This is a genomic window from Halorubrum aquaticum, assembly GCF_900113615.1.
Taxonomy (GTDB): Archaea; Halobacteriota; Halobacteria; order Halobacteriales; family Haloferacaceae; genus Halorubrum; species Halorubrum aquaticum.
Genome location: NZ_FOPZ01000021.1, coordinates 1 through 54,521, shown reverse-complemented (window position 1 = coordinate 54,521; position 54,521 = coordinate 1). Strand labels below are relative to the sequence as shown.

Annotated in this window: 56 protein-coding genes, 4 tRNA genes and 1 pseudogene (1 of these 61 running past the window's edge); 37 read left to right on the top strand and 24 right to left on the bottom strand. The window is 70.9% G+C overall.

Annotation, left to right across the window (positions count from 1 at the left end):
- On the bottom strand, positions 1-1,058 hold the 5' portion of the coding sequence (locus F3H10_RS14180) for a glycerate kinase type-2 family protein (RefSeq protein ID WP_149785428.1). Its footprint begins 535 nt before the window's first position; only the first 1,058 of its 1,593 coding nucleotides appear in the window; the start codon lies at positions 1,056-1,058; the stop codon falls past the left edge of the window.
- A gap of 257 nt (positions 1,059-1,315) precedes the next feature.
- On the opposite strand from F3H10_RS14180, the gene F3H10_RS14175 reads away from it, so the two are divergent.
- Positions 1,316-2,905, top strand: coding sequence for a molybdopterin-dependent oxidoreductase (locus F3H10_RS14175; protein WP_149785426.1), 1,590 nt, complete (start codon positions 1,316-1,318; stop codon positions 2,903-2,905).
- Here the strand turns inward: F3H10_RS14175 and F3H10_RS14170 are convergent.
- Both F3H10_RS14170 and F3H10_RS14165 read right to left on the bottom strand, forming a co-directional pair.
- Positions 2,897-3,502: an endonuclease dU gene (locus F3H10_RS14170; RefSeq protein ID WP_149785424.1), complete on the bottom strand. Its 606-nt coding sequence runs from the start codon at positions 3,500-3,502 to the stop codon at positions 2,897-2,899. The two genes, F3H10_RS14175 and F3H10_RS14170, sit on opposite strands and share 9 nt — an antisense overlap.
- Before the next feature lie 15 nt (positions 3,503-3,517).
- The gene (locus F3H10_RS14165; protein ID WP_142985366.1) at positions 3,518-3,700 is read right to left on the bottom strand and encodes a DUF5786 family protein; all 183 of its coding nucleotides are present in this window, start codon (positions 3,698-3,700) and stop codon (positions 3,518-3,520) included.
- A gap of 179 nt (positions 3,701-3,879) precedes the next feature.
- On the opposite strand from F3H10_RS14165, the gene F3H10_RS14160 reads away from it, so the two are divergent.
- The 6 genes from F3H10_RS14160 (at position 3,880) to F3H10_RS14135 (ending at position 9,151) form a co-directional block, all read left to right on the top strand.
- Positions 3,880-4,506, top strand: coding sequence for an MBL fold metallo-hydrolase (locus F3H10_RS14160; RefSeq protein WP_149785423.1), 627 nt, complete (start codon positions 3,880-3,882; stop codon positions 4,504-4,506).
- Between the two features lie 46 nt (positions 4,507-4,552).
- Positions 4,553-6,064 (top strand): stage II sporulation protein M, encoded by a 1,512-nt coding sequence (locus tag F3H10_RS14155; RefSeq protein ID WP_149785421.1) that lies wholly within the window; start codon positions 4,553-4,555, stop codon positions 6,062-6,064.
- Positions 6,065-6,135: 71 nt separating this feature from the next.
- On the top strand, positions 6,136-6,594 hold the full coding sequence (locus F3H10_RS14150; protein ID WP_149785420.1) for an Hsp20/alpha crystallin family protein: 459 nt from the start codon (positions 6,136-6,138) through the stop codon (positions 6,592-6,594).
- 66 nt (positions 6,595-6,660) lie between these two features.
- Positions 6,661-7,083: an Hsp20/alpha crystallin family protein gene (locus F3H10_RS14145; protein WP_149785419.1), complete on the top strand. Its 423-nt coding sequence runs from the start codon at positions 6,661-6,663 to the stop codon at positions 7,081-7,083.
- Positions 7,084-7,603: 520 nt separating this feature from the next.
- Positions 7,604-8,284 carry a protein-L-isoaspartate O-methyltransferase gene (gene pcm / locus F3H10_RS14140; RefSeq protein WP_149785417.1) on the top strand — a complete coding sequence of 227 codons (681 nt, stop codon included), beginning with the start codon at positions 7,604-7,606 and terminating at the stop codon, positions 8,282-8,284.
- Positions 8,285-8,338: 54 nt separating this feature from the next.
- Positions 8,339-9,151 (top strand): protein-L-isoaspartate O-methyltransferase family protein, encoded by an 813-nt coding sequence (locus tag F3H10_RS14135; RefSeq protein ID WP_149785416.1) that lies wholly within the window; start codon positions 8,339-8,341, stop codon positions 9,149-9,151.
- A gap of 18 nt (positions 9,152-9,169) precedes the next feature.
- On the opposite strand, the gene F3H10_RS14130 is transcribed toward F3H10_RS14135, so the two are convergent.
- On the bottom strand, positions 9,170-9,652 hold the full coding sequence (locus tag F3H10_RS14130; protein ID WP_149785414.1) for a DUF7382 domain-containing protein: 483 nt from the start codon (positions 9,650-9,652) through the stop codon (positions 9,170-9,172).
- A 162-nt stretch (positions 9,653-9,814) separates the two neighbouring features.
- On the opposite strand from F3H10_RS14130, the gene F3H10_RS14125 reads away from it, so the two are divergent.
- From F3H10_RS14125 to F3H10_RS14110, 4 genes are read left to right on the top strand one after another with little or no spacing between them, the layout of a single operon-like run.
- On the top strand, positions 9,815-10,936 hold the full coding sequence (locus F3H10_RS14125; RefSeq protein WP_149785412.1) for an ATP-binding protein: 1,122 nt from the start codon (positions 9,815-9,817) through the stop codon (positions 10,934-10,936).
- A 40-nt stretch (positions 10,937-10,976) separates the two neighbouring features.
- On the top strand, positions 10,977-11,324 hold the full coding sequence (locus tag F3H10_RS14120) for a fluoride efflux transporter FluC (RefSeq protein WP_149785411.1): 348 nt from the start codon (positions 10,977-10,979) through the stop codon (positions 11,322-11,324).
- Positions 11,325-11,326: 2 nt separating this feature from the next.
- On the top strand, positions 11,327-11,689 hold the full coding sequence (locus F3H10_RS14115; protein ID WP_149785439.1) for a fluoride efflux transporter FluC: 363 nt from the start codon (positions 11,327-11,329) through the stop codon (positions 11,687-11,689).
- 22 nt (positions 11,690-11,711) lie between these two features.
- Positions 11,712-12,158, top strand: coding sequence for a hypothetical protein (locus F3H10_RS14110; protein WP_321167759.1), 447 nt, complete (start codon positions 11,712-11,714; stop codon positions 12,156-12,158).
- A 41-nt stretch (positions 12,159-12,199) separates the two neighbouring features.
- Here F3H10_RS14110 and cca read toward each other — a convergent pair whose 3' ends face one another.
- On the bottom strand, positions 12,200-13,564 hold the full coding sequence (gene cca, locus F3H10_RS14105) for a CCA tRNA nucleotidyltransferase (protein ID WP_149785410.1): 1,365 nt from the start codon (positions 13,562-13,564) through the stop codon (positions 12,200-12,202).
- 123 nt (positions 13,565-13,687) lie between these two features.
- Between cca and F3H10_RS14100 the strand changes: the two genes are divergently transcribed.
- From F3H10_RS14100 to F3H10_RS14090, 3 genes are all read left to right on the top strand, one after another.
- A tRNA-Asn gene (locus F3H10_RS14100) sits at positions 13,688-13,760 on the top strand.
- Between the two features lie 58 nt (positions 13,761-13,818).
- Positions 13,819-14,292: a group I intron-associated PD-(D/E)XK endonuclease gene (locus F3H10_RS14095; protein WP_149785409.1), complete on the top strand. Its 474-nt coding sequence runs from the start codon at positions 13,819-13,821 to the stop codon at positions 14,290-14,292.
- Between the two features lie 28 nt (positions 14,293-14,320).
- Positions 14,321-14,395: transfer RNA gene (locus F3H10_RS14090), tRNA-Ile, on the top strand.
- Between the two features lie 124 nt (positions 14,396-14,519).
- Here the strand turns inward: F3H10_RS14090 and F3H10_RS14085 are convergent.
- Both F3H10_RS14085 and F3H10_RS14080 read right to left on the bottom strand, forming a co-directional pair.
- On the bottom strand, positions 14,520-15,389 hold the full coding sequence (locus tag F3H10_RS14085) for a TIGR01548 family HAD-type hydrolase (protein ID WP_149785407.1): 870 nt from the start codon (positions 15,387-15,389) through the stop codon (positions 14,520-14,522).
- A 67-nt stretch (positions 15,390-15,456) separates the two neighbouring features.
- Positions 15,457-15,963, bottom strand: coding sequence for a UPF0146 family protein (locus tag F3H10_RS14080; RefSeq protein WP_149785406.1), 507 nt, complete (start codon positions 15,961-15,963; stop codon positions 15,457-15,459).
- Positions 15,964-16,002: 39 nt separating this feature from the next.
- Here F3H10_RS14080 and F3H10_RS14075 point away from each other — a divergent pair, with 39 nt between their 5' ends.
- The 3 genes from F3H10_RS14075 to ygfZ all read left to right on the top strand — a co-directional run bounded on the left by F3H10_RS14075 (position 16,003) and on the right by ygfZ (position 18,127).
- Positions 16,003-16,524, top strand: coding sequence for an archaemetzincin family Zn-dependent metalloprotease (locus tag F3H10_RS14075; protein ID WP_149785405.1), 522 nt, complete (start codon positions 16,003-16,005; stop codon positions 16,522-16,524).
- A gap of 66 nt (positions 16,525-16,590) precedes the next feature.
- Positions 16,591-16,890 (top strand): DUF6432 family protein, encoded by a 300-nt coding sequence (locus tag F3H10_RS14070; protein WP_149785404.1) that lies wholly within the window; start codon positions 16,591-16,593, stop codon positions 16,888-16,890.
- Between the two features lie 85 nt (positions 16,891-16,975).
- Positions 16,976-18,127: a CAF17-like 4Fe-4S cluster assembly/insertion protein YgfZ gene (gene ygfZ / locus F3H10_RS14065; protein ID WP_149785402.1), complete on the top strand. Its 1,152-nt coding sequence runs from the start codon at positions 16,976-16,978 to the stop codon at positions 18,125-18,127.
- A 331-nt stretch (positions 18,128-18,458) separates the two neighbouring features.
- Here ygfZ and F3H10_RS14060 read toward each other — a convergent pair whose 3' ends face one another.
- The 7 genes from F3H10_RS14060 to F3H10_RS14035 all read right to left on the bottom strand — a co-directional run bounded on the left by F3H10_RS14060 (position 18,459) and on the right by F3H10_RS14035 (position 24,365).
- The gene (locus tag F3H10_RS14060; RefSeq protein ID WP_149785400.1) at positions 18,459-19,637 is read right to left on the bottom strand and encodes an inorganic phosphate transporter; all 1,179 of its coding nucleotides are present in this window, start codon (positions 19,635-19,637) and stop codon (positions 18,459-18,461) included.
- A 2-nt stretch (positions 19,638-19,639) separates the two neighbouring features.
- The gene (locus tag F3H10_RS16465; protein WP_262488572.1) at positions 19,640-19,768 is read right to left on the bottom strand and encodes a DUF7859 family protein; all 129 of its coding nucleotides are present in this window, start codon (positions 19,766-19,768) and stop codon (positions 19,640-19,642) included.
- A 425-nt stretch (positions 19,769-20,193) separates the two neighbouring features.
- Entirely contained in the window at positions 20,194-20,700 is a 507-nt protein-coding gene (locus tag F3H10_RS14055) for a metallophosphoesterase (protein ID WP_149785399.1), read from the bottom strand.
- A gap of 63 nt (positions 20,701-20,763) precedes the next feature.
- Positions 20,764-22,374 (bottom strand): preprotein translocase subunit SecD, encoded by a 1,611-nt coding sequence (locus tag F3H10_RS14050; RefSeq protein WP_149785397.1) that lies wholly within the window; start codon positions 22,372-22,374, stop codon positions 20,764-20,766.
- The gene (gene secF / locus F3H10_RS14045) at positions 22,374-23,258 is read right to left on the bottom strand and encodes a protein translocase subunit SecF (RefSeq protein WP_149785396.1); all 885 of its coding nucleotides are present in this window, start codon (positions 23,256-23,258) and stop codon (positions 22,374-22,376) included. The genes F3H10_RS14050 and secF overlap by 1 nt, the downstream gene beginning before the upstream one ends.
- An 82-nt stretch (positions 23,259-23,340) precedes the next feature.
- Positions 23,341-23,811 (bottom strand): DUF5812 family protein, encoded by a 471-nt coding sequence (locus tag F3H10_RS14040; RefSeq protein ID WP_149785395.1) that lies wholly within the window; start codon positions 23,809-23,811, stop codon positions 23,341-23,343.
- 8 nt (positions 23,812-23,819) lie between these two features.
- Positions 23,820-24,365 (bottom strand): hypothetical protein, encoded by a 546-nt coding sequence (locus F3H10_RS14035; protein WP_149785393.1) that lies wholly within the window; start codon positions 24,363-24,365, stop codon positions 23,820-23,822.
- Between the two features lie 75 nt (positions 24,366-24,440).
- Here F3H10_RS14035 and F3H10_RS14030 point away from each other — a divergent pair, with 75 nt between their 5' ends.
- Positions 24,441-25,049 carry an undecaprenyl diphosphate synthase family protein gene (locus F3H10_RS14030; protein WP_149785392.1) on the top strand — a complete coding sequence of 203 codons (609 nt, stop codon included), beginning with the start codon at positions 24,441-24,443 and terminating at the stop codon, positions 25,047-25,049.
- A gap of 33 nt (positions 25,050-25,082) precedes the next feature.
- On the opposite strand, the gene F3H10_RS14025 is transcribed toward F3H10_RS14030, so the two are convergent.
- Both F3H10_RS14025 and F3H10_RS14020 read right to left on the bottom strand, forming a co-directional pair.
- On the bottom strand, positions 25,083-26,261 hold the full coding sequence (locus tag F3H10_RS14025) for an inorganic phosphate transporter (protein WP_149785390.1): 1,179 nt from the start codon (positions 26,259-26,261) through the stop codon (positions 25,083-25,085).
- Positions 26,262-26,753: 492 nt separating this feature from the next.
- A tRNA-Gly gene (locus tag F3H10_RS14020) sits at positions 26,754-26,824 on the bottom strand.
- A gap of 206 nt (positions 26,825-27,030) precedes the next feature.
- On the opposite strand from F3H10_RS14020, the gene F3H10_RS14015 reads away from it, so the two are divergent.
- Together F3H10_RS14015 and F3H10_RS14010 are read left to right on the top strand one after the other, a co-directional pair.
- Positions 27,031-27,696 (top strand): DUF7114 family protein, encoded by a 666-nt coding sequence (locus F3H10_RS14015; protein ID WP_149785389.1) that lies wholly within the window; start codon positions 27,031-27,033, stop codon positions 27,694-27,696.
- 72 nt (positions 27,697-27,768) lie between these two features.
- Positions 27,769-27,840, top strand: a tRNA-Thr gene (locus tag F3H10_RS14010).
- Between the two features lie 143 nt (positions 27,841-27,983).
- Here the strand turns inward: F3H10_RS14010 and F3H10_RS16585 are convergent.
- On the bottom strand, positions 27,984-28,265 hold the full coding sequence (locus tag F3H10_RS16585; RefSeq protein WP_149785388.1) for a hypothetical protein: 282 nt from the start codon (positions 28,263-28,265) through the stop codon (positions 27,984-27,986).
- Positions 28,266-28,350: 85 nt separating this feature from the next.
- Between F3H10_RS16585 and F3H10_RS14000 the strand changes: the two genes are divergently transcribed.
- From F3H10_RS14000 to F3H10_RS13965, 8 genes are all read left to right on the top strand, one after another.
- Positions 28,351-29,142 (top strand): DICT sensory domain-containing protein, encoded by a 792-nt coding sequence (locus F3H10_RS14000; protein ID WP_149785387.1) that lies wholly within the window; start codon positions 28,351-28,353, stop codon positions 29,140-29,142.
- A 362-nt stretch (positions 29,143-29,504) separates the two neighbouring features.
- Positions 29,505-31,274: an ABC transporter substrate-binding protein gene (locus F3H10_RS13995; protein WP_149785437.1), complete on the top strand. Its 1,770-nt coding sequence runs from the start codon at positions 29,505-29,507 to the stop codon at positions 31,272-31,274.
- A 19-nt stretch (positions 31,275-31,293) separates the two neighbouring features.
- Positions 31,294-32,250 (top strand): ABC transporter permease, encoded by a 957-nt coding sequence (locus F3H10_RS13990; RefSeq protein WP_149785385.1) that lies wholly within the window; start codon positions 31,294-31,296, stop codon positions 32,248-32,250.
- Positions 32,243-33,406, top strand: a complete 1,164-nt coding sequence (locus F3H10_RS13985; protein ID WP_149785384.1) for an ABC transporter permease — start codon at positions 32,243-32,245, stop codon at positions 33,404-33,406. Before F3H10_RS13990 ends, F3H10_RS13985 begins: the two co-directional genes overlap by 8 nt.
- A complete protein-coding gene (locus tag F3H10_RS13980; protein WP_149785382.1) occupies positions 33,403-34,521 on the top strand; it encodes an ABC transporter ATP-binding protein in 1,119 nt (372 codons plus the stop codon). Before F3H10_RS13985 ends, F3H10_RS13980 begins: the two co-directional genes overlap by 4 nt.
- Complete coding sequence (locus tag F3H10_RS13975) at positions 34,514-35,830, top strand: ABC transporter ATP-binding protein (RefSeq protein WP_149785381.1); 1,317 nt, start codon at positions 34,514-34,516, stop codon at positions 35,828-35,830. Before F3H10_RS13980 ends, F3H10_RS13975 begins: the two co-directional genes overlap by 8 nt.
- Before the next feature lie 24 nt (positions 35,831-35,854).
- Complete coding sequence (locus F3H10_RS13970) at positions 35,855-36,400, top strand: hypothetical protein (protein WP_149785379.1); 546 nt, start codon at positions 35,855-35,857, stop codon at positions 36,398-36,400.
- A gap of 224 nt (positions 36,401-36,624) precedes the next feature.
- A complete protein-coding gene (locus F3H10_RS13965) occupies positions 36,625-37,632 on the top strand; it encodes a zinc-dependent alcohol dehydrogenase (RefSeq protein WP_149785378.1) in 1,008 nt (335 codons plus the stop codon).
- A 379-nt stretch (positions 37,633-38,011) separates the two neighbouring features.
- Here the strand turns inward: F3H10_RS13965 and F3H10_RS13960 are convergent, their stop codons facing one another.
- Positions 38,012-38,395: a 6-pyruvoyl trahydropterin synthase family protein gene (locus F3H10_RS13960; protein WP_149785376.1), complete on the bottom strand. Its 384-nt coding sequence runs from the start codon at positions 38,393-38,395 to the stop codon at positions 38,012-38,014.
- A gap of 685 nt (positions 38,396-39,080) precedes the next feature.
- On the opposite strand from F3H10_RS13960, the gene F3H10_RS13955 reads away from it, so the two are divergent.
- Both F3H10_RS13955 and F3H10_RS13950 read left to right on the top strand, forming a co-directional pair.
- Positions 39,081-40,187, top strand: a complete 1,107-nt coding sequence (locus tag F3H10_RS13955; protein WP_149785375.1) for an NAD(P)/FAD-dependent oxidoreductase — start codon at positions 39,081-39,083, stop codon at positions 40,185-40,187.
- Between the two features lie 74 nt (positions 40,188-40,261).
- Positions 40,262-41,011, top strand: a complete 750-nt coding sequence (locus tag F3H10_RS13950) for a CDP-alcohol phosphatidyltransferase family protein (RefSeq protein ID WP_149785373.1) — start codon at positions 40,262-40,264, stop codon at positions 41,009-41,011.
- Positions 41,012-41,036: 25 nt separating this feature from the next.
- Here the strand turns inward: F3H10_RS13950 and F3H10_RS13945 are convergent, their stop codons facing one another.
- Entirely contained in the window at positions 41,037-41,456 is a 420-nt protein-coding gene (locus F3H10_RS13945; RefSeq protein ID WP_149785372.1) for a DUF7475 family protein, read from the bottom strand.
- 286 nt (positions 41,457-41,742) lie between these two features.
- On the opposite strand from F3H10_RS13945, the pseudogene F3H10_RS13940 reads away from it, so the two are divergent.
- Positions 41,743-42,338: pseudogene (locus F3H10_RS13940) on the top strand (DUF7384 family protein).
- Positions 42,339-42,342: 4 nt separating this feature from the next.
- Here the strand turns inward: F3H10_RS13940 and F3H10_RS13935 are convergent.
- Positions 42,343-43,014 carry a non-canonical purine NTP pyrophosphatase gene (locus F3H10_RS13935; RefSeq protein ID WP_149785370.1) on the bottom strand — a complete coding sequence of 224 codons (672 nt, stop codon included), beginning with the start codon at positions 43,012-43,014 and terminating at the stop codon, positions 42,343-42,345.
- Between the two features lie 150 nt (positions 43,015-43,164).
- Here F3H10_RS13935 and F3H10_RS13930 point away from each other — a divergent pair, with 150 nt between their 5' ends.
- The 4 genes from F3H10_RS13930 to F3H10_RS13915 all read left to right on the top strand — a co-directional run bounded on the left by F3H10_RS13930 (position 43,165) and on the right by F3H10_RS13915 (position 47,315).
- Complete coding sequence (locus tag F3H10_RS13930) at positions 43,165-43,587, top strand: SHOCT domain-containing protein (RefSeq protein WP_149785368.1); 423 nt, start codon at positions 43,165-43,167, stop codon at positions 43,585-43,587.
- Positions 43,588-43,669: 82 nt separating this feature from the next.
- A complete protein-coding gene (locus tag F3H10_RS13925; protein WP_149785367.1) occupies positions 43,670-44,995 on the top strand; it encodes a 5'-deoxyadenosine deaminase in 1,326 nt (441 codons plus the stop codon).
- A gap of 126 nt (positions 44,996-45,121) precedes the next feature.
- Positions 45,122-46,213 (top strand): DUF4382 domain-containing protein, encoded by a 1,092-nt coding sequence (locus tag F3H10_RS13920; protein ID WP_149785366.1) that lies wholly within the window; start codon positions 45,122-45,124, stop codon positions 46,211-46,213.
- Positions 46,214-46,331: 118 nt separating this feature from the next.
- Positions 46,332-47,315 carry a bile acid:sodium symporter family protein gene (locus F3H10_RS13915; RefSeq protein ID WP_394349718.1) on the top strand — a complete coding sequence of 328 codons (984 nt, stop codon included), beginning with the start codon at positions 46,332-46,334 and terminating at the stop codon, positions 47,313-47,315.
- 9 nt (positions 47,316-47,324) lie between these two features.
- On the opposite strand, the gene F3H10_RS13910 is transcribed toward F3H10_RS13915, so the two are convergent.
- The 4 genes from F3H10_RS13910 to hemC form a co-directional block, all read right to left on the bottom strand.
- Positions 47,325-47,720: a hypothetical protein gene (locus tag F3H10_RS13910; protein WP_149785363.1), complete on the bottom strand. Its 396-nt coding sequence runs from the start codon at positions 47,718-47,720 to the stop codon at positions 47,325-47,327.
- Between the two features lie 239 nt (positions 47,721-47,959).
- Positions 47,960-48,862 (bottom strand): uroporphyrinogen-III synthase, encoded by a 903-nt coding sequence (locus F3H10_RS13905; RefSeq protein WP_149785362.1) that lies wholly within the window; start codon positions 48,860-48,862, stop codon positions 47,960-47,962.
- Positions 48,859-49,692: a uroporphyrinogen-III C-methyltransferase gene (cobA, locus tag F3H10_RS13900; protein WP_149785361.1), complete on the bottom strand. Its 834-nt coding sequence runs from the start codon at positions 49,690-49,692 to the stop codon at positions 48,859-48,861. Before cobA ends, F3H10_RS13905 begins: the two co-directional genes overlap by 4 nt.
- Positions 49,685-50,860 (bottom strand): hydroxymethylbilane synthase, encoded by a 1,176-nt coding sequence (gene hemC / locus F3H10_RS13895; protein WP_149785359.1) that lies wholly within the window; start codon positions 50,858-50,860, stop codon positions 49,685-49,687. Before hemC ends, cobA begins: the two co-directional genes overlap by 8 nt.
- Before the next feature lie 129 nt (positions 50,861-50,989).
- On the opposite strand from hemC, the gene folP reads away from it, so the two are divergent.
- Both folP and F3H10_RS13885 read left to right on the top strand, forming a co-directional pair.
- Positions 50,990-53,608: a dihydropteroate synthase gene (gene folP, locus F3H10_RS13890; protein WP_149785358.1), complete on the top strand. Its 2,619-nt coding sequence runs from the start codon at positions 50,990-50,992 to the stop codon at positions 53,606-53,608.
- Positions 53,609-53,671: 63 nt separating this feature from the next.
- A partial coding sequence (locus F3H10_RS13885) for an NAD-binding protein (protein ID WP_188127948.1) occupies positions 53,672-54,521 on the top strand: 850 nt, incomplete at its 3' end.

Genomic DNA, 54,521 nt, shown 5'->3' with positions numbered 1-54,521 from the left:
TGGTTCCGAGCGGCCTCCCGCGCCTCGCCGACCACATCGTCCGCGACGACGGCCGCGCCGTACCCCCGATCCGCCGCGGCGGTCGCGGCCGCGTCGAGCGCGGTCCGTCCGTTCCCGACGACGAACGTCCGGGCGCGCTCGAACGCCGGATCGTCGGGTCCCGGCGTCTCGGGACGCTCGCCGGCGGCCCCCGCTCGAAGGTGATCACGGACCGCCGCGGGGAGGTCGAGCCCGTATCGGTCGACGACCTCGAGCGCGTCGCCGTACGTCGAGGGGTCCGGGACCGTCGGGCCGCTGCCGATCACGGCGGGGTCGTCGCCCACCACGTCGCTCACCGCGAGGGTGGCGACCGTCGCGGGGGCCGCGGCCCGGGCGAGTCGGCCGCCCTTGACCGCCGAGCAGCGCTTCCTGACGGCGTTGATCTCGTCGATCGATGCGCCGCAGGCGAGCAGGGCGTCGGTGAGACCGCGCAGGTCCGCGACCGTGATCGGGTCGGCCGGGACGGCGAGGAGCGCGCTCGCGCCGCCCGTGACGACCGCGAGGACGAGGTCGTCGGGGCCGGCGGACCCCGCGGCGTCGACGACGCGACGCGCGTGCTCGACGCCGCGCTCGCTCGGGATCGGGTGGTCGCCGGGGAGGATCTCGAACGGGCGGTCCGTTCCCGCCGCCGGTCCCTCCGATCCAGTCACGTCCTCCGACCCGTTCGCGCCCTCCGACTCATCCGATCCCTCCGACTCATCCGATCCCTTCGGCTCGTCAGTGACCACCACCCCGCCGGCGAGCCGGTCTCCGAGGCGGTCGGCGAGCGCGGCTCCCACCCCGTCTGCCGCCTTGCCCGCCCCGACGAGCCGGACCTCGTCGTACGCCTCGAGGTCGTACTCGCCCGTCGTCCCGTCGACCGCCTCGATCCGGAGGGTCCCGTCCGCCACCGAGACCGCGTCGGCGACGACGTTCGCCGGGAGCGCCGCCTCGATCCCCGCGGCGAGACAGTCGAGCGCGACGCCGTGTGCCGGGGTGCGGACGATCCGCCCGCGGTCGCGGAAGGTGATGCCGCTCATGGCCGGGTGGTGGACGGCGACGGACAAATAGCCGCGCCATCGACCCGGTACGTTATGTGCTAACAGCCGAATGGAGAGTAGATGCGGAACCCTCGATCCACACCAGTCCGATCGACGCACACCGAACCGTGTCGAACCGAGCCACGCCGAACCGAATCGCGTCGAACCGAATCGCGTCGAACCGAATCGCGTCGAACCGAACCACGTCGAACCGCCGCGAGCGACGCGGGCGGCCCGATCCGCGGGTGATACTCACCATGAAACCGGACGCGTCCGAGGACGGGACGGTCGATCGCGGGGCGGCCGACCGCGAGACGGTCGTCCGCCGGGCGCTTGGAGGGGCGGTCGTCGGCGCGGCGTGGATCGCCGGGCTGTTCGCGGCCGCGCCGCTCGTCGGCGGGTTCGGGCTCGAGGCCGTCGCCGAGGGGATCATCGCCCGCTCGCCCGGCTGGCTGTCGACGCTGGCGATCGATCTGCTCGGGTTCGCCGCGACGCCCGCGCTCGTGGCCGCCGTGATCGCCGGCGTCATCGGCGCGGCCGCGGCCGCCGGCGTCCTCGTCACCAGAGTGGCCGAGGGGGAGGAGACGCGGTCGATCGCGGAGGCCCTTCGAGCGAGGACCGGCACCGCGATCGCGACGGTCGGCGTCGTCGCGACCGTACCGCTGTTTTACGCCGTCGGCGCGGAGCTCTCCCTCGCGTTCGTCGTCGCCGTCGCCGTCGCCGTCGCGCCGCCCGCGCTCGTCGCCCGCCGGCTCCCGGGCGTCGAGCGGCTTCGGGGCCGTCGAGGGTTCCTCCGGCGCGTCGGGGGGCTCGCGGTCGCCGGGAGCGTCCCGCTCGCGGGGCTCCGCGTCCTGTTCGGTCGGCTGGGCGGTCCCGAGCCGAGCGAACGGGTCGCCGAACCGCTCGAGCGGTCGGTCTCGCCGCCGAGTGGGAACTCCGCGTTCGACTTCGGCGGGATGCCGGCGGCGGTCACGTCGCCGGCGGACCACTACGTCGTCGACGTCAACGTGAACCCGCCGGTGGTCGACCTCGAGGCGTGGAGCCTCGACGTCGACGGCGCGGTCGCGGAGCCGTACTCGCTCGCGTACGACGACCTGGTGGGCCACGAGGAGAGCGTGGAGCAGACGACGACCATGGTGTGTATCTCCAACGAGGTCGGCGGCGACCTGATCGGGACGGCCCACTGGACGGGGGTCCAACTGTCCGACCTCGTCGCGGCGGCGGGGCCGGCCGAGGGCGCGGTCGACGTGGTCACGCACGCCGCCGACGGCTACAGCGAGGCGATCCCGATGGAGATCGTCGAACGCGACGACGTACTGATCGCCTACGGGATGGGCGACCGGACGCTGGAGACCGAACACGGGTTCCCGGCGCGGCTGCTCGTCCCCGGTCGGTACGGCATGAAGATGACGAAGTGGATAGAGCGGATCGAGGTCTCGGGCGCGGACCACGAGGCCTACTGGGAGGAGCGCGGCTGGGACGAGGAGGCGGTCGCCAACACGATGTCGTACGTGCGGGCCGGCGTCCGCGAGGGCGACCGCGTCGTCGTCGGCGGGGTCGCCTTCGGCGGGTTGGAGACGGGCCTCGAGGAGCTGGCGGGCGTCGAGGTCAGCGTCGACGGCGGGGAGACGTGGAACGAAGGGGAACTGGAACCGCAGGTCGCCCCGCACGCGTGGCGGCGCTGGCGGTACGCGTTCGACGCGCCCGACCGGACGGAGTTCGACGTCGTCGTCCGCGCGGTCCGGCGCGACGGGACGGTCCAGACCGAGGAGCGGACGGGGCCGCGTCCGGGCGGGTCGACCGGCTGGCACCGAATGACCGTCGAGGTCGAACCGAACTCAGGATAGCGAGGCGTCCGGGACCGCCTCCCGGTGGGCGCTCGCCGCGATCGACGCGACCCGGAGCGGTTCGGGCCGGCGGAACCCCTCGCGGACGAGCGATCGAACGATCGCGGCGGCGCGGTCGTCCTCGAGACCGACCGCGCGGACGAAGAGGGGATCCGCCGGGTCGGAGTCGTGACCCGCCGAGTCAGCGTCGGCGACATCCACCCGCCGACGGGGCGGAAGCGACCGATAGACGGCCAGCCGCTCGGCGAGGTCGTCGCCGTCGAACGCCTCGCGAAGCGCGGGCTCGAGCCCGGGACTCGCCTCGTAGCTCACCGCGGAGACGGGACGGTCGAGCGCCTCGCGGAGTCGGCGCATGTCGAGGAGGTTGAACCACGCGGGCGCGACGCCGGCGACACAGACGTGTCGGACGTCCTCGCGACCCAGGTCGGCGACGAGGTCGATGACCGCGTCGGTGGCGTCGGTGCCGCCGACGGTACACGCCCCGTAGGCCAAGCCGTCGAGGGCGTCGTCGGACCTGAGGACCGCGCCGGCGACCCGGCTCAGGCGGTTCCCGTCCGAGAAGGCGAGGCCGAGCGTTCGGCTCGGTAGGTCACTCACGACGCCGTGAACTCCTCACGTCTCCTCGGATTTGATCTCCTTGAGCCGATCGAGCAGTTCGTCGTTCGACGCGCCGGGCTCGTACTCGACGGACCCGTCGTGGGTCTCCTGGGCGGCTCGGACGCCGTCGTCGTCGTCGAAGTCCGCATCCAGGTCCTGATTCTCCTGTTCGGATTCGTCGTAGCTTCCGAAGCCCATGTGTACGTAAACGTAATGGACCGTAGCGTATAAATCCCGTGGCGGATCAATGTTCAGTTTCGTTCTCCGCCACCAGCACGCGGGTACGTCGGCGTCATCACTCGATTCGGCTACCCCCGCCGGCACGGACGCGCCGACGTCGCACACGTTTTTGTCCGACGGGACGGATCCCCGTGTACATGGAGCCGATCACCGTCACCGCCGACGCGGAGGAGTTCACCTGCAACGCGTATCTGGTCCCCGGGGAGGCGACCACTCTCGTCGACGCCGGGACGATGCCGGGCGTCACGGACGTCATCGCCGAGCACGTCGACGAACTGGACCGGGTCGTCCTCACCCATCAGCACCACGACCACGTGGGCGAGCTCGACGCGGTCCTCGACCGGTTCGAGCCCCGACTGCTGGCGGCCGCCGACCACCCGCGCCGGGACGTGGCGATCCGCGACGGCGACGAGGTGCTCGTCGGGAGCGAGCCGTGTACGGTCGTGGAGACGCCCGGCCACGCCGACGACCACGTCTCGCTCGTGGGCGAGGAGCGCGTCTACACCGGGGACGTCGTCGTCTACAACGACGGCGCGTTCGACGACGGCTCGTTCGGCCGGACCGACATGGTCGGCCAGTCGCGCGAGCGCCTGATCGAGAGCCTCCATACCCTCCTCGACCGCCTGCCCGACACGGTCGAGGCGATGTACCCGGGCCACGGCGACGCCTACCGGGCGGCGGACGGGCCGGACACCGTCCGGGAGGTGATAGAGCGCGCGACCGGTCGGGCCGAGCGCCGCGAGCCGAAGTACCCCGAGGAGTGAGAGGACGGCATACGCTCTTAAGTGTCACACGGCCGAACCGGGTGGTATGGACCTGTCGACGGCCGTCACGGCCACCGTTTCGACCCTCCGACGGCGACCGGCGGACCTGCTCCCGTTCTACTTCCTCGGGACGGCCGTTCCCGTGATCGCCCGCACCGTCCTCCTCCTCGCGCTCGCGGGCGCGTACCTCCACGCCGAGCTCACCGGAAGACTCGATGCCGTCGGCGACGCGCTCGCGGGGACCGACCTGACGCCGCCCGACGTGGAGAACCCGGAGGCGGTACAGCGCTGGGCCGAGGGACTCGCGCCCGCCCTCGAGCCGCTCGTCTCGCCGACGGCGGTGGCGCTCGTCGTCGTCGGGAGCGCCGCGGCCGTCCTCGTCTCCGTCCTCGCGTACGCGGCGGTCTCGGCCGGACAGATGAGCGCCGTGTTCGCTCGGTTGCGGGGTGAGCGGGGGCTGACCGCGGGGATCGCCGGCGTCCGCAGTCGGTGGCTCACGTTCCTCGGCCTCTACGTCGCGGAGTTCCTGTTGTGGCTGGGCGTGGCCCTGCTCGCGGGCGTCGCCGTGGGCGTCGCGTCGCTCGCGGGCGGGCCGCTGGTCGGCGCGCTCGTCGCGCTCGTCGCGCTCGTCGTGGCCGGGGTCGCGTTGGTCCTCGTGCGGATCGTCTTCGCGTTCGCCCCCGCGGCGATCGTCGTCGACGACGCGGGCGTGTTCGACGCGGTCGAAGGGGCTGGCGGGTTCGTCCGGTCGAACCCGGTCGACGCCGCCGCGTACCTCGTCGTCGCCGTCGGCGTCGTGGTCGCGATCTCCTCGGCCGCGTCCGCGCTGGCGTTCCTCGGCGGCGGCGCGGTCGTCGCGCTCGCCAGCGCGGTCGTCGCCGCGCCGGCGCTGGACCTCCTGAAGACCGTCCTCTACGGCGACCACCGTGGCGCGGTCGACCCCGTCGATCCGCCGGAAGCGGGCGTCCGCGCGCAGTTCACCGGCGGGGTCCGTCGCGGCGTGGCCGAGGTCCTCGCGTTCGCCCGCCGAACGCCCGTCACGCACCTCCTCGTCGCCGCCGTCGGCGTCGCGAGCGGCGTCGCCGGCTGGACGCTGGCCGAGCCGTTCGTCGGGACCGTCCCGACCTCGATCGAGGCGCGGCTCGCCGGGCATCTGGCGCCGGCCGCGGCCGTCGAGTTCTTCGGGAACAACTGGACGGTGACGATCGCCACGGCGTTCGGGGGGACCGCGCTCGTCCTCCCCGCACTCTCGTCGATCGCGTTCAACGGCCTCGCGCTCGGCGCGGTCGCCGCGCTGGAGAAGAACCTCCCCGCGCTCGTCGCGTTCGTGGTCCCGCACGGGATCCTCGAGATCCCCGCGATCGTCGTCTCGGGCGCGCTCGGGGTCCGGCTGGGCGTCGTCGCCTGGCGGGCGTTCCGCGGCCGGCTGAGCCGCGTCGGGTTCGCCGACGCGGTCGAGAACGCGTTCTGGGTGACCGTCGGCATCGGCGTCGTCCTCGCGGTCGCCGCCCTCATCGAGGGCTTCTTCAGCCCGTACTACTGGCGGCCGTTCCTCTAGGGACGGACGGGGAGCGCGACGGACTCGACCGTCCACACGTTCAAGTCGATCCGGGTCGAATCCTGACCCGTATGACACGACGCGATCCCCTCCGAGACATCGAGGAACTGTTCGAGCGCATGGACCGCGAACTCGAGAAGCTCGGCACGGGCCTCGACGCACCGAGCGATTCGAGCGTCGCCGTCGACGTGATCGAGGACGACGAGGCGGTGACCGTGCTCGCCGATCTGCCGGGCTTCGACGGGGACGAGATCAGCGTGGAGCTCAGGGACGAGACGCTCACCGTCGGGGCGACGCCGAGCGGCGAGGGCGGCGAGGGCGATATCGACGTCGACGCTGATGCGGACGCGGACGACGTGCGATACCACCGTCGCGAGCGGCGTCGCGGTGCCGCCTCCCGTCGGGTTCCGATCCCCGTCGCCGTCGAGCCGGACGCGGCGAGCGCCGAGTACGACGCGGGCGTGCTGACGGTCACGCTGCCGAAGCGGTCCGCCGCCGACGAGGACGGCCACCGGATCGACGTGAACTGAGCCGCCGGTTAGCACCGGTCAAGCGCCGTTTAATACCTCGGAGAGCCTCCAGAGTGGTGATCAGAGATGAACGGATCGAACCCCTTCGAGGAGATAGAGCAGTTCTTCGGACGAAGCCCCTTCGGTGAGAGGTGGACGGGCGGCCGCGACCTCCGTACCGCGGACGTCGACGTGGCGGAGTACGACGACGAGGTCGTCGTGATGGCGGACCTGCCCGGATACGACCGCGAGGACATCGACGTTCGCGTCGACGAGGGCCGGCTCACGATCCGCGCCGAGCGCGACACGGAACGCGAGAGCGGAGACGGGGAGACGGAACACCGATACCTCCGCCGCGAGCGGCGTCACGAGTCGGTGACCCGGGCGATCGACCTCCCGGCCGGCGTTGAGCCGGAGGGCGCGACGGCGACGTACCGGAACGGCGTCCTCACCGTCACCCTGCCCAGCAGGCGGGACGACGAGGAAGGACACCGGATCGACATCGAGTGAATAGGTTCGAATAGTCCGAGCAACGACCGATTCATGCGGTGGCGCGCCTCCGAGCGCCCAACGGGCGCGAGGAGCCCGCGAGGGACGCCGCGACCGAAGGGAGCGGCGAGGCTGGGGAGGCGTGAGGTGCGGTGCTGTGCGTTGCGGGTGGGACTCAAAGGGGCAGCCACGAGGGCGACGGCGGCCGACGCAAGGACCGCAACGAAAGAGCGCAAGCGACTGAGTGAGGACCACAGCGAGGCCCCCGAGTCCTCGTGGCTGGGGCTTTGGAGGTGTTCTCCGCAGTCGTCTGTTTCACTTCATACAGCCGAGCGGCTGTGGCTTTGAACGTGTTCACCGCGCCAGCAACGATCCCGTGTCGATCAACCCGAACTCCCGCGAAATACCCGTCTTAGTAGCATGCTCGACGTAACGGATCATGTCCTCGTCGAATAGCAAATGGGTCCGGTCCGAAACGGTCCGATCGAACCCCCCTCCTCGCGTCGATAGGTTCTCCACGATAGAGATGATAAGACGTGGCATGGACGACGCCGATCGCGCCGCGGAGCGCCGACGGCTCGTCGAACACCTCCGGCGGCGAACCGACGCGAGCGAGCGGACGCTGTCGGCGATCGCCGCCGTCCCCCGTCACGAGTTCGTTCCGGAGGGGAACCGAGCACACGCGTACGACGACCGGCCGCTGCCGATCGGCCACGGACAGACGATAAGCGCGCCGCACATGGTGGCGGTCATGGTCGACCTCATCGAGGTCTCCTCGGGGAACCGGGTGTTCGAGGTCGGTACGGGCTGTGGCTACCACGCGGCCGTCGTCGCCGAGGTCGTCGGGCCCGGGAACGTCTACAGCGTCGAGTACGTCCCGAAGCTCGCCGACGCCGCCCGCGACCGCCTGGACCGGCTGGGATACGACGTGACCGTTCGGTCCGGGGACGGACGGACCGCGTTCGCGGAGCGTGAGCCGTTCGACGCCGCCTACCTCACCTGTGCCGCCCCGGGCGGCGTTCCCGAGGAGATCGTCGATCGAACGCGGCCCGGCGGCCACGTCGTCGCGCCCGTGGAGTCCGGCGGCGACACGGGCGGGCTTCTCGGCAGTATCGGCGGCCGATCCGGCGCGAGCCAACGGCTCGTCCGACTGACCGTCCGCGACGGCGGCGGCGTCGACCGCGAGGACCACGGCGCGGTGCGGTTCGTGCCGATGAAGTGATCCGCCGTCCGCGCGGAGCGTGCGGTTTTAGACCACGGACCGCCGAGAGCGGACATGGACGAATCGGCGCTCCGGACCGACATGATCGAGGGGCTCGAACACCAGCTCGGCGAGCCCCTGGGCGCGTCGGTGCTATCGGCGCTCCAGACGGTCCCCCGGGAGGCGTTCGTGGACGACGCGCCGTACGCGAACGACGCGAGCGAGGAGGCCGGAACGCGGGCGCTCGCGCCGGCGACCGTCGCGCGGATGCTCACGGCGTTGGACGCCGAGGAGGGGGACGATGTCCTCGTCGTCGGGGCGGGGATCGGCTACACGAGCGCCGCGCTCGCCGAGATCGTCGGCGCGCGTCACGTTCACGCGATCGACATCGACCGACGCGCCGTTCACCTCGCCCGGTCGAACCTCGCGGACGCCGGCTACGGTGCCGTCCTCGTCGACCGCCGCGACGGCGCGAGGGGACTTCCGGAGTACGCCCCGTACGACAGGGTCCTCGTCGAGGCGGCGGTCGTGACGCCGCCACGGGCGCTCCGCGACCAACTCGACGACGACGGACGGGTCGTCTACCCGCGCGGAGCGGGCGACCAGACGATCGTCGCCGTCGAGCCGGTCGACGAGGATCCAGTCGATCGCGACGACGAAGGACCGGCCCGGAACGGCCGATCGACATCCGACGATCCCGCACCCGACGGCTTCCGAACCGTCGAGGAGGCGGGTCCCGCACGGCTCCGACCGATGCTCGTCGACGGCGAACAGGCCGGCGTCGAGCGGAACCGGACGCGCCGCGAGGACGCCGAGTTCGCCGAGCAGGGATACTTCGCGAGAACCGGTTGGGAGCAGGAGTGGATCGACTGGGACGAGCGGATCTGAGCCTCGTCGCTTCCGATCCTACTCCGCGACGACGAGCACCTCGGTGTTGCCGCGTTCGTCGACGAAGTCGCTTCCAGCGGGCGGTTTGACGTCGATCGAGAGCGTCCCGTCGAGCTGGTTCGATCCCAGCTTCGGCGACACGTCGACGCTGGCGATCCCGTCCGGACCGGACTTCGCGGTGGCGAGGCCGTCCAGTCGCGCCGAGCCGCCGCGAACGATCACCGTCGCGTCCGAGACGCGGTTGCCGTCGGGGTCGACGACCGCGACGTCGAGCGTCTGTGACCCCGGCGTCGTCACCTCCGGCTGCGGCTGTGCGTCGACCTCGGTCGACGAGAGCCCGTCGATGTCGCCGATCATCCCCATCATCACGCTGAGACTCGCGACGCCGACGACGAGAGCGATCACCAGCCTGACGGGCAGTCCCTCGATCGCGCGGCGGTCATCGAGAAACGATCCGGTCCGAGTCCCCGGCTTCGACGTGTCCGACTTCGAGTCGAGCATACGACCGGTGGCCGCGGATTAGTATATAAACAGTCGGACGAGTGGGAACGAGATGGGATGGGGTGGGATCGGATGGGATCGGATGGAACAGGACGGGCACACCCCGTCGACGGTTCTCGGTGCCGCGCGACGCCTTTTAACGGATACCGCATGATCCCGCGCATGAACGTTCTCGGACGAGACCACGTCGCGGACGGAGCGGATAACCGATCGCCGGCGACCGTCCCTCTCGGCACCTTTCTGGCACGGGACGGCAGCGACGGGGCGGTCGTCGGGATCGACGCGGACACCCCACACGCGGCGGTGATATTCGGAAAGCGCGGCACCGGGAAGTCGTACACGCTCGGCGTCATCGCGGAGGGGCTCGCGGACGTGCCGGGAGTGGCTCCGGTGGTGGTCGACCCGATGGGCGTCTTCGGCGGGCTGGCCGAGACCGGCGGGCGGATGCTCGACCCCGTCGTCCGGCCGGCCGCGATCCCGGCCGCGGTCTGGCCGGACCTCCTCGGTCTCGACCCCACGGGCGGCCCCGGGAGCCTGTTGTGGCGGATCGTCGCCGACGCGGTCGAGGCGGCCGGAAGCGACGGCGACGCCTCCCCGTCGATCGAGTCGCTCCGGTGGGCCGTCTCCGAGGCCGACGCCCCCGACCGAACGCGTCGAGCGGTTCGGAACCACCTCCGGTTGGCCGAGTCGTGGGGCGTCTTCGACGCGGCGGCTCCGCCGGTCACCTCCCTCGTCGCGAGCGGCGACCCGACGGTGCTCGACCTGTCCGGGGTTCCCGAGGCCGCCGCCGGAGCGGTCGTGCGAGCGGTCGCTCGCGGCCTGTACGACGCGCGGGTGACCGGGACCGTCGACCGGCTTCCCTGGCTGCTCGTCGACGAGGCGCACGCCTTCTTCGACGGCGTCGCCGATCCGGCGCTGCGGACGCTCCTGACTCGGGGACGCGCGCCGGGAGTGTCGCTCGTCTGTGCGACCCAGCGTCCGAGCGCGCTGCCGGGCGTCGCCGTCTCGCAGTCGGATCTGCTCGTGGCACACCGGCTCACGGCCGGTCCCGACGTCGACGCGCTGGCGACGGCGGAGGCGACGTACCTCGCCGGCGACCTCGCGGCCCGCCTGCCGACCGGCACCGGCGAGGCGCTCGTCGTCGACGACGCGAGCGAGACGGCCCACGCAGTCCGTGTGCGGGAACGTCGGACGCCACACGGCGGCGGGGACCCCCGCGCCGGCGACACGGAAGCGGCACGAGCGGAGCGAGCGACGCGAACCGAACGGAACCCCGGCCGGTGAGCACCGCAACGCACAACACGGTCCGCCCGGAGAGACGGCCATGGAACGGACGGTCGCGGGAGTCGGCTTCGTCGCGCTCGGCGGGTTCGTCGGCGCGCTCGCGCGGTACGGCGTCGACGTCGCCGCCGGCGACGTGACCGGACTCGGTACGCTCGTCGTGAACGTCGTCGGGTCGTTCGCCCTCGGATTCCTCGTCACGCGGGCGGTCGGTCCGCGGACGCGACTCCTCGTCGGGACCGGTATGATCTCCTCGTTCACGACGTACAGCACGTTCGCGACCGACGCGGTCGCGCTCGGCACGGTCGGCGGGACGGCCTACGTCGCCGCCAGCTACGGGCTCGGGTTCGCGGCCGCGCTGTCCGGGCTCGCCGCCGGGAGGCGGCTGTGACGGTGACGGGCCCGCTCGTCGGGGCGCTCGCGGTCGGCCTCGGCGGCGCGGCGGGCGCGACGTGTCGACATCTGGTCGGCCTCGCCGTTTCCGGCCGCCGATCGCTCGTCGCCGTCAACACCCTCGGGAGCCTCGCGCTCGGGGGCCTCCTCGCCGCACCGGTCGACTCCGTGGTCGCGCTGGCGCTCGGCGTCGGGTTCTGTGGCGCGTTCACGACGTTCTCGTCGTTCGCGGTCGAGACGGTCACGACCGCCGAGAGCGGCGATCGGAACGTCGCCGTCGGGTTCGCCCTCGGCGTCCTGCTCGCGGCGATCGGCGCGGTCCTCATCGGATCGACGCTCGTGCTCGCGCTCACGCGGACGTGAAACGAGGGGTGGACACGATCCGATGGACGGCGCCCGTTCGGCGGCCACGGCGTCCGAACGGAGCGACAGCTACAGGGGGAACGGGCCCGTACGGCGCAGCGTGAACGACGACGCCGACGCATCGACGGGGTCTCGTGAGAACGGCGGATCCGGCGTCACCGACTCGACCGACCCGGCCGACTCGACCGATCCAGCTGACCCGGTCGATCCGCCCGAGACGGACCCTCCGAGCGACGTCGCCGACGTCGACTTCGCGGACCTGTCGCTGCCACAGCGGCTGTTCGTCGCGGCGGTCCAGAACCCGACCCGGGGAGTCGTGATCGCGGTGCTGTTCGCGATCGGATTCTCGTTCTACGTCGCGCTCTGGATGGTGTTCCCCCGGGTCGGCGCGTTGTTCTCGGCGGTCGGCGTCGTCGTCGTCCTCGTCCTGCTCGGGATCTACTACCTGCTGGACCGCGTTTTCGATTGATTCGGTCCCGTTCCCATCGACGATCCGGTTCCGCCCTCGACTCACGGGTGCGGCTCGTAGAACTCCCGGAGGCCCCTCCCGAACCGGTCGGCGAGCGTCGCCACGGCGTCGCCGACGAGCACGTCCCGGTCCGCGAACGGCGGCTCGATCTGCGCGCCGAGCGCGATGTCGCCGGCGGCGTCGCTCTCGAGGTACTCGCGGACCGTCGTGAACTCCCGCTCGCGCTCGACGACGTACCGGTCCCCGTCGATGAACGGCCCGTACGTGTCGGGGTCGACGTCGTCGGCGTACGACTCGTAGAAGCGGTCGGCGTGTTTCCGCACGGCGACCGGCGGTCCCTCGTGGCGCTCGACCGCCGGCCGGGTCGCCGTCTCGACCTCGACGTACAGGGCCGCCCGCTCCCCGTCGTCGTCGACCATCGCCCGGGCGCGAAGCGGGTCGAACCCGCGGTCGTTCAGCCCCCGGACGGTTCCGTCGAGCGACCGTCGAAGCTGGGGCCACAGCTGGTCGTCGACGAGGTCCGGAGCGTCGAAGACGACGGCCACCGGCGTCGTCTCGCGTCTGTCGAGGTGGTCACGGACCGCTCCCGAGTCGAACGGCTCGGACGTCAGGGGTTCGAACAGCTCCTCGCGAGGGTTCGCGAGGAGGTCCCGGGCGTAGTGTTGGAACCGCGCGAGGTTCTCCGCCGACAGCACCGCCGCGACGTTCCGCGTCGGGTCCGTCGGGTCGACGACGACGAGCGGGTCCTCGAACGTCCGTTCGGCGTGCCCTTCGGGGTCGAACTCGACGGGCGGGTGCCAGCTCCGGGCGGACTCGACGAGCGGGCGGAACCCGCCGAGCTCGGCGACGAGCAGCTCGGTGAGGTAGCCGGAGAACCCCTCGGTCCGGAGGTCGCTGCCGTACGCGCCGATCCCCTTGAGGAACGCCTTCGCGAGGACCACGTCGCCGGCGAGGTCGTCGTCGAGGCGCTCCGTGAGGTACGCGTCGTGGAAGGGGGTCCGGTCGACGGCGGAGATCAGATCGCCCGCCTCCGCGACGTCGTGACAGGGAACCAAGTCGACGTCGAAGCCGTCGTGAACGCCCTTCACGTAGGGGTGTTCGGCGTACTCCTCGTGGCCGTCCGGCAGGACCGCGTGGCCCACTGCGAGCCCGTACTCCTCGAGCTCCTCGCGGTCGAGGTCGGCCGGGAACCGCACGAAGAGGTCGATGTCGCGGTCGCCGGAGACCCACGTCCCGCGCGCGGTCGAGCCCACCTGGACCACGTCCGCCTCGACCGGAAGGTCGGCGATCGCCGCCCGGGTGCGCTCCGTCAGGTCGGCGGCCGTCGCCCGCAGGCGCTCGCGTTCGTCCGGATCCGGGAGAACGCGCTCGCGGACGCGCGACAGCACCGCGTCGAGGTCGGCCATACGCGGGCTTCTCGCGGTCCGGCCGAAAGCGTGTCGGTCATGGGGAGGGGATCGACGAGGTTCCCGGCCCGTGTCGGGCGGAAACGAAAGCCCTATCAAAACCACACGAGTACCTGAAATCGAGCCGAAGTAGCTCAGTTGGTAGAGCGCCTCGCTGTTAACGAGGCGGTCCCAGGTTCGAGTCCTGGCTTCGGCGCTTCCTCCTGCGCTCCGATCGCGACACGCGTTTTGTACGATGACGACCGAAGCGTCGTATGTCGCGTTACGAGCAGTACGACCGACTCGGAGCGCCGCAGAAGCGTGGACAGGCCACGGAGGCGATCGTCAGAGCGGAGCTGGTGAGCCGCGGGGTATCGGTTCTCGTGCCCGAATACGACAACGAACCGTACGACCTCGCGATCGAGATCGACGGCACGTTCTACCGTATTCAGGCGAAGACGGCGTTCGAGGCGACCACGGACGGAGCAGTGCGGTTTCGGACCCGGAGCGTCCGGACGAAGGGTTCCGGATACGAACGGGAGGGATACGAGGGGAAGATCGACATCTTCGCGGTTTACGCGCCGACCCGTGAGGAGGTCTACCTGATCCCGATCGAGGACGTCGGTGAGACCCAGATGACGATCCGATACGCACCGGCCCGAAACGGGAACACGAAGCGTGTCAACTGGTACGAGGACTACCTTCTCGATGCGGTCCTTCCCTCGCTCGGTTGGAACCCGGTAGGCTAAAGGGCGAACAAGAGTTATCCGTCGATCAGGGCCTTTAGCTTAGTCCGGTTAAAGCGACTCGCTCATAACGAGTTGATCGCCGGTTCGAATCCGGCAAGGCCCATTTCTCGCGGCGAGCAACTCGCGAGCCGCGGGTACGGAGGGCGGATTCGAAGCAGGGAGAGAAGCGAGCGAGAGCGAGCGGAACGACTGGGGTTCGAATCCGGCAAGGCCCATCTCTCACGACCCTATTCCAAGAGGTCTACCAATCCGTTCACGTCGTCGAGAACGGCGTCGGTCCCCGCCTCGCTGAACGCTCGCGTCCCGTCCTCGCCGGTCAGCCCGCCGGTCAGGACGCCGATAGCGTAGTAGACGCGCGAGTCGTCCTCCCGGTCCGCGTTTCGGGCGGTCCGTACGTCATCGAGGGTGTCGCCGGCGAACGCGACCCGCTCGGCGTCGAACCGCTCGGCCAGTTCGACGAGCGCGCGCGGGTGCGGTTTCCCCTCCTCCCAGTCGTCCATGGTGAACCGGTGGCGGACGGGGACGTCGAGGCCGACGCGCTCCAGGGCGATCTCGGCCTCCGCGGCGGGCCGCCCCGTCAACACGCCCACGTCGAAGCGGTCGGTCAGGTCCGCGATCGTCGCCGGATCGACGAGCGTGGGCTCGTCGTGGATGTATCCCGTCGTCGACACCGGCGGCTCCCCGCCCTCGAGGTCGCGGTACAGCTCCTCGCCGAGATACAGCGCCTGGAACACGGCGTGGAGGCGGTCGGTGTCCCACTGGTCGCGGACCCGCGCCTGCGCGACGTTGGGGAGGTCGGAGACGACGCGTTTCGCCGCCTCGAGGCCGCCCCCCTCCTCGTCCGCCGCGATCCGGTCGGTGAACGCCTCGACGTCCATCCGCAGTCCCTCGCGGCGGGCCAACACGAACAGCGCGGCCGCGTACGTCAGCTCCCAGTCGTTGTTGAATCCGCCGGCGTCCTTGAACGACTGGATCGCCTCGCGGTCGATCGTCTTGCCGCAGACGCGGTCGATCGACTCGATGATCGCCCGGCGGTAGGAGTCCGCGACGTCGACCAACACCCCGTCGATATCGAGCACGACAGCGTCGACCTCCATACTCGTACGCCGGCAGGGGGAGAAATGAACGTTCGGGTTCCCGCGGTTCGGTCCACGGAAGCGGGTCCTACCCGCGGCACGGGGACGGGTCCGCGGCCGAGCGCGCGACGTACAGCGTCGTTCGCGGGAGCGACCGGCGTTCCACGGGAACGACCGGCTCCTCGAACCCGAGCGTGGTGAACAGGCAGGCGGCGTCGAGCCGGCCCGCCAACTCGACGGTTGGGCGTTGAAGCTCCGCCGGGAGCCGGCGGGCGTACACCGCGTCGACCCCGGCGGCGGAGTCGATCCCGACGGACGTGTCGGTTTCGGCGGACGCGTCGATCTCGGAGGTGGGATCGGACGCTTCCGCGAGCGCGACCACGTCGCCGTGGCGGACGCGGAGCGAGCCGTCGGGCCTCCCGGTCGTACCGTCACCGTCGGCCCCTTCGTCGACCGCGACGTCGATCGCGATCACGTCGCGGCCGCGGTCGGCGAGGTCCCTGGCGACGCCGAGGCGGTCGCCGCTGCCGACCTCCAGGAGTCGGTCGAATCGGTCGAGTTCGTCCACGAGCGCACGACGGGAGGTGGATACCACGGCGGGGGGTTTATGCCCGCGGCGGTCAAAAGCCGTTCCATGCTCGTGGACATCGTGCCCGTCGGGGAGGTTTCCCCGCGAGTGAAGCGGGAGGCCTCCGCCGTGCTGCGGTCGGTGTACGATTGTGACGTGACGGTCCACGACGACCAGGCGGTCCCGGAGACCGCCTACGACGACGGACGGGGGCAGTACCGCGCGGAGGACCTCATCGAGGTCGTGGGCCGCGTCGGCGGCGGCGAGAAGAACATCGGGATCACCCCGCGAGACCTCTATTACCGGCGACGGAACTACGTGTTCGGACTAGCGTATCTCAACGGTAGCGGCTCCGTCATCTCCACTCACCGGCTCCGGACCTCCTCCGACGGCGGCGTCTCGACGAAGCCCGCCATCGACGTGTTCGCCGACCGCGTCCGCAAGGAGGTCGTCCACGAGATCGGCCACACCCTCGGGTTGGAACACTGTGACAACAGCAAGTGCGTGATGTCCTTCTCGCCCACGGTCCGCGAGGTCGACGTGAAAGAGGAGAACCTCTGTGGGACCTGCTCGCGGCTCGTCCGGTGACCGTCTCCCGGTCGACGATGGTCGCCCGCCGGTAGAGGTAAACCCCGGCCGGTCCATGATCCGGACATGGCCGCAAAGTCGGAGTATCGCGATCGGCCGGACGTCCAAGTCGCGCTGCTCGACGCGCTGGTCGACCGCGGCGACGAGGGAATGACGGTCTTAGAACTCCGGGCGGCCGTCGACGCCGACATCGACGCGGTCGAGGACGCCCTCTCGGCGCTGAAGTCGGACTCGCTCATCACCGTCGAGAGCGGCGAGCGCGTCCGCGTCTACCCGCACGACCGTGTCGTCCCGGACCCCGATCCCGGCGAGTCGGAGCCGACCGGCGGACTCGTCGAGACCATTCGGAAACGGCTCGGCCTGTAAGCCGGAGACCGACGTCCGCGAACCGGTCGCAGAACCGTCACCCGCGAACCGCGACCTTTTGACCGTGCCGCGACTGGAGGGAGCCATGACGCTCGTCTCCGACGCCCACGCCGATCACGGCGCGATCTACCGCGACCGCGGGGGCAGACAGGTCGTCGACCACTACGGCAAGCCCGCCCGCGTCGGGAAGGCCGTCAGGAACGTCGTCGGCGCGATAGAGATGGGATACGGCGTGCTCTCGGTCACGGGCGACGACCGGGTGGAGTTCGTCGACAACGCCGTCAGCAACCGCGTTCCGGCCGAGGACGGCCGCGGCGTCTACGCGCTGCTGTGTGACCCGCAGGGCGGGATCGAGACGGACATGTACGTCTACAACGCGGACGAGCGGCTGCTCGTCTTCGTCCCCCCCGAGCGCGCCGACCCCGTCCTCGAGGACTGGTCGGGAAAGGTCTTCATCCAGGACGTCGAGATCGAGGACGTCTCGGAGGACTTCGGCGTGTTCGGCGTTCACGGCCCCAAATCGACGGAGAAGGTCGCCTCGGTGCTCGGCGGACCGGGCGCTCCCGAGGAGCCGCTGACGTTCGTCCGCGGCTCGATGGTCGACGCCGGCGTCACCGTGATCGCGAGCGACGCGCCGCTCGGCGAGGAGGGCTACGAGGTGGTGTGTGCGGCCGCGGACGCCCCCGAGGTGTTCGACACGCTCGTCAACCGCGGGCTCAACGCCGCCCCGTTCGGCTACCGGACGTGGGACGCGCTCAGTCTGGAGGCGGGCACGCCCCTTTTCGAACACGAACTCGAGGGGACGATCCCGAACGTCCTCGGGATCCGGAACGCCCTCGACTTCGAGAAGGGATGTTACGTCGGCCAGGAGGTCGTTTCCCGCGTCGAGAACCAGGGCCGACCCAGCCGGCGACTGGTCGGGCTCGCCCTCGACGGCCTCGTCGACGACCTCGCGGCCGTCGACGGCGACGCGGACCCCGACGGCGTCACGGAGCGCCTCCCCGACCCCGGCGCGGCCGTCTTCGAGGGCGACGCGGCGGTCGGCGAGGTGACCCGCGCGGCCGTCGGCCCCGCCCTCGAGGAACCCATCGCCTTCGCGCTCGTCGACTTCGAGGCGGCCGCGGAGTCGGTCACCGTACGCGTCGGCGGCGCGGAGACGAACGCGACCCGGACCGACCTCCCGTTCGTCGAGGGGAGCGCCCGCTCCGGGAGACTGCCGACCTACCCGAGCGACTGAGCGGAAACAAGACGCGGTGGCGCGCGCCTCCGAGCGCCCGAAGGGTGCGAGGAGTCCGCGCGAGGGAGTCGACCGGCCGGAGCGGAGCGAAGGTCGGTCGACGAGGCTGGGGAGGCGCGAGGTGCGGGGCTGTGCGGGGCTGTCGGGTGGGACTCAAAGGGGCAGGTGCGAGGACGAAGCACGGCGAAGTAAGCACCGCAGCGAAGGAGCGATAGCGACTGAGCGAGGAGCGCAACGAGCCGCGCGAGTCCTCGCGGCTGGGGCTTTGGCGGTGTTCGCCGCAGGTAACGATCTTACATTGAACGGCCGATCCGAGACATCGGTCTACCGATCACAACGCCAACCGTACCGCGGAGTAGACGCCGAACCCGAGCGCCAACGACCCGGCGAGCGACGCGACCCACGCGAGCACGGTGTACCCCATCTTCGACCGGCTCACGCCCGCGTCGCCGGCGGCGTATCCCGCGCCGACGATCGCCGAGACGATGATCTCGTTGAACGAGACGGGGATCCCGAACGCGACCGCGGTCTGGGCGATGGCGAACGACGGGATGAGCGCCGAGATCGACCGCCGCGGTCCCATCGAGGCGTAGTCCTGTGAGATCGCCTTGATCATCCGCGGCGCGCCGGTCCACGACCCGGCGAGCAGGCCGACGCCGCCGCCGACGAGAAGCGCCCACAGCGGCACGCCCACGTCGGAGAAGATCGGCACGAGCGGCCCGATCGCGAGGCCGACCTGCGATCCGCCGGCCGAGAACGCCACGAGCCCGCCCATCGCGAGCAGGAAGCGGCGCTGTGCGCCGGCGCGGTCCCGACCGATGTCGAGGTACACCACGGCGGCGACGATCGCCGCCATCGCGGCCGTGACGGCGAGGACGCCCGCTCCGCCGGGGATCCCGAGCTCGGTGCCGACGACCTCGGCGATCGACGCCTGCTCGCCGTCGGAGCCGAGCAGCGCGAACCCGACGTTGGCGACGATCGCGCCGACCACGCCGGCCAGCGCCGCCGTGAGCGCGCGCTCCGGGAGGCGGTCGCCGATCAGCGCCCGGGCGACGCCGTAGGCGATCCCGCCGCCGACGAACGGGGTAAGGACCCACAGCGTGAGGATCTCGGTGTACTTCGGCCACGCGGGGTCACCGCCCATCGCGAGGCCGACGCCGACGACCGCGCCGGTGACGGTGAACGCGGTCGCGATCGGGTAGCCGGCGAAGACGCCGATGGCGACGAGCACCGCGGCGGTGACGAGCGCGACGATGGCGGCGGTGGCGGTGAGCGTGACCCCCCCGATCAGCTCCGTCCCGACCGCCTCGGTGACGTTCGCGCCCTGGAGGATCGCCCCGAGGAGGCCGAGGACGCCGACGACGAGGCCCGCGCGCATCACCGAGATGGCGTTGGCTCCGACGGCCGGCGCGAACGGCGTCGACCCGGAGGAGCCGGCACCGATGGACCACGCCATGAAGAGACTCGCGACGCCGGCGACGAGAAGCGTGAGGGTCGTGACGACGACCATCGTTATCGCTGCCCGTCCTCGTAGCCTTCACGCAGCCCCATCAGGGTGCGCCGGACGAGGAGGAAGCCGAAGAAGAACAGCCCGAGCAGACCGACGAGAACGAGCACGAACAGCGGCTCGACCGATATCATACGACTAGTAACCGTCGGCACCGAGTTAGGCGTTTCGACCCGGCGATCGGTCGGACGTGACGGACGAGCCGCCGATCGGGACGGTCACTAAAACGCGTCTTTGTGCCTCGAACACCTATAATACGATACCCCGACGATACGCAAGTGCGACCCCCGCTTCGGCCCTCCGCCGAGTACCGATCGACACCGGTACCCGGGAATCCCCCCTGCGATCGAGGCACACGTCCGCCCTCCGTCCGTTCGGACGATCCCCCGTCGTCCGGACGGTCGACGCCTCCGGGACGGCGGTCGTTCCCCCGACGACCGTCCATCCGACCGGCCGGAGCGGGGAGTCGTGGCCGTCCGTCCCCGCCGCGTCCGACCGATCCCCCTCCGTCGAGACGCGGGACGGACGCGTGCGCTCTTTCTCTCGGCGTCGCACGCCGCTAGTCGATCCGGAACCGCTCGAACGTCTCGCCGCCGGGCGTGACGAGCCGACCGTCGAGCCCGCCGTCCGCCGACTCGAGCTCCGCGTGAGCCGGTCGGTTCCCGCGCGGCTGGGCGTGGCTCCCCGGGTTCAGGATCGGGACCGCGGGCGAGTCGTCGAAACGCGGTCGGTGGGAGTGTCCGCAGACGACGGCGTCGGCGTCGCGGCCGCGAGCGAGCATGACGAGACCGGTGTCGCCGCTCCGGTGTCTGTGCGTCACGGCGAACCGGACGCCGCCGAACTCGACGGTGCGGACCTCCGGGAGTCGGTCGCGGATCGCCGCCCCGTCGTTGTTGCCGAACACGGCCCGGAGCGAGCCCGCCGCCCGCTCGAACGCGTCGAGGACGGGTTCGCGATAGAAGTCGCCCGCGTGGACGACGAGGTCGGCCTCCTCGACCGCCTCGCGGGTCCGCCCGCGGAGCTTCGGGCCGTCGGTGCTGTGGGTGTCCGAGAGGACGACGAGCATGCCTCCCGATTCCGACGCGCGGCGGTTAAGCGTCGCGGGCGAGCCGGGTTCGTCGACGGACCCTCACCGGACGGTCAACAGTCGACGGAGGATGTCGCCGTACGCGGGTCGAGTGACCAACACGCCGATGAGGACGCCGAGGATGGTGAAGATCGCGAACCCGGAGAGGTCGCCGAGGCTCAACACCATCAGCGGCGACATGGCGACGATCGTCGTCGCGGCGGCCGCGCCGATCACCCAGAACGCCCGGCGGAACCGGGAGTCGAACACCGTCCGGGAGTTGACCTCGCCCTCGCTCATCACCTCGTCGGCGATGATCACGAGGTCGTCGACCCCGGTCCCGACCACGGCGATGAAGCCGGCGATGACCGCGAGTTCGAGCGGGTATCCCACGAGCGCCGCGAACCCGAGCAGCGCGTACACCTCCGCGAGCGCGGTGACGATCATCGGCAGCGCCACCTTCGGCTCGCGGTAGCGGAGGAACACCATGCCGGCGACCGCGAACACCGCGAAGACGCCGGTTATCGCCGAGTAGAGCCGGAAGTTCTCCCCCTGCGTCGCCGAGATGGTCGAGGAGGTCCCCTGCCCACTGATGTCGAGTTCGGCGGGGAGCGCGCCCGCACGGAGGTTGATCGAGATGGTCTGGGCGTCGGCGAAGGAGGTGGTCGTCAGTCGGAAGTTGCCGCTGTCGGCCCAGCCCCCGCTCGCCATGCTCCGGGCGAGGCCGTCCTCCATCCCGAACGCGTTGACGACCTCGCCGTCGACGACGAGCAACAGACAGGAGTCGCTGCCCTCGCCGAGCGCGTCGGCCTCCATGTCGTAGTTACAGCGCGCGCCGCCCGAGGTGCTCGCGACGCCGTACTCGGTGGCCGCGTTCTGGAACCGGTGAGCGGGCGACGTCTCTCCCTCCGGAGCCTCGTTGATCACGGAGACCGGGACGTACGCCCCGCTGGTCCCCTCCCGTCGGCTCGCGGTCCCGATGTCCTCGAAGTCGTCCTGAGTCAGTACCTCCTCCTCGACCGCGGTCCCGTCGTCGGCCGACGAGTTCGGATACGCGATGGCGATCTGGACGGTCCCGCGCTCCTCGAGGAGGTCGATCACGTCCTGTCGACCCTGGCCGGGCACCTCGATCAGCAGGAAGTACTCGCCGGTGATCGACTGGACCTGCTGGACGCTCCCGCCGGAGAGTCCCGCCTCGTTGATCTTGTCCTGGATGACCTGTTCCGCGGCGTCGCGGCTCTCCTGGGTCACGCCGCTCCTGATCCCGTCGTAGGCGTAGCCGGAGGCGTCCATCGCCGCGCGGAACTCCGATTCGCTCACCGAGGCGTCCGTGACCTCCACCTCGCTGCCCCCCTCCGCGTTCAGGACCGCGTTGACGTCGACCGTCGAGGTGTCCTCGAGCTCGGCGGCGACGTCGCTCGCGACCTGTGAGGGGTTCTCGCCGTCGAAGGACACGCCCGTCGCGGTGTAGCCGAGAAGCGGTGCCCGGATCCGCGTCCCGCCGGCCAGATCGAGCCCGTACTGGAGGTTCGTTATCCCCTGTGTCGCGTCGCCCTGGGACTCCCCGGGAGCCGTCTGGGGCGCGAACTGCGGGGCGAAGAGCGCGACGGTCGACCCGAGCACGACCACGACGAGGAGGAGAACCCGCCAGTTCTCCTTTACCCGTTCGAACATCAGCGTTTCACCCCCTCGAACTTGTACCAGCGAAGCAGCGCCACGTTCAACAGGTACGTGTTCATCAGGTCCGCACAGAGCCCGATCGCGAGGATGATCCCGATGTCACGCAGGAGTCCGATCCCGAAGAGCGTCGCGACGACCGCCATGACGATCATCGCGGCCATGGAGGTGACCGTCATCGTCACCCCGGTCCGCATCGCCCGGTTCACGGACTCGTAGAACTCGCCGGTCCGCCGCAACACGGAGTTGTTCAACAGGATGTCCGAGTCGACGCTGTAGCCGATGATCATGAGAAGCGCCGCGACGATCCCGAGGGTCATCTCGATGCCGAGCAGGTTCATCGCGGCGACGGGGATGACCAGGTCCGAGAACGCGGAGGCGACGACCGCGATGGAGGGCACGAACGTCCGGAACAGCGCGAACACGAGCACGCTCATGCCGAGGAACGCGAGCCCGATCCCGAATATCGCGGTCCGCGCGGTGTCCGACGCGAAGCTCGCCGACACCTGATCGATGGCCTCGGTCGAGAGCCCCGCGGCGTCCGCCTGGTCCTGGAGATCGCTCGCCAACCCGTCCGGGTCGTCGTCGGCCGCCTGGAACGTCACGACGTACACGTCGTCGGCGGGGATCGACCGGATCGAGTCGGGCTCGCGGTCGAACGCCGTCTCGATCCGTTCCTCGACGTCACCGCTTCCGTCGTCGGCGATCCGGAGCTCCACGCCGCCGGTGAACTCCAGCCCGAGCGTCGCCGGCGCACCCGTGACGGCGTACCACCCACCGATGACGACTATCGCCAGCGCGAGCACCGCGAGCGGCACGAGCACGAGCTGCCGGTTCGAGTACTCGGTGTAATCGACCTCCGGTACCTCGATCGCTGTCATGAAACGGGTTCGTCCGTGAGCCCGAATAAGCCTTCTTATCTCCCGAGTCGGTCGAAAACGACGCCACGGGCCGGACCCGAACTCAGGGCAGGTACCGCACGCTGAGCACGCCGGGTTCCGCCCGGACCTCGACGCGGTTCACCCCGAGCCTGGCGGCCCGCGAGAGCGTCCCCTCGCGGTCCTCGAGCACGTCCTCGGCCGCCTCCTCGGTCGCGTCCTCGGGCGGGGACAGCACATGGATCTCGCCGACCCCGGCCCGCGGCTCGCGGGTCAACTCGCCCGTCGGGAGGTCGGCGGCGAGCTCGCGTTCGTGAACCGTCGGGGGCTCCTCGCTCCGCTCGAGCGAGAGCGACCGCCGCTCCGCCACCTCGATCACCCGATAAGTGACCTCCATCGGCGGGTCCGGAGCCACCGTCGCCTCGACGGCGTCGTCGACCGCCAGTCCCGGGTTCGAACTCAGCGTGTGGACCTGGCCGTCGTGAGCGTCCTTGAGCACCGCGGAGTCCGCCTCGACGTGGGTGACGAGGAAGGTCCCCTCCTTTTCGTCGGTCATCGTCGGTGCTATGTCGTCGAGCCATTTCCGGGTTTCGAGCCGTCCTCCCCGCCGCTTCGGAGCCGGTAGTGCGTCCAGAACACGACCGCGGCGGCGAGAACGGGAAACAGCGCCCCGGCCGGCCGGGGGAGCGCGTACAGCGCCGAGAGCAGGACCGACTCGGTCGGGTCGCGCAGGTCCGCGGGCGCGGTGACGATCAGTCCGAGGTACAGCGAGGCCAAGAAGAGGAAGCCCGCGTACGCCAGCTTCCGGTCGTAGCCGGGCGAAACCGGGAGTTCCCGGCGGTGGCGGCGGGCGACGAAGAGCAGCGGGGCCAAAAGCGGGGCGACCGCGGCGAAGCCGAGGATCACGTACAGCGACCGCGTGAACAGGTACGTCCCGCTCGGGACGCCGGCGGTCTCGGCCATCCAGACGACGAGGGCGAGCGCGACGACGAGCGCGATGGTCGCGGCCGCCAGCGCGCCGATCACCCCGTAGACGCGCATCGTCCACGAGTCGGTGTTGCGGATCGCGTACGGGACCGCGCCGAACACCCCCCGGTAGCTGTCGGTCATCGTCCGGGTTAGGAACGACGGCCGATTAAACCCCTCGTCCGCGAGGTTTTACACCTCGGGGAGCGATCACCGATCGTGGCCCTCTACGACGCGTATCTCGGCGTTCGCCACCGCCTCCACGAGGGGGACCCGCCCGAGCACGTCGCGATCGTCATCACCGAGCGCGACCTGCTCGCGGACGGCGCGTTCGACACGCTCGCCGCGGCGCTCGGCTGGACGTTCGATTACGGTGCCGAGCGGGTGACCGTCTCCGTCTCCGTGCTCGACGAGGCAGTGGTTCCCTCCCTCGTCCGGGAGTTCCGGGATCTGGACGCGCCGCGTCCGATGTCGATCCGCGGTCCGGAGGACACCGAGTCGGCGGACGCCCCGATCCGGGTCAACGTCGGCCTGGGCGGGAAAGCCGAGTTCGCCGCGGCGGTCCGCGATCTCGCCGCCGACGTCGACGCCGGCGAGTTGCGTCCCGAGGAGATCGACGAGGCGGCCGTCACGGACCGATTGGTGTTCCCGACGGAGCCCGACCTCGTGATCAAGACCGGCGCGGAGCGGCTCTCCGACTTCGCCATCTGGCAGTCGGTGTACGCCGAGCTCTACTTCACGGACGTGAACTGGCGTGACTTCCGGCGGCGGGACTACCTACGGGCCGTCCTCGACTTCCAGGACAGACAGCGCCGGTTCGGGCGGTAAGGGGGGCGACTCGCCGCGACCCGGATCCCCGTCTCACCAAACGAACCGGAACAACAGCCCGAACGCGACGAGCGCGCCGAGCGTCGAGAGCAGCGGGACGACGTTCTGTAACACCACGATCCGGGCGGTCGTCGACGGGTTGAACAGGTCCGCCGCCGCCGGGATGTCCGCGGGGTCCTCCTCGCCGATGCCCTCCGGTTCGTCGCCGGGCTCGTCGGCCTTCAGCGCGCCGACGGAGACGTTGGTCTCCGCCTCGCCGCGGATCCCCTGGCCGACGGTGGCCGTCCGGGTCGCGCGACCCCAGCCGAGCCCGACGATCGACATCGTCGCGATGATGACGAACGAGGCGGGGATCCCGATGGCGGAGAGGCCGACGACGATCCCCGAGGAGACGACCGCGACGACGATCGCGGCGGTGAGCGGGAGGTCGGTGATGTCGTTGCCGAGGGTGTCGAGGGTGCGTCGCGCGATGGTGAACGCGCCGACCGCTACGGCCGCGCTCCCGAGGAGGATCATGGGGTTCATGTCGACGACTCCCGCGCCGACGAGCGGCGCGATCGCGTTCGCGATGTTGGAGGTCCCCGAGGAGAACGCCATCAGACAGCCGATGGCGACGACGGTGACCGCGCCGCCGACCTCCCGGCGGGTCGTGTTCGGGCCGAGCGTCGGCCGCGGAATGGTTCCCGATCGCTCGTACTCCAGCAGCGGTCCGTCGGTGGTGTCGATCGCCACCCACTGGTTGATCCGCGGGTAGAAGTAGCGGCCGATGACGCCCGAGACCCAGAAGCCGATGATCGGCGCGACGATCCACCAGACCGCGATCTCGCCCATCACGCTCCAGTCGAGGCTCCCGGTCGCGACGCCGAGGCCAGCTATCGCGCCCACGGCCGTCATCGACGTCGACGCCGGGACGCCGTAGTAGTTGCCGACGAAGAGCGCGCCGCCGATGAAGAACAGCACGACGATGCTCGTCTCGAGGGTGAAGACGTCGCCGCGCGTGACGAGTTCCTTCCCTAGCGTGTCGACGACGCGCCGGCCGAGCGTCCCCGCGCCGATGAAGAAGAACACGGACATCAGCGCCGCGGCCGCGACCTTCGAGAGGACGCCGGCACCGACCGCGGGCCCGAACGCCGGCCCCGTCGTCGAGCCGCCGACGTTGTATCCGACGAACACCGTGACCGCCAGACCGACGACGAGAAGAAGTTCGACCATATACCCGATCGGAGTGTACTCTCACGGTTAAGCCGTCCGTTTTCCGGAAACATACGCCGCCGAAACGGCGCGGACACGGCCGCGAGACGGCCCGTACTCGGTCGTCGATGTCAGTCAACGAAACGCACCGGTCGAAGGGAGTACACCGACGAGAGGCCCCGTCGAGACAGGCGACGGAGCGAGCGATCGTGGTGGCGTCGCCGGCGCTTTGCGCCGGCTGCCAGAGGCGCGTAGCGCCTCGCTGTCGCCGGCGGCGGAGCCGCCGGCTTCAAGCGAGAGCTTCGCTCTCGCCCTGCGCCTCCGAGTGCCCCGGCGGGGCACGAGTAGCGAAGGACCTGCGGTCCATCGCTGTTCGCTGCGCGGGCTGCGTCTTTCCGAGTTCAAATCACTCGGTGATCTCTCTCACTACGTTCGAGAAATGCACCGGCCGAGACTCCCGCGAGTGAAACGAGCGGGAGTCAGGCCGGTGGAGCTTCGAGCGCAGCGAGAAGATGCACCGGCCGAGATTTGAACTCGGGTTGCAACCATGGCAAGGTTGCGTGATACCACTACACTACCGGTGCGTGCTTCGCATTCGAGGATGGTCGGGTCGGATATTTAAATCTGTCACATCGGGACGGCGGCGGTCCGATCGCCGTCTCGAGTCACGGAGATCGGGGAGATCCATCGCGATGCTGGCCGGTCGATCGGCCGGGTCGTGGCCCGGATCGTCGCCGTCGCGTGGGCGGTTTCCAAAGGTCTTTGCCCTTGCCTGCCGAACGGATCGGTAATGGACGATGTCGCGCGGGCGCGTGACGCCGCACGCGAGGCGCTCGCGAACGTCGAGCCCGAACGCCTCCGTGAGACCCTCGACGACCGACTCGCCGACGCCGCGGTAACCCCGGGCGTCCTCTCGCTCGTCACCGCCCGCGCGCTCGACCCCGAGGTCGACCTCGAGGAGGTGGTCGACCGGGCCGCCGGCGTCCAGCTCATCTACGAGGGGCTCCGGCTCACCCGGTGGCTCGCACACGAGGAGCCGTGGGAGACCGCCGCGACCCACGAGACCGACATCGACGCCGACATGGACGTCCTCGCCGCCGACGTGCTCGTCTCCCGCGGGTTCTCCCTTCTCGCGCACACCGGCGCGGCGGCCGCCGCCGTCGAGGTCGTGCGGGCGTTCGGCCGCGATCAGACCCGACGCGAGGCGGAGGGGCTCGACCCCGCCGAGGCGACGGCGCTCGACCGGAACCTGGAGGTCGACGCGCTCGAACTCGCGGTCGTCGCGGGCACGACGGCGGTGGGCGGGGACCCGCCGGCGGAGCTGCTCGAGTACGCCCGGGAACTCGCCGCCGACTGCGACCGGGAGTTCCCGCCGCCGGGACGCGCGCTACCCGAGACGACCGCCGACCGCATCGCCGACATCTCCGACCGGGCCGTCAGCGCGACCGACCGGTAGCGTGGAACCCGACGACGACGGACGGTCCGGATCGAAACCCATAAAGTCGACTCCGGTCAACGACTGATACGCGCCTGGGTAGCTTAGCGGTAAAGCGCGTCCTTGGTAAGGACGAGACCCCGAGTTCAAATCTCGGCCTAGGCTTAGCGGGGTTACACGGTTTCTCTCCCCATTTTACGCTGTTCTTATGAGAGAAACCAATGGTACTCAAGAACGCGCCCTATTACTACACGGGCACCCCGACGCCGTCTTGCGATCCGCTGAACTATCAGGACACACGAACTGATTCACGGACAGCGGCGGGATAGACGTTCCTCGAACGGATAGACGACACGTGGCAGGGCCGCGGGTTCAACGGTCGGAGCGAGTTCATCCGGTACACGCTTCGGGACCTCGTCGAGTTCCCGGCGTTCGACCGCGACGAACTCGTCGCCCCGCTCGAAGCCGAGGAGGACGTCCGCGAGGGACGGACCGTCCCCCGCCGACCAAGACGGATACTCGACGAGCTCGAGAGATCGTCTCCTCGCCGTGGCGGCGCGTACACCGCTGACGACGACCGGGAACCTCACGGAAACGCGGCAGAATCCACCGTCTCCGTTTCGGGCACGAGGAGCCACACTCAAGGTCTTCCCGGCTCCAACGGGAAGACGGACCATGGCAGACTCGTTGCGCGCGTTCTTCGAGGAGATCGAGGCCCCGGATCGGTCCCTCGTCGTGCTCAACCGGTCGTCGCCGGATCCCGTCCGGAACCTGCTCGACTCGTTGCTCGAGGGACAGCCCGTGTCGATACGCGACGAGGAGGTCCCCGACGGCGACGCGGACGTGGTCGCGCTGGTCGAGGACGGCGAGGTACTCGCCCACTCGACGCTCGAGGACCTCCTGGAGTCGATCCTCCTGATCAACTCGGACCTGTACAAGACCGGTGCGATCGACCTCGACGAGGTCGAGCTGCCGGACGTGCTGCGCGGGCTCGACGAGGTGCCGTTCAGGGTACGGGGGTTCCCCGAATCCAACAAGGAGAAGCTGCTCTTGATCGTCATCTCGCGGGTGATAGAGCGGATCGCGAACGAGACCGGCGGCGGGACGCTACGGGCGTCGTTCCAGCGGCTCTCCAGACTCAGAGACGAGCGGGGAACCTACGAGGTGTACGAGTCGGTCGCGCGAAACGGCGTCGACGTCCACGTCTACGGCGTGGGCGACGCCGACCCCACGGAGACGCTTCCGGTGACGGTCCACACGGGTTCGTCGTACCCCTACCGCCGGTCGTGGTTCGTGGTCTTCACGCCGCCGGATGGAGCCGACGCCCGGAACGGACCGAACGGCGGAAACGGGGATCACGCCGCGCTCGTCGCACTCGAGGACGAACCGAACGTCTGGGACGGGTTCTGGACGTTCCGGCCCGATCTCGTGGACCGGATCGACCGCTACATCGCCGACCGGGTCTGAGCGGGTGGCGGTCCGCACCGCGGACGTGTCATCTTGCTGGAAGCCGTGTCGTCTCGCCGGAAGCGGTGTCGTTTCGCCGGGAACGAGCAGTCGGCGAACGGGCACCCCTCCGTAACATATTATACCGGCGGGGAATTTTTCACGGCATGGCAAATCGACACGAAGCCGCCGACGGGAGTCGGCGTCTCGACCGGCGGAACCTCCTCGCGACGATCGGGGCCGCGGGGACCGCCGGGTTCGCCGGGTGCGGTGGTCAGGGGGCCACCGAACCCTCGGGGTCCGCCGGCTCCGATCCGGGTGACGGCGGCCTCTTTCCCCTCTCCGTGCGTCTCGAGACCGGCGGGACGGACGAGCGCATCCGGATGGTCGAGCTCATCGCGGAGTCGCTCCAGCAGACCGGCTACTTCGAGACGGAAGTCGACACCTACGAGTGGGGCACGTACCTCGATCGGGTGATCAACCCGGGATATCAGAACAACGGGTATCTCCCCGCCATCGGCCTCTCCGGTACCTTCAACCCGCACAGCTTCTGTAACACGATCCACAACTCGGCGAACGTCGGCGCGTGCTGTAACCTGACCGGGATCGACGACCCCGAACTCGACGAGCTGCTCGACTCCGCCCGGTACGGGATCGAGGTGGTCGAGGACCCGCAGCTCCGCGCGGAGACGTACGACGAGATCTGGCGGACGCTCGCCGAGGAGCGGTACACCTCCTTCACCCACTTCGGCGTGGAGACCGCCGCGACCAACGCTGACGTCCACGGGTTCGGGATGTGGCCGTTTCAGGAGGGGCTGTTCGGCTACGCCCTGTACTCCCCGCAGGACGAGCAGGTCGCCTGGATCGACCGGGAGCGGCGGGCCGGGAGCTCCGAACTCGACGAGCTCGTAGCGGGCGGGACGCTGACGGGTGCGGTCTCGACGAATCCCGACTCGTTCGACCCGCCCCACAGCAGCGACACGACGTCGACGATGCTACAGAACCTCCTCTTCGAGGGGCTCGTCGTCAACGACGCCGAGGGAAACGTCTACCCGTGGCTCGCCGAGCGCTACGAGCTTCGCGACGTCCGCGACGTCGACCGTGCGGCCTACGAAGGGTACATGCGCTCCGTGGGAACCACGGAGGAGGGCGCGGTCGACGTCGACGAGCAGGTGATCGTGCGACACCCCGCCGACGACCCCGCCGCGGACGAGGAGGTCCGCGTCCTGCTGCCCGAGGACGCCCGCGAGGCCGCCACGGACGGAACGTACGGGATGTGGTTCCGCTACGAACTCCAGGAGGGAGTCGAGTTCCACGACGGGAGCGAGCTGACCGCCGCGGACGTCGTCGCGAGCTACGAGTACTACGAGAACTCGGCGACCGCCCCGCAGACGTTCGACTCCGTGCTCGCCGCCGTCGCGGTGGACGAGTACGTCGTCGACGTGTACGCGCAGGTCCCCGACGCGGAGGCGGAGCGCGAACTACCGGGGATCTACGTCCTCAGCGCGGACCAGATCGGCGACGTCGAGAAGGGCGGCATCGACCCGCGAGAGGGAGTCACGCCGGTCGGGACGGGCCCGTACGCGTTCGACGAGTTCGTCGACGAGGAGTACCTCGAGGTCTCGAGGTTCGACGACTACTGGGTCGAAACGCGGGGGGTCGCCGAGGCGTTCGAGTGGTTCGACGGCCCCGACTCGTTCCCGGACGGCCCCGTCATCGACGCCGTCGAGGTGGAGGTCGTCCCCGACGACGCGACGCGGACGGGCGCGCTCCGGAACGGCGAGGTCGACCTCACCTACGACGTCGCGAGCGGGACGCTCGAGGACTTCGACGACGACGACGGCTTCCTCGTCCACGCCGTCGAGGCCGGCGGATACGACTACCTCCAGTACCCGGTGAACGTCGAGCCGTGGGACGACCCCCGACTCCGGGAGGCGGTCAACCACCTGATCCCCCGCCGGCGGATCGTCGACAACGTGTTGAACGGGTGGGCGGAGCCGGCCTGGACGCCGATCCCGCGGATCGCGCGCGGAGCGGGGACGGCCGACTACGACGCGCTCGAGGAGGCGGTCCGACCGCTGAACGAGTACGACGTCGAGCGCGCGGAGGAGTTGCTCGAGGAGATCGCCGCCGAGTACGACGGGTCGTCGTGAGTACGGAGCCCGCCCGACGATGAGTCTCAGACGGTTCGTCCTCCGGCGCGCGCTCTCCGTGGTCCCGGTCCTGCTCGGCGTGTCGGTGGTCACCTTCGGGCTGTTCCATCTGACGCCCGGCGACCCCGTCTCACGGCTGGTCGCGTTGAACCCGGACGTGAGCGCCGCCGAGGAGGCGCGGCTTCGAGAGCGGTGGGGGCTCTCGGGACCGGTGTGGAGACAGTACCTCGCGTGGCTCTCGAACGTCCTCGTCGGCGACTTCGGTCGCGAGTTCCGGACGGGCCGGGCGGTTTCGGCGATCGTGTGGCGGCGGCTCCCCGAAACGCTCGTCCTGGGGCTGTTCGGCTGGGTCTTCGCGATCGCGATCGCGGTTCCGGCGGGGATCTACGCGGCGGTGAACAAGGGGAACCTCGGCGACGTCGCGAGCCGCGTGCTGGCGCTGTCCGGAGTCTCGATCCCGAACTTCTGGCTCGGCCTGCTTTTGATCCTCGTCTTCTCGCTGTACCTCGGTGTGTTCCCGGTGTTGCCGCCCTCGCGGCTGCCGCTGTACCATCCGGAGACGCTTCGGTACCTCCTCCTGCCGGGGGTGACGATCGGGACCGCGGCGGCCGCGAGCCTCATGCGCGTGATGCGGACGTCGATGGCCGAGGAGCTGAACGAGGAGTACGTCACCGCCGCGCGCGCGAGGGGGTTGCCCGAGCGCACGGTCGTCTTCAAACACGTCCTGCGGAACTCGCTCGTCTCCGTGGTCACGCTCGCGGCCACGCTGACCGCCGGCATCGTCGCCGGCTCCGTCGTCGTCGAGAGCGTGTTCAACTGGCCGGGGCTCGGCTCGGAGTTCGTTCGGGCGATCGACCGACGGGAGATCGACGTCGTGATGGCGATCACGCTCGTGACCGCCGTCGCCGTCGTGCTCGCGAACTTCCTCGCGGACGTCCTGTACGCCGTGTTCGACCCGAGGATCAGATATGACTGAGGACGGAGAGCGCGGAACCGACTCGGAGGAACTCCGAACGCGCCGCCGAACCGACGAGCGGGGTCGGATCCGGGTCACGGGGTTCGACGCGGACCGCGTCCGCGACCGTGACCCGCTCTCGGCGTGGAGCGAGCGCGACGGGGCGGACGGCGGGACCGACGGGACGAACGGTGGGGCCGACGACCGATGGCGACGCGGGCTCCGCCGGTTTCGGCGAAACCGATCGGCGATGGCCGCGCTCGCGGTCGTCGCCGCGATGGCGCTCGTCTCGCTTCTCGCGCGTCCCGTCGAGGTCGCCGGCGTTGTCGTCCAGCCGTTCGCGCTCGCTCCCTACGACCCGACGACGATCCTCTACCTCTCGGTCGACCCGAGCGTGAGCCCGTACGACCCGCCGTCGCCGCGGTTCCCGATGGGCGTCGACGGCGCCGGGCGCGACCTGTTCTCTCGGGTCCTCGTCGGCGGGCGATACAGCATCTCGATCGGGTTCGTCGTCGTCGGGCTGACCGCGTCGTTCGGGCTGGTATACGGCGCGATATCGGGCTACTACGGCGGCGTCGTCGACGAGGTCATGATGCGGGTCGTCGACGTGGTCTTCGCGTTCCCCGGGCTCGTGTTGGCGCTCGCCGTCGTCGCCACCCTCGGGGGCGGCTACTGGCAGCTGGTGGCCGCGTTCAGCCTCTTCGGGTGGGCCGGGTACGCCCGGCTCGTCCGCGGGGAGGTGTTGTCGATCGCGGAACGCGAGTACGTGCTGGCGGCGAAGGTGATCGGCGCGCGCGACCGTACCGTGATCCGCAGACACGTCGCGCCGAACGCGCTGTCGCCGCTCGTCGTGTTGGCGTCGCTGGACGTCGGCAGCGTCGTGATCGGCGTCGCCGCCCTCGGCTTCCTCGGGCTCGGGATGGACCCGAGCACCGCCGAGTGGGGCACGATGCTCGACGCGACCCGCGAGACGCTGATCCAGGGGCCGGGCGGGGAGATCCCGTGGTGGGCGACGGTGTACCCCGGTGGGGCGATCTTCGTCTTCGTGCTGGCGATGAACGTGATCGGCGACGGCGTAAACGACGCCCTCGACGCCCGCGAGACCGGCGTGGGTCGCGGTGGTCGTGGCGGCCGCGAGGACCGGGGAGACGGCAGGGAGAGAGGTGACGACCGATGACGGCCCTCCTCGAGGTCGAGGACCTGACGGTCCGGTTCTACACCGAGGAGGGCGTCGTGACCGCCGTCGACGGCCTCTCCTACCGGATCGAGGCCGGCGAGACGTTCGGCGTCGTCGGGGAGAGCGGGGCGGGAAAGAGCGTGGCCGCGCTGTCGGTGCTCGGGCTGATCGACGACCCCGGCCGGATCGAGCGCGGCGAGGTCCGGTTTAAGGGCGAGGACCTCCGCTCCATGACCGACGCCGAGCTCCGCTCGGTCCGCGGCGACGAGATCGCGATGGTCTTTCAGGACGCCCGCGCCGCGTTGAACCCCGTCTACACCGTCGGCGAGCAGATCGCCGAGACGATCGAACACCACATGGGGTACGACCCCGCCGCCGCTCGCGACCGGGCGGTCCGGCTGCTCGACCGCGTCGGGATCCCCGAGGCCGGGACGCGGTACTCGGACTACCCGCACGAGTTCTCCGGCGGGATGTGCCAGCGGGCGACCGTCGCGATGGCGCTGTCGTGTGAGCCCGACCTGATCGTCGCCGACGAGCCGACGACCGCCCTCGACGTCACCGTCGAGGCGCGGGTCCTCGACCTGCTCGCCGACCTGGCCGACGAGTTCGACGTCGCGGTCCAGCTCATCACCCACGACCTCGGCGTGATCGCCGGGACGTGTGACCGGGCGATGGTGATGTACGCGGGCGAGGCCGTCGAGCGGGCGCCGATCGAGGAGCTGTACTACGACCCCAAACACCCGTACACGGCGGGGTTGATGAGCGCGATCCCGCACGTCGGCGACGACCGCGACCGGCTCCAGACGATCCCGGGGACGATGCCGGACCTGATCGACGTGCCCTCGGGGTGTCGCTTCCACCCGCGATGTCCCTTCGCCGAGGAGGCGTGTACCCGGACCGATCCCGCACTCGTCGACCCGGAAAACGGCGAGGCGGCGACGCTCGAGACCGAGCGGGCGGCCGCCTGTCTCGAGTACACCGAGGGTCTCACCGGCGGACTGGACTACTCGGTGGAGGTCGACGGAGAGACGAATGAACGCGCCGAGGACGACGACGGGGGAGAGGACGACGACGGGAGAGAGGACGAGGGTGAGGAGGGCGGATCCGATGAGTGACGACGGCGCCGGCGAACCGGTCCTCCGCGTCGAGGGACTGAAAGCGCACTACGACTCGACCGACGGGTTCCTCGACCGGCTGCTCGGTCGGTCGCGACGGGTGAAGGCGGTCGACGGCGTAAGCCTCGAGCTTCGGGAGGGCGAGACGCTCGGGATCGTCGGCGAGTCCGGCTGCGGGAAGACGACGCTCGCCCGGAGCGTGCTCCGGCTGATCGAGCCGACGGCGGGGTCGGTGTATCACCGGGGCGAGGACCTGACGGCGCTGTCGAGCGCCGAGCTTCGCGACCGCCGGAGGGACCTCCAGTACGTGTTTCAGGACCCGCACTCGAGTCTGGATCCCCGCCTCACCGCCGGCGACGTCGTCGGCGAGCCGCTCGACGTCCACGGGCTCGCCACGGGCGCGGAACGCGAGGATCGGGTCCGCGAGCTGTTGGAGACGGTCGGGTTGAGCCCGAGCCACGCGAACCGCTATCCACACGAGTTCTCCGGCGGACAGCGTCAGCGGCTCGGGATCGCCCGCGCGCTCGCGGTCGACCCCGAGGTGATCGTCTGTGACGAGCCGGTGAGCGCGCTCGACGCCAGCGTCCAGGCGCAGGTCCTCAACCTGCTCGCCGACCTCCAGGCGGAGTTCGGTCTCTCGTACGTGTTCATCGCACACGACCTGCGCGTGATCGAACACGTCTCCGACCGGGTCGCGGTGATGTACCTCGGGGAGTTCGTCGAGCGGGGGCCGACGGAGGCGGTGTTCGACCCGCCGTATCACCCGTACACCGAGGCGCTGCTCTCGGCGATCCCCGAACCCGATCCGCTGTGGGAGGGCGACGGGATCCGCCTCGACGGAACCGTCCCGTCCCCGATAGATCCCCCCTCCGGCTGTCGGTTCCACACCCGCTGTCCGCGGGTCATTCCCGACGCCGACTACGACCTCCGGCCGGAGACCTGGCGGACCGTGATGGACCTGACGCTCCGGGCGGCGGAAGCCGACGACGCGGCGTCCCTGACCGCGGCCCGACCCGACCCGACGGAGGCGCCGCGGGAGACGTTCGACGGGCTGGTTCGCGAGGAGTTCGACCTCCCGGACACGCTCCCGGACGCCGCCGCGGAGGAGGCGCTCGGCGAGGCGATCGACGCGCTTCACGACGAGGGGATCGGCGCGGCCGCGGCGCTGCTCGACTCGGCGTTCACCTCGCCGTGCGAGCGCCACCGCCCGCCGGAGTACGAGCTCGGCGGGGACCACGGGATCGCCTGTCTGCGGTACGACGACGGATTCGACGAGGAGGCCGGAACGTTCGCGGACGGATCCGTTTAGTTCCCCCGCGTCCAACCCCTCCCGATGCGACGGATCTACGAGTCGGACGCGCTCGGCCGCGACGACGACGATCCGCACGCTCCGGCCGAGCGGGACGACGAGGGGCGGATCGGGGCGCTCCGCTCGGTTCCCGCCGCGGCACTCAGCGACCGTCTCGTTCCGCACGCGTTGCGTCGCCGTTTCGTCTCGGTCGACGTGGAGACGCCGCGGCGAGAGTACGCGGTCGGCGAGGCGGTCCAGTTCACCGTCACCTTCCGCAACCGGGTCCCGTTCCCAGTGTCGATCCGGACCGCGTCGCCCCTCCCGTGGATCTGGACCGTCGACGGCGACGTCGAGGCCGCGGCCGCGACCGTTTCGCTCCGCGACCCGCCCGACGAGCCGGGGCGGTTCGCGTTCGACCGAGGCGAGCGCAAGCGCTTCCGCAGGCGATGGAACGGGCTGTTCCGGGTGACCGACTCGGAGTGGGCGCCGCCCGAGCCCGGCACACACGTCATCGGGGCGGCGGTGAACGTCGCGAACGCGGAAGGGAAGGGGCTGACTGCGGAGACGACGGTTCGAATCGTGGAGTGAGTCGGAAGGGAACGGACCGACCTCCGAGTTCGGGGACGGGTTCCCGGTCAGGTTGCGGCCCCGGCGTCGGCTCCGGGAACTCCGATCGCCGCGGCCAACGTTTAGGTGTGTCACACCCTCACTCGATATATGTACACATCACCCCGTCCGCTCGCGCGGCCGGAGCGACCTCGAAGGCCGACGATCGGTCGAACGGAACCCGACTTTCGGGATCGGGTCCGGCGATGACCGCGCGTCGACTCCGGTTCACCGGACCGCGGACGGTCGAGGTCGAGTCGATGCCGGAGCCGACCCCCGCGGGCGACGAGGTCCGCGTGCGGACGACCGTCTCGGCGATCAGTTCCGGGACGGAGCGGCTCGTCTACCGCGGCGAGGCGCCGACAGACCTCCCGGCCGACCCGACGCTGGAGTCGCTCGACGGCGACCTCTCGTTCCCGCTGTCGTACGGCTACGCCGCCGTCGGCGAGGTCGACGCGGTCGGCGACGAGGTCGACCCCGACTGGCTCGGGCGTCGGGCGTTCGCGTTCGAGCCGCACGCGAGCGCGTTCACGGCGTCACCGGAGGAGCTCCATCCCGTTCCCGAGGGGATCACCGACGCGCAGGCCGCGCTGTTCCCGACCGTGGAGACCGCGGTCAACTTCCTCATGGACGGGAATCCCCGGATCGGCGAGCGCGTCGGCGTGTTCGGCCAGGGGATGGTTGGACTCGCGACCACGGCGCTGCTCGCCGACGCGCCGCTCTCGGAGCTCGTGACCGTCGACGCCTGTTCCGCCCGCCGGGAGCGTTCCGAGCGGCTCGGCGCGGACCTGAGCCTTCCGCCGGGTGCGAACGCGGTCGACCGCCTCCGCGAGGGCGACCCGCCGGGGCGGGATCTCACCTACGAGTTGAGCGGCGCGCCGGCCGCCCTCGACGACGCGATCTCGGCCACCGGGTACGACGGTCGGGTCCTCGTCGGCTCGTGGTACGGGACGAAACCCGCCGAGCTCGACCTCGGGCGGAGCTTCCACCGCGGCCGGATCGCCGTCGAGAGCAGCCAGGTGTCGACGATCGAGCCGGCGCTCCGGGGCCGCTGGTCGCTCGATCGCCGCCGGGAGGTCGCCTGGGACCGGCTTGCGCGGCTCGACCTCGACCCGATACTCACCCACCGGATCCCGCTCGCGGACGCCGGCGACGCCTACGAACTGCTCGAGGAGCGCCCTGACGAGGCGGTCGGCGTCCTGTTGACGTACTGACCGGGATCGCGAAGGAACTCCCGGATTTCCGCGACCGCGACTCCCGGTTTGTGAGTCGTGGCGCGCCGGTGAACGCCCGGAGGGCGCGAACCGCCCGCGAGGGACGCGGTGAGCGCTCGAAGAGCGCGAGCCGCGAGGCTGGGGAGGCGTGAGGTGCTGGGCGGGGCGGGGCGGGGCGGTGCGGGGTGGGACACAAAGGGGAAGCCGCGAGAAGCCCGTAGGCGACGCAAGCACCGCAACGAGGAAGCGAACGAAGTGAGCGATCGAGTGAGGAGCGCAACGAGCGTACGGGCTCCTCGCGGCTGGGGCTTTGATGATGTACACCGAGCCAACAACTACGCACCATCGGGAATTCCGTATCGATCTCGTGCCGACCGGTCTACTCCCCGACGGTCGTCTCGTAGCTCGCGGCCGCGGTCTCGTCCTCCCACATGGTGACGATCGCCGTCTCGATCCCGTCCGTCTCGATCCCCGCAAGCAGCCGGTCACAGAAGACGCGGGCGAACCGCTCGACGCTCGGGTTGTACCCCTCGAACCGGGGACGGTCGTTGAGCGTCGAGTCCGCGTACTCGTCGACGAGGTCGTCGATCCGTCCGGCGAGGTCGTCGATGTCGACGAGGTAGTCGTGCTCGTTCAACTCGGGGCCGGCCACCTCGACTTCGACCTCGAAGCGGTGGGAGTGGAGGTCGTTCTCCGGGCCGGCGTCCGGCACGGTCAGGAAGTGCTGGGCGACGAACCGCCGGGAGACGCGAACCGTGTACACGGGATCACCACGGACCGAGCGATCAAAAGCGTGTCCCCGACGATCGGACGTCGGTCGCACGGGCGGAATCACGAAAGGAACCCGGGCACGGCCCTCCCACGAGATCGGTTCGGCGGCTGCCGGATCGGTGCCGACGTGATGAGCGTCTCCAAAGCCCCAGCCGCTCGGCTGTACGAAGTGAAACGGACGACTGCGGTGAACACCGCCAAAGCCCCAGTCGCGAGGACTCGATGCGCTCGTTGCGGTCCTCGTCACTCGCGTTGCTCGTTCCTGCGGTCTCGCCGGCGGCGGAGCCGCCGGCTGTCCGAGGGACCGAAGGTCCCTCGCTACTTACGTCGCGCGTCTTCGTCCTCGCGACTGCCCCTTTGAGTCCCACCCCGCACAGCCCCGCACCTCACGCCTCCCCAGCCTCGCCACTCGCGCTTTTCAAGCACTCGTGGCGTCCCTCGCGGGCGGTTCGCGCCCTCCGGGCGCTCACCGGCGCAGGGCGAGAGCGCCGCTCTCGCTTGAAGCCGGCGCAAAGCGCCGGCGACAGCGAGGCGCTACGCGCCTCTGGCAGCCAGCGCAAAGCGCCGGCGACGCCACCGCAACGATCGTTCGATGCCTTCCTCGAGTAACCAAGCGACCGCCGACGCCCCCACACCGAACGCGGAGTTTTTATCTGATTGCGCGGATCGTGACCGTAATGGACCCGATCGTCATCGTGGGCGGGGGCATCGTCGGCGTCGACCTCGCGTATCGCCTGCGCGATCACCCCCGACCCGTCGTGCTCTACGAGCGCGACGCGCTCGGCTCCGGGACCACCGCCGACTCCGTCGCGATCTTCGTCCGCCACCAGTCGAGCCCGGACCGGCTGAGCCACGAGCTTCGCGAGCGCGCGTGGGATCACTACGAGCCGCTCGTCGAGGACGGCACCTTCGACTTCGAGCGGATCGGGACGCTCGAAGTCGCCCGAACCGACCGGGAGTTGGCCGGGATCCGCGAGGCCGCGGAGACGCTCTCGGAGTTCGGCGTCGAGGCGTCCGTCCTCGATCCGGCCGAACTCGCCGACCACGGGCTCGACCCCGACGCGGTCGCCGGGGCGATGTGGACGCCGAACGACGGCTACCTCGACCCCGCGGAGATCGTCCAGTACCACGCCGGCGAGGCGGCCGACGCCGGCGTCACGATCGAGACCGGGACGGCGGTGACGGACGTCCGCGTCGAGGACGGGTCGGTCGTCGGCGTCGAGACCGCGGACGGTACGCGACCCGCCGCCGCCGTGGTGAACGCGGCCGGACCGTGGGCCCCGACCGTGAACGACACGGCGGGCGTCTCGCTGCCGTTCCGGCACAACCGTGGACCGGTCGTCGTGCTCGGGAAGGACGACCCATTCTCGCTCCCCTTCGTCCAGTTCGGCGACGGCCTCTACGTCCGCGGCGAGGGGCGAAACCAGGCGTTCGGCGGGAGCTTCGGCGCGAGCTACGGGGACGCCGGACGCCTCGACCCGACCGACGCTCGTTCGGTCGGTCACGACTTCTACCTCGAGATCGGCGAACGGATCGAGGCGGCGATCCCGCGGCTCGAGGGGGCCGAGGTCGTCACCGACTGGGTCGGCGTTCGGACGCTCACGCCCGACGGCGTCCCGGTCGTCGGCGAGACCGAGGTGGACGACTTCTACGTCGCCGTGGGCATGAACGGGCTCGGCGTCACGCTCGCGCCCGCGGTCGGCGAGTTCCTCGCGAAGCGGATCGCAGGCGAGACCGTCGACCCGGAGATCGCGGCGTACCTGTCGCCAGGCCGGTTCGCGTGACCCTCGCCGGGGATCGGGCGGCGGGGCTTCCGATCGTCGAAAGTGGTTTTCGCGACCGCCCCCTGGTGAACACGATGGCCCCGACGGACCGCGTCGTTCGCCGGCTTCCGATCGACGGCGGATGGGTCCCGCTCGTCACGCTGTGGGTGGTCCCGACCGGATTCGGCGCGGCGGGGCTGCTCGCGGTCGGACTTCCGGGAACCGCGCTCGGCGGCGTCGCGCTCGGCGGGACGGTCGCGATCGCGGCGATCCGGGTCGCGGCCGGTCGTTCCCGGGAGGCGGCCGGCAGGGAGCCGGTGACGGCCGCGACCGCCCTGACGACGCTCCGCGCGTCGGCGCTCGCGCTCCTCGGCGCGTATCTGGTCGTCGACCCGAGTGCGGGCGGGAGCGAGTGGCTCGCCGGCGGGCTGTTCGCGGTCGCCGCCGGCGGCGACGCGGTCGACGGCGCGGTCGCGCGCGCGACCGACGCGGTGACCGAACTCGGCGCGGAGCTCGACGTCGAGGTCGACGGCGCGACGGTCCTCGTGGGCGCGACGGCCGCCGTCGTCGCCGGCGCGGCCCCGCTCGCGTTCCTCGCGGTCGGACTCGCCCGGCCGCTCTTCGCCTACGGGCTCCGCCGCCGGCGGCGGCGAGGGCTCCCGACCCACGACCTGCGACCGAGCCGGCTCCGTCGACCGATCGGCGCGGCGACGATGCTCGCGACGTGGCTCGCGCTGTCGCCGGTGCCGGACGCGGGGGCCTCGCGGCTGCTGGCGGCCGCCGTCACGGTGCCGGTCGTCGTCTCCTTCGTGCGCGACTGGCTCGTCGTCAGCGGACGCCTGTAGGCGCGATCGCGTGACGACGTCCCGGCTACGATTCCTGCCGGTACAGGACCACGAGCACCGCGATCAGGACGACCTGGGCGAGTTTGTCGGCCGCCGAGATCGGGGAGATCCCCGGCGGTGCGGGAAGGCCGGGGCTGTTGAGGGCGTACCAGAAGACGATCTGCCCGGCGGTGAAGGGGATCCCGAGGAGGTAGACCGTCGGGCGGAACCGGTCGGTGACGACGAACCAGACGCCCAGCAGGAACCCGGCGGAGGCGACGAGGAAGGCGACGCCCATCGCCAGCGAGACGGTGAGCCCGGTCTCGAGGAAGTCGCCGAGGAACCCGACCCCCAAGACGAGGTGGACGAGCGCGCTCACCGCCGCGGCGGCGACGCCGACCCAGTGCGTCGAAGCCAGCGAATCGGTGCGACCCGCGCCGTCGGCGGTTGACGATGATCCGGCCATACGCCGAGTACGAGGTCCACCTACATCGTTGTTTGGTACGTGTACGCATGACTGTCGGCAGCGAAACCGTCCGTCACGCCGCCACGGAAAACCGGGGGAATCGGCACTCCACTCCGAGGTCGATCGGAGCGACGCGCCTGTCGAGATCGACCGACTGGACCGACTTATATCCGCGTCAGACGTGTGCCCGCCGTCTGACGGGCGTCCCACGCCGCGGGCGGCGGGCCGGTCGGGGCGACGCGTCGTGTCCGGAAAGCCGATAGGCGCGGCGGGCGACGGTCCGCGTATGACCTTCGGAGACCTGTTCGAGCGCGCGGCCGACTACGACGTCGACGAGGAGGCGGTCTCGCGGGCGCTCGCGGAACGGCGCGGCGAGCGGGGCGAGGAGCGATGAGCGGAAGCGGCGTCGACCCCGAACCGAGCCCGGCCCGAGTCGTCGCCGACGCCGACGTGCTGGCGGCGGACCTGCTCGTCGGCGGACCCGCCCGCGACGCGCTCGATTTCCTCCGGGAACACGCGTGGACGATGCTCGTCGCCAGCGACGCCCTCCTCGACGACGCCGAGGCGGTCGTGGCGTCGCTCGCGGACCCGGAGCTGGCCGGCGACTGGCGCGATCGGGTGGCGGCGTGGCGCGAGCCGGTCACCCATCCGGAGGGCGACCATCCGGCGTTGGCGTCGGCGTACCACGGCGGCGCGATGCAGGTGATCAGCCTCGATCCGGCGCTGACGAGCCCGGGCGCGGCCGCGGCACTCAACGACCGAATGTCGGTGAGCGTTCGCGAGCCGCGCGCGTTCGCGAGCGTGTTCTCGCCCGAGCGGCTCTACCCCGAGGTCGTCGGCGGCGAGTACCCCGGCCCGGACCGGGACGCCCGGGAGTGGTGAGCCGTCAGCGGTCCGCGTACCACTCCGCGAACTTCTCCAGCGCCCGCCCCCGGTGTGAGACCGCGTTCTTCCGCTCGGTGTCCATCTCCGCGAACGTCTCGCCGTCGTGTTCGAAGATCGGGTCGTAGCCGAACCCGCCGTCGCCGCGCGGGGCGACGATCCGGCCGGGCACGTACCCCTCAAAGAGCTTGACGGGGAGCGGCTCGGCGCGTTCGGTCTCGGAGTCGGTTCCGTCGGTCCCGGGAGTCCCATCCGGTCCCGCATCGTCCGGTCCCGCGGCCGCGGCGGCGACGCGGTCGCCCCGGTCGACCGGGTCCGGGCTAGCGGCGAACCCCGCGCCGTCGCAGTAGGCGAGGGTACACCGGAACGCGGCCCGCCGGTCCTCGAGTGGTTCGGCGATCTCCCAGACGCGGTCGATCCCGAGGGTGTCCTCCACGTACGAGGAGTAGGGGCCGGGGAAGCCGTCGAGCGCCTCGACGAACAGCCCCGCGTCGTCGACGAGGACGGGCCCGCCCGCCTCCCGGTACGCCTCGCGCGCGCCGCGCGCCGCGATCGGCGCGAGCTCGTCGGCCTGTATCTCCGCGTAATCGAAGTCCAACTGGCTGACCGAACCGTCCGCCAGGTAGCTCTCCGCCTCGCGGACCTTGCCCGGGTTCGTCGTCACGTACCGCAACATGAGGATCGCTGCGCGGGGGCGACGGGAATAGCCGTCGATGGCGCGTCGATAACGCTCGACGGCGCTCGACGACGCGTGACGGTCCGGTCCGGAGACGGTCGGAGACCGACGGCGACACGCTTTTTTCGATTGGCCGAGCTATGCCCAGCCATGGCTGCCCTCCCCACGTTCGAGAAGAAGCGGCTCATGGGACTGATCGCGGTGCTCTCGTTCGGCCTGACCTCGCTCTTCGCGGTCCTCGAGCTCGGCGTCCTCATTCCTGCGACGTTCGTGGTCGGCTTCCTGATCCTGCTTCCGCTCGTGGCGGTCCTCGGCGACGACTTCCCGCTCGTCGAGCCCGTGGACGCGACGGCGGAAACGGCGGCGAGCGCGGACGCCGGGCGATCGGAGAGTCACGCCGCTAACCCGGTCGCGACGCTCCGGCGGCGGTACGCGACCGGCGAGATCGGTGAGGAGGAGTTCGAGCGCCGGCTCGACCGACTCCTCGAGACCGAGGAGCTCGACGACACGATCGACGACGGGAACGCCGGAGCCCGACGGAAGAAGACGGGGCTCGAAACGGAACTGGAGTGAGTCGACCCCGGTCGATTCGCCGGCCGACGACGTCGGTCGATGAGCAAGACTCTTGGGTGTCACCCGCCAGGAACGGACGGATATGCTGCTAACCGGGACCGTCATCGCCGACGCCGAGACCGTCATCGACGACGGCGCGGTCGTCGTCGAGGACGACACGATCGCCGCGGTCGGCGAGGCGGACGCCCTCCGTGAGACGTACCCCGACCACGAGCGGCGGGAGTTCGACATCGTCGCGCCCGGACTGGTCGGCGGGCACGTCCACTCCGTCCAGTCGCTCGGCCGGGGGATAGCCGACGACGCGGCGCTGCTCGACTGGCTCTTCGAGGCCGTGTTGCCGATGGAGGCGGCGATGGACGCCGAGGCGACCCGCGCCGCCGCCGAGCTCGGCTACCTCGAGTGTCTCGAGTCGGGAACGACGACCGTCGTCGACCACCTCTCCGTGAACCACGCGGCGGAGGCGTTCGAGGCCGCGATCGAGACGGGGATCCGCGGGCGACTCGGCAAGGTGTTGATGGACAAGGAGTCGCCGGACGGACTGCTCGAGGACGCCGACGAGGCGCTCGCGGAGAGCGAGACGCTGATACGGGAGTACCACGGCGCGGCCGGCGGGCGGGTGCGGTACGCGGTCACGCCGCGGTTCGCCGTCACCTGTAGCGAGGCGTGTCTGCGCGGCTGTCGCGACCTGGCCGACCGCCACGACGGGGTGACGATCCACACCCACGCCAGCGAGAACGCCGAGGAGATCGAGACGGTCGAGGCCGCGACCGGGAGACGGAACGTCCACTGGCTCGACGAGGTCGGCCTCACCGGCCCGGACGTGACGCTCGCCCACTGCGTCCACACCGACGAGAGCGAGCGCGCGGTCCTGGCAGAGACGGACACCGTCGTCACCCACTGCCCCTCCTCGAACATGAAACTCGCCTCGGGGATCGCCCCGGTCCACGACTACCTCGACCGCGGGATCACGGTCGCGCTCGGCAACGACGGCCCGCCGTGTAACAACACGCTCGACCCCTTCACGGAGATGCGACAGGCGAGCCTGCTCGGGAAGGTCGACGCCCGCGATCCCACCCGCCTGCCGGCGGAGACGGTGTTCGAGATGGCGACGGCGAACGGGGCGCGCGCCGCCGGATTCGACCGGATCGGCCGGCTCGAACCGGGGTACGCCGCCGACGTGATCGGGCTCACGACCGAGAAAACGCGGGCGACGCCGGTCCACGACCCGCTCTCACACCTCGTGTACGCGGCGCACGGCGACGACGTGGTCTTCACGATGGTCGACGGCGAGGTCCGATACGACGACGGCGAGCACGTCGGTATCGACGCCCGAGAGGTCCGCGAGCGGGCGACGCGCCAGGCCGAGCGGGTCGTCGAGGCGGCCGGGATCGACGCGACCCCTCGGTGACCGTTCTTCGACGAGCGACCACCGGGATGGCCGGTCGGAGAACGGGGCAAAACCGGATTGATCCGGCTGAATCCGGTCGGAGCGTCTTCACGTTATACCCCTTCGGGACCCGTCGGTCGAACCGAGATGAACGCCGACCGGTCACGATCGACGGGCGAAACGACATCGAACGGGACTCCAGACGGCGGCGTCGGCCGACGGAAGTTCGTGGCGGCCGGCGTCGGCGGCATGACGCTGCTCGCGGGCTGTGCCGGGGACGTGAATCCCGTCTCTCCCGGGGGATCGAACGGCTCCGACGGTTCCGACGGCTCGAACGGCTCCGACGGTTCCGACGGCTCGAACGGCACCGACGGCCTGGAGACCGCCATCGGTCGCTTCCGCCTCCTGATCAGCGACGCGCCGGCCGACATCGACGACTTCGATCGACTGGACGTCACGCTCGACAGCGCCCGGGTCTTCGAGGCCGGGGACGAGGGAGACGAGGACGAAGGCGAAACCGATGACGACGAGCAGGAGGAAGCGGACGGAAACGGGACCGAGACCGGAGGCGACGACGAGCAGGCGGAAACGAACGAAACCGACGACGAGCAGGAGGACGTAAGCGAGGCAGACGACGGGGACGAGGAGGACGACGAAACCGGTGATGACGAGGACGACGAAACCGATGACGACGAGGACGACGAGGACGACGAGGACGACGAGGGCGGGTTCACCGTCATCGACCTCGACGACGCGACCGTCGATCTCACGCGGGTGATCGAGGAGGACGCGATGCCCGTGTTCGACGGCGAACTCGCCGAGGGGCGGTACGCGAAGCTGGAACTGAACGTCGCGAGCGTCGAGGGGATCGTCGCCGGGGATGAGGTCGCGGTGAAGGTCCCGAGCGAGAAGCTCCAGATCACGAAGCCGTTCGAGGTCAGCGCGGACGAGACGCTCAGTTTCGTGTTCGACATCAACGTCGTCAAACGCGGGCAGAACAACGGCTACATCCTCCAGCCGGTGATCTCGGGTAGCGGCGTCGCCGGCAGGGACGTCGATGTGAACGAGATCGAGAACGGTGCCGGGGACGACGAGGAAGGAGAAGGAGACGAGGAAGGAGAAGGGGACGAGGAGACGGAGGAGGACGACGCCGGAGGCGAGACCGGTGACGACGCGACCAACGGGACGGCCGACGACGACGGGGCGAACGCCGCCGACGAAACGGGGGACGGGAGCTAACTCCCCCGCCGCTCCGCGAGCGTGACGTTTCGGACGACCTCCCCGGAAACGACGGAGTAAAAAACCGGATCCGACGAACGTCCGATATGACACGAAAACGGAGGGGTGTTTCGTGAGCATCGGAACCGACGGGATCCGGCGGGCGAGTCGGATCGCGAGCAAGTACTTCGTCGTCTGGGTGCTCGTCGCCTCGGCGCTGGCGCTGTACTCGCCGGGGACGTTCACGCCGATCGCGCCGTACATCACGCCGCTCCTCGGGATCATCATGCTCGGGATGGGGCTCACGCTCGAGCCCGCGGACTTCAAACGGCTCGTCGAGCGCCCCCGCGACGTGGCGATCGGCGCGGTCGCCCAGTGGCTCGTGATGCCGCTCGCGGCGTGGGCGCTCGTCGTCGCCTTCGACCTCCCGTCCGCGCTCGCGGTCGGGCTGATCCTCGTCGGAGCCGCGCCCGGCGGCACCGCCTCGAACGTGATGACCTACCTCGGGAAGGGCGACGTGGCGCTCTCGGTGGCGATCACGACCGTCACCACGCTGGCCGCGCCGGTCGTCATGCCCGCCTGGGTCGTGTTCATCCTCGGCGAGAGCCTCCAGGTGACGTTCGCGGAGATGTTCGTCACCATCGTCCAGATCGTGGTGATCCCGGTCGTCCTCGGGTTCGCGATCCGGTACGTCCTCGACCGGCGGGCCCCGCGCGTGGCCGAGGTCGGCCTGGACGTGTTCCCGGCGGTGAGCGTCGCGGCGATCGTCGCCATCGTCGCCGCCGTCGTCGGCCTCAACGTCGAGAACATCCTGACCGCCGCGGCGCTGGCGTTCGCGGCCGTCGTGATCCACAACGCCGTCGGCCTCGGGTCGGGATACGGGATCGGGAAGCTGACTTCCATGTCCGAGGACCGCGCCCGGGCCTGTGCGTTCGAGGTCGGCCTCCAGAACAGCGGGCTCGCGGTCGCGCTCGCGACGTCCTTCTTCAGCCCGGAGGCGGCGCTGATCCCGGCGCTGTTCTCGGTGTGGCACAACGTCTCGGGGCCGGCGCTGGCGAGCTACTTCTCGGCCAACCCGCCCGCGGACGCCGCGTCGGGGGCCGAGTCGGCGACCGCCGACTGAATCGGTCGCTCAGGCCGGCGAGGGCGCGGGTCCCGCGGACTCGCGTTTCGCCCACCGGAGCGCCGTCGCCTCGTCGTTGAACGGTTCGATCGCGATCCCGCCGACGTCGAGCGTCCGCTCGAGGTACCGGCGTTTCGGCCGCTCCGCGACGACCGCGAAACGGGTCACGCCGCGTTCGAGCGCGACGGTTACCGACTGACGGAGCGTCTGCCGGCCGGCGTCGGAACAGGGCCGGTCGGTGCGAACGACGACCACGACCGCCTCGATCGAGGAGTCGGCGACGAGCGAGCGCCATCGGTCGAGCAACGCCTCGCCGGAGGCGGGGCTGATCCCCGTCCCGTGCGGGAACTCCACGACGAGGACCCCCTCGTCGATCCGCGTCGACCATCGCTCGCCCGGTTCCATGCCACCGGATATCACTCCGAGAGAAATAAACGCTGCCCAAGGATTATCAGGACTGATTTCCACAGAGTCGGGGTGAAACGGTTCGTGAGGGCAGCGAACTACGGCGGTTCGTCGTCTCGAGAGAGAGAGAAACGTTCGGCGGGTCGGCCTCCACTTCTCGAGGACCGATATCGTCGGGCGGGAGCCGGCGTCCCGCCCCGATCCAACGACCGATCGCCTCCGGTAGCCCCGGCCGGCGATCAGTCGCCTCCGGTAGCCCCGGCCGGATCGCCCGCGTCGCTCTCGGCCGGGTCGTCCGCGTCGCTCTCGGCCGGGTCGTCCGCGTCGCTCTCGGCCGGGTCGTTCCCGTCCGAGGAGCCGTCGACCGCCTCAACGACGTCCTCGGCGAGCGCCTCGAAGTCGGCCGCGTCGGGAACCACGTCGACGTCGATCCCGAGGTCCGTCGCGGTTTCGGCCGTCGGCGGACCGATCACGCCGACGACCGCGTCGTTCGCCCCGGCCAGCGCCGCCTCCCGGATCCCCCGCTCGTCGGCGGCCGCGAGGAAGTGTTCGACCGTGAGCGAGGAGGTGAACGCGAGCGCATCGAGGTCGCCCGTAGCGGCGCGCTCGACCGAGCTGCCCGCGTCCGTCGGGCGCGTGAGCCGGTACAGGATCGTCTCGGTGACGGTCGCGCCGGCCTCGCGGAGCCCCTCCAGTAGCACGCTACTGCCGTGGTCCGAGCGCGCGACCTCGACGCGCTCGCCGTCGACGCGTCCGCGGAGCGCCGCCACGAGCCCCTCGGAGGTGTACTCCTCGGGGACGACGTCGACCGTCCAGCCCGCCTCGCGGGCGGCCGCCGCCGTCGCCGGACCGATGGCGACGAGCGTCGCGTCGCCGGGTTCCCACCCCGCCGCCGCGGCGAGTTCGACGCCCGTCTTGCTCGTGAGCACGACGAACGCGGCGTCGTCCGCCGGGACCGCGTCCGTCGGCTCGACCGCGAGCATCGGGTCCGGGACGGGGCGTGCCCCGAGGGAGGCGAGGAGGTCGACCGCCTCGTCGATCCGCTCGTCGTCCGGGCGGAAGACGGCGACGCGCGGGCCGTCGGCGTCCGCGTCGGCATCCGCGTCGGTGTCTGCGGTCGCGCGGTCGACGTCGTCGCTCACGCGCCGTCACCTCCGTCGGCGTCCTCCCCGGCGTTCTCCAGGAACTCGATCACGCGCTCGCGGGTCGCGGCCACGTCGCCGATCACGGTGATCGCGGGCGGCTCGATCCCGGCGTCGTCGCGGGCGTCGACGATCGTCTCCAAGGTGCCGGTCGCGACGCGCATCCCCGGCCACGTCGCGCGCTCGACGAGCGCCACCGGCGTGTCCGGGTCCATCCCGGCGTCGCGGAGTTCGGCGGCGTACGCCGGCAGCTTGCCGACGCCCATCAGAACGACGATCGTTCCCCCCGTGGCCGCGAGCGCGTCCCAGTCGACGGCCGACTCGTCCTTCGTCGGGTCCTCGTGCCCGGTGACGAACGAGACGGAGGAGGCGTGGTCGCGATGGGTGACGGGGATCCCCGCGACCGCGGGGCCGGCGATCGCGGAGGTGACGCCCGGAACGACCTCGAAGGGGACCCCCGCGTCCGCGAGGTGTTCGGCCTCCTCGCCGCCGCGCCCGAAGACGAACGGGTCGCCGCCCTTGAGCCGGACGACCCGCTTGCCCTCGCGGGCCAACTCGACCATGCGGCGGTTGGTGTACTCCTGGGGCGTCCACTCGCCGCCCGCACGCTTGCCCACGTCCTCGCGTTTCGCCTCGGGGATCCGCCCGAGGATCTCCGGACCGGGGAGCTTGTCGTGGAGCACGACGTCCGCCTCGTCGATCAGGCGGGCCGCCTTCACCGTCAGCAGGTCCGGGTCCCCCGGGCCGGAGCCGACGAGCGACACCGTGCCGACGCCGTCGTTTGAGTGACGGCCGTCGCCGCCGGTCGGCTCCGTCGCGCCCTCAGGCATCCGCGTCGACCTCCTCGCGCGCCTCGGCGATCAGGTCCGCCGCGCCGCGGTCGGCCAGGTCCGCCGCGAACGACGCGGCCGCCGTGGCGTGTGACCGGATCGGGAGGTCGCGCGTCCCGCTCACCTCCTCGGTGCCGTCCGTCGAGAGCACGCGAGCCCGGACGTGGACGTGCTCCCCCTGGACGAGCGCCGAGACGCCGATCGGCGCGATACAGCCCCCGTTGAGCTCGGCGAGCACCGTCCGCTCGACGGTCGTCGCGACGCGGGTTCGGGGATGGTCGACGGCCGAGCGCACCGCCTCGACGACCTCGTCGTCCGCGGCGGTCACGGCGATGGCCCCCTGTCCCGCCGCGGGGACGAACTCCTCGCGGGAGAGCCGGGTCGTCTCGACGTCGTAGAACAGGTCCGACCGGCGGAGCCCCGCCTCCGCCAGCACGAGCGCGTCGTACTCGGCGTCGACCTTCCGTTCCATCGCCGAGCGCTCGAGGTCCGAGAGCGAGTCGAACCACTCCTCGACGCTCCGCTCGAACGCCTCGTCGGGCTCGTCTCCGCCGTCGGTAGCCTCGTCCTCGTCGTCCCCCTCGGGAAGCTCCCACTCCGTCTCCGTCCCCTCGTCGCCTCCGTTCTCGGCGGTCGCCGCGCGCGCCTCCCCGGAGGCGATCAGCCGGCGCTCGTGTTCCGCCTGGAGGCCGGGCGCGAGCAGCTTCTCGATCCGGGTGTCGACGTTGCCGCGGATCGGCTCGACGACGAGGTCCGGGCGTGCGGCCCCGATCTGGGCGGTCCGGCGGAGCGACCCGGTGCCGACGACGGCCCCGGACGGGAGGTCCGCGAGCGCCTTCCCCTCGGGGTGGACGAGGAGGTCGCCGGAGGCGGCGCGCTCCGGGACGCCGGCGACGACGAGCTCGTCGCCGCCCTCCGTGGGAACGTCCTTCATCGAGTGGACGGCGAGGTCGGCGTCGCCGGCGAGCACCTCCTCGTCGAGCGCGCGGACGAACGCCCCGGTCCGGCCGAGCCGGTGGATCAGTTCGTCGGGGATCTGGTCGCCGCGGGTCTCCACGCGGCGGATCTCGACCTCGCGTTTCCGGGTCGCGAGCGCGTCGCGGACGGTTTCCGCCTGTCGGAGGGCCAGCTCCGACCCGCGGGTGGCGAGGGTGAGGGTCTCGGTCATGTCCGAACGCAGGCCCCCCGCGTTCAAAAGCGCACCAGTTCGGTCCTCCCCCGTGAGCCGACGACCTCCGCGTCGCCCGTTCGATCCGGGTCCGGTACGCCTAAACGACCCGGAGACGACCCACGGCGTATGCACTACCACGAGGCGGCGAACTTCCTGTTCGACCTCCGTCGCTTCTCGGTCAAGCCCGGAACCGAGCGCGTCGAGGCGCTGCTCGACCGGCTGGGCGACCCCGAAGCCGACCTCCCGTGTATCCAGATCGCGGGCTCGAACGGCAAGGGAAGCACGGCGCGCATGGTCGAGTCGGTCCTGCGGGAGGCCGGGCTCTCCGTCGGACTCTACACCTCGCCGCACCTCTCCGCGCTCTCGGAGCGGATCCGCGTCGACGGCCGACCGATGACCGACGCGGCCGTCGCGGACTTCGTCGAGGAGGTGAAGCCGTGGCTCGTCGATCGGGCGGCCGGCGGCGAGCCGCTCACGTTCTTCGAGGTCGTCACGGCGATGGCGCTTCACGACTTCGCGCGCCGCGACGCCGACGTCGTCGTCCTCGAGGTCGGCCTCGGCGGCGAGTACGACGCGACCAGCGCGATCGACCCCGTCGCCACCGCGGTGACCAACGTCTCGCTCGAGCACACCGCCGTCCTCGGCGACACGATCGCGGAGATCGCCCGCACCAAGTCGCGGATCGCCCGACCGGACGCGCCGATGGTCACGGCCTGTTCGGGCGAGGCGCTCCGCGTCGTCCGCGAGGTCGCAGCCGAGGCCGGCGCGCCGGTGACGACCGTCGCGGGGCCGGGAAGCGACGAGGAGGAGGAAGGAGTCGAGGAGGAGGAAGGAGTCGAGGGGAACGCGGAGGGACCCGATCCCGCGATCGCCGCGAGCTACGAGGGCCGCGTGAGCGAGACGGACGCCGCGGTGAGCTTCGCCGGCGAGTCGGCCGGGACCTATCGGGTCCCGCTCGTCGGGGAGCACCAGGCGACGAACGCGGCGGTCGCGACCGCGTTGGCTCGCCGGACCCTCGGGACGCTCGGTGAGAACTCCGGAGCCCCGTCGTCCGGGACCTCGGCGTCCTTCGAGCGGGCGCTCGCGGACGGGCTCGCGCGGGCGACGTGGCCCGGGCGGTTCGAGGTCGTCGACGCCGGCCCGCTGACCGTCCTCGACGGGGCGCACAACCCCGCGGCCTGCGAGACGCTCGCGGAGACGCTCGCGGAGTACGACTACGCGGACCTCCACCTCGTGTACGCCGCGATGCACGACAAGGACCACGCCGGCGCGGTCGGCGCGCTCCCGCCCGCCGAGACCGCGGTCGCCTGCCGACCGGCGCTCGACCGCGCGGAGGACCCGGCGGTGCTCGCGGCGGCGCTCCGGTCGGCCGGCGTCGCCGACGTGACCGAGGGCGACGACGTCGCCGACGCGGTCGCCGCCGCGACCGAGCGCGCCGACGAGGACGACTGCGTGCTCGTCGTCGGCTCGCTGTTCGCGGTCGCTGAGGCGCGCGCCGCGCTCCACCGGACGGTGACGCCGAAGTCGGTCGACGGTCCGACGGACGCCGCGCGGGCGCTCGAACGCGGCGGGGTCCCGCCGGCGGACGCGGACCGCGCTCGCGACGGGGTCGACCACCGCGTCCGCACGCTCCGGCTTCGCGGCGACCGGGCCCGTCGGGTCGCGGCGACCCTCCGAACCGTCGGCGGCGAGGCGGCCGTCGGCGGAGTCGGCGCGGACGGACGCGGCAGCGACGTCGACGGCGGCGGCCCCACGGGCGGCGAGCTCTCGCCGGTCACGCTCGCCGGCTCCCTCGCCGAGTTCCACGAGCTGTGCGGCCGGCTCGAGGACGCGGGCGGCGGGCTCGCCGGCGTCGCGGCCGACCTCCGGACGAGCCTCGGGATCGACGGCACCGCGGACGCGACGGCGGTGGACGAGTATCCCTGGCACGACGGCACCGCGGTGATGGGCGTGCTCAACGTGACGCCGGACTCCTTTCACGACGGCGGCCGTCACGAGGGGCTCGCGGACGCGGTCGCGGGGGCCGAGCGCATGGTCGAGGCCGGCGTCGACGTGATCGACGTCGGCGGCGAGTCCACCCGGCCGGGCGCGGAGACGGTGTCGGTCGACGAGGAGATCGACCGCGTCGTCCCGGCGATCGAGGCGGTCCGGGAGGTCCCCGCGGTCGCCGACGGCGACGTGCTCGTCTCCGTGGACACCCGGAAGGCGGCGGTGGCGGAGGCGGCCCTCGAGGCGGGCGCGGACGTGATAAACGACGTGACCGGGCTGGAGGACCCCCGGATGCGGGAGGTCGTCGCCGACGCCGAGTGCCCGGTGGTGGTGATGCACAGCGTCGACGCCCCCGTCGACCCCGACAACGACCCGGAGTACGACGACGTGGTCGGGGACGTGATCGCCGACCTCCGCGAGCGGCTGGCGCTGGCGGAGGTCGCGGGTATCGACCGCGATCGGGTGATCGTCGACCCGGGACTCGGGTTCGGCAAGTCGGCCGCCGAGAACTTCGAGCTGCTCGGCCGGGCCGACGAGTTCGCGGCGCTCGGCTGCCCGGTGCTGATCGGTCACTCGTACAAGTCGCTCTACGACGCGATCGGTCTCGGGTCGGACGACCGCGAACACGCGACCGTCGCCGCGACCGCGCTCGCGGCCGAGCGCGGGGCGGACCTCGTCCGCGTCCACGACGTCGCCGAGAACCGCGCCGCGGTGGACGTCGTCGCGGCCGCGACCGATCCGGAACGCCTCGAGTGACCGGGACCGACCGCCACCCGCGGACGGCAGCGTTTTGCGTCGCCGTCCCCTCGGCGGAGGTACATGGTCCGGCGTCTCCTGCTCGGCTGTAGCGCGGTCGGGAACGCCCTCGTCGAGCGCGCAATCGAGGAGTCCGAGGACTTCCTCGCCGTGACCGACGACGCCGGCTGGGCCTCGACGCTGCGCGACCGCAACGCGGCGACCGTGGAGGCCGACCCGACCGATCCGTCGGGGTTCCCCGAACACGCCGCGGTCGTGTTGGTCGCGAGCGACGACCCGGCCCGGAACGTCGCCGCCGCGTCAGCGGCCCGCGAGCGGTACCCCGACGCCATGATCGTCGCGCACGTCGGCACCGCGCCGACCGCGGACCAGGTCGCCGCCCTGCGGTCGGTCGCGGACCGCGTCGTCGACCCGGTGGAGGCGATGGCGACGCGGATCCGCGACGCGGTCGGCCTCGACGAACTCGACTCCGAAAGCGACCGGACCCCCGACCGATCGGCCGAATCGGCGGCGTCACCGGAATCGACGGACTCACCGATATCGGCGGCGTCACCGGAATCGACGGACTCACCGATATCGGCGGCGTCACCGGAATCGACGGACTCACTGGAATCGACGGACTCACCGGAATCGACGGACTCACCGGGATCGGCGGACTCACCGGGATCGGCGGACTCACCGGGATCGGCGGAATCGGCGAGGCCGCCCGGATCGGCGGAGCGTCCCCCGCGGCTGATCCGAACGATACGGGGGCTCTCCGGGCCGCTCCTCGTCGTCGCCCACGACAATCCCGACCCCGACGCCATCGCGAGCGCGGTCGGACTGGCCCGGATCGCCGAGGCGATCGGCGTCCCCGCGGACCCCTGTTACGGCGGGGAGATCGCCCATCAGGAGAACCGGGCGATGGTCAACT

Excerpts from the sequence above, each read along its gene's own strand:
- F3H10_RS14175 (WP_149785426.1), top strand. The coding sequence starts at position 1,316 with ATGAAACCGGACGCGTCCGAGGACGGGACGGTCGATCGCGGGGCGGCC.
- F3H10_RS14165 (WP_142985366.1), bottom strand. The coding sequence starts at position 3,700 with ATGGGCTTCGGAAGCTACGACGAATCCGAACAGGAGAATCAGGACCTG.
- F3H10_RS14160 (WP_149785423.1), top strand. The coding sequence starts at position 3,880 with ATGGAGCCGATCACCGTCACCGCCGACGCGGAGGAGTTCACCTGCAAC.
- F3H10_RS14155 (WP_149785421.1), top strand. The coding sequence starts at position 4,553 with ATGGACCTGTCGACGGCCGTCACGGCCACCGTTTCGACCCTCCGACGG.
- F3H10_RS14150 (WP_149785420.1), top strand. The coding sequence starts at position 6,136 with ATGACACGACGCGATCCCCTCCGAGACATCGAGGAACTGTTCGAGCGC.
- F3H10_RS14145 (WP_149785419.1), top strand. The coding sequence starts at position 6,661 with ATGAACGGATCGAACCCCTTCGAGGAGATAGAGCAGTTCTTCGGACGA.
- pcm (WP_149785417.1), top strand. The coding sequence starts at position 7,604 with ATGGACGACGCCGATCGCGCCGCGGAGCGCCGACGGCTCGTCGAACAC.
- F3H10_RS14135 (WP_149785416.1), top strand. The coding sequence starts at position 8,339 with ATGGACGAATCGGCGCTCCGGACCGACATGATCGAGGGGCTCGAACAC.
- F3H10_RS14130 (WP_149785414.1), bottom strand. The coding sequence starts at position 9,652 with ATGCTCGACTCGAAGTCGGACACGTCGAAGCCGGGGACTCGGACCGGA.
- F3H10_RS14125 (WP_149785412.1), top strand. The coding sequence starts at position 9,815 with ATGAACGTTCTCGGACGAGACCACGTCGCGGACGGAGCGGATAACCGA.
- F3H10_RS14120 (WP_149785411.1), top strand. The coding sequence starts at position 10,977 with ATGGAACGGACGGTCGCGGGAGTCGGCTTCGTCGCGCTCGGCGGGTTC.
- F3H10_RS14110 (WP_321167759.1), top strand. The coding sequence starts at position 11,712 with ATGGACGGCGCCCGTTCGGCGGCCACGGCGTCCGAACGGAGCGACAGC.
- cca (WP_149785410.1), bottom strand. The coding sequence starts at position 13,564 with ATGGCCGACCTCGACGCGGTGCTGTCGCGCGTCCGCGAGCGCGTTCTC.
- F3H10_RS14095 (WP_149785409.1), top strand. The coding sequence starts at position 13,819 with ATGTCGCGTTACGAGCAGTACGACCGACTCGGAGCGCCGCAGAAGCGT.
- F3H10_RS14085 (WP_149785407.1), bottom strand. The coding sequence starts at position 15,389 with ATGGAGGTCGACGCTGTCGTGCTCGATATCGACGGGGTGTTGGTCGAC.
- F3H10_RS14075 (WP_149785405.1), top strand. The coding sequence starts at position 16,003 with ATGCTCGTGGACATCGTGCCCGTCGGGGAGGTTTCCCCGCGAGTGAAG.
- F3H10_RS14070 (WP_149785404.1), top strand. The coding sequence starts at position 16,591 with ATGGCCGCAAAGTCGGAGTATCGCGATCGGCCGGACGTCCAAGTCGCG.
- ygfZ (WP_149785402.1), top strand. The coding sequence starts at position 16,976 with ATGACGCTCGTCTCCGACGCCCACGCCGATCACGGCGCGATCTACCGC.
- F3H10_RS14060 (WP_149785400.1), bottom strand. The coding sequence starts at position 19,637 with ATGGTCGTCGTCACGACCCTCACGCTTCTCGTCGCCGGCGTCGCGAGT.
- F3H10_RS16465 (WP_262488572.1), bottom strand. The coding sequence starts at position 19,768 with ATGATATCGGTCGAGCCGCTGTTCGTGCTCGTTCTCGTCGGTCTGCTC.
- F3H10_RS14055 (WP_149785399.1), bottom strand. The coding sequence starts at position 20,700 with ATGCTCGTCGTCCTCTCGGACACCCACAGCACCGACGGCCCGAAGCTC.
- F3H10_RS14050 (WP_149785397.1), bottom strand. The coding sequence starts at position 22,374 with ATGTTCGAACGGGTAAAGGAGAACTGGCGGGTTCTCCTCCTCGTCGTG.
- secF (WP_149785396.1), bottom strand. The coding sequence starts at position 23,258 with ATGACAGCGATCGAGGTACCGGAGGTCGATTACACCGAGTACTCGAAC.
- F3H10_RS14040 (WP_149785395.1), bottom strand. The coding sequence starts at position 23,811 with ATGACCGACGAAAAGGAGGGGACCTTCCTCGTCACCCACGTCGAGGCG.
- F3H10_RS14035 (WP_149785393.1), bottom strand. The coding sequence starts at position 24,365 with ATGACCGACAGCTACCGGGGGGTGTTCGGCGCGGTCCCGTACGCGATC.
- F3H10_RS14025 (WP_149785390.1), bottom strand. The coding sequence starts at position 26,261 with ATGGTCGAACTTCTTCTCGTCGTCGGTCTGGCGGTCACGGTGTTCGTC.
- F3H10_RS14015 (WP_149785389.1), top strand. The coding sequence starts at position 27,031 with ATGGACGATGTCGCGCGGGCGCGTGACGCCGCACGCGAGGCGCTCGCG.
- F3H10_RS14000 (WP_149785387.1), top strand. The coding sequence starts at position 28,351 with ATGGCAGACTCGTTGCGCGCGTTCTTCGAGGAGATCGAGGCCCCGGAT.
- F3H10_RS13995 (WP_149785437.1), top strand. The coding sequence starts at position 29,505 with ATGGTCGAGCTCATCGCGGAGTCGCTCCAGCAGACCGGCTACTTCGAG.
- F3H10_RS13990 (WP_149785385.1), top strand. The coding sequence starts at position 31,294 with ATGAGTCTCAGACGGTTCGTCCTCCGGCGCGCGCTCTCCGTGGTCCCG.
- F3H10_RS13985 (WP_149785384.1), top strand. The coding sequence starts at position 32,243 with ATGACTGAGGACGGAGAGCGCGGAACCGACTCGGAGGAACTCCGAACG.
- F3H10_RS13980 (WP_149785382.1), top strand. The coding sequence starts at position 33,403 with ATGACGGCCCTCCTCGAGGTCGAGGACCTGACGGTCCGGTTCTACACC.
- F3H10_RS13975 (WP_149785381.1), top strand. The coding sequence starts at position 34,514 with ATGAGTGACGACGGCGCCGGCGAACCGGTCCTCCGCGTCGAGGGACTG.
- F3H10_RS13970 (WP_149785379.1), top strand. The coding sequence starts at position 35,855 with ATGCGACGGATCTACGAGTCGGACGCGCTCGGCCGCGACGACGACGAT.
- F3H10_RS13965 (WP_149785378.1), top strand. The coding sequence starts at position 36,625 with ATGACCGCGCGTCGACTCCGGTTCACCGGACCGCGGACGGTCGAGGTC.
- F3H10_RS13955 (WP_149785375.1), top strand. The coding sequence starts at position 39,081 with ATGGACCCGATCGTCATCGTGGGCGGGGGCATCGTCGGCGTCGACCTC.
- F3H10_RS13950 (WP_149785373.1), top strand. The coding sequence starts at position 40,262 with ATGGCCCCGACGGACCGCGTCGTTCGCCGGCTTCCGATCGACGGCGGA.
- F3H10_RS13945 (WP_149785372.1), bottom strand. The coding sequence starts at position 41,456 with ATGGCCGGATCATCGTCAACCGCCGACGGCGCGGGTCGCACCGATTCG.
- F3H10_RS13935 (WP_149785370.1), bottom strand. The coding sequence starts at position 43,014 with ATGTTGCGGTACGTGACGACGAACCCGGGCAAGGTCCGCGAGGCGGAG.
- F3H10_RS13930 (WP_149785368.1), top strand. The coding sequence starts at position 43,165 with ATGGCTGCCCTCCCCACGTTCGAGAAGAAGCGGCTCATGGGACTGATC.
- F3H10_RS13925 (WP_149785367.1), top strand. The coding sequence starts at position 43,670 with ATGCTGCTAACCGGGACCGTCATCGCCGACGCCGAGACCGTCATCGAC.
- F3H10_RS13920 (WP_149785366.1), top strand. The coding sequence starts at position 45,122 with ATGAACGCCGACCGGTCACGATCGACGGGCGAAACGACATCGAACGGG.
- F3H10_RS13910 (WP_149785363.1), bottom strand. The coding sequence starts at position 47,720 with ATGGAACCGGGCGAGCGATGGTCGACGCGGATCGACGAGGGGGTCCTC.
- cobA (WP_149785361.1), bottom strand. The coding sequence starts at position 49,692 with ATGCCTGAGGGCGCGACGGAGCCGACCGGCGGCGACGGCCGTCACTCA.
- hemC (WP_149785359.1), bottom strand. The coding sequence starts at position 50,860 with ATGACCGAGACCCTCACCCTCGCCACCCGCGGGTCGGAGCTGGCCCTC.
- folP (WP_149785358.1), top strand. The coding sequence starts at position 50,990 with ATGCACTACCACGAGGCGGCGAACTTCCTGTTCGACCTCCGTCGCTTC.